52 protein-coding genes (1 of these 52 running past the window's edge) are annotated in these 57671 nt (G+C 38.8%); 23 read left to right on the forward strand and 29 right to left on the reverse strand.

Going from position 1 to position 57671, the window contains the following annotated elements; all coding sequences use genetic code 11:
• The 8 genes from CHB68_RS18560 to CHB68_RS09375 form a co-directional block, all read left to right on the forward strand.
• The coding region (locus CHB68_RS18560; RefSeq protein WP_218822497.1) for a hypothetical protein at positions 1–591 on the forward strand (591 nt) is incomplete at its 5' end.
• 158 nt (positions 592–749) lie between these two features.
• The gene (locus CHB68_RS09345) at positions 750–1211 is read left to right on the forward strand and encodes a hypothetical protein (protein WP_089260632.1); all 462 of its coding nucleotides are present in this window, start codon (positions 750–752) and stop codon (positions 1209–1211) included.
• A 551-nt stretch (positions 1212–1762) separates the two neighbouring features.
• Complete coding sequence (locus tag CHB68_RS09350) at positions 1763–2230, forward strand: DUF6252 family protein (protein ID WP_143815191.1); 468 nt, start codon at positions 1763–1765, stop codon at positions 2228–2230.
• A gap of 566 nt (positions 2231–2796) precedes the next feature.
• Positions 2797–3426: a hypothetical protein gene (locus CHB68_RS09355; RefSeq protein ID WP_089260634.1), complete on the forward strand. Its 630-nt coding sequence runs from the start codon at positions 2797–2799 to the stop codon at positions 3424–3426.
• Between the two features lie 129 nt (positions 3427–3555).
• Positions 3556–4392, forward strand: coding sequence for a class D beta-lactamase (blaOXA, locus tag CHB68_RS09360; RefSeq protein ID WP_089260635.1), 837 nt, complete (start codon positions 3556–3558; stop codon positions 4390–4392).
• 311 nt (positions 4393–4703) lie between these two features.
• Positions 4704–5405: a CBS domain-containing protein gene (locus CHB68_RS09365; RefSeq protein ID WP_089260636.1), complete on the forward strand. Its 702-nt coding sequence runs from the start codon at positions 4704–4706 to the stop codon at positions 5403–5405.
• 149 nt (positions 5406–5554) lie between these two features.
• On the forward strand, positions 5555–5872 hold the full coding sequence (locus tag CHB68_RS09370; RefSeq protein ID WP_089260637.1) for a DUF3784 domain-containing protein: 318 nt from the start codon (positions 5555–5557) through the stop codon (positions 5870–5872).
• Between the two features lie 116 nt (positions 5873–5988).
• Positions 5989–6525: a DinB family protein gene (locus CHB68_RS09375; RefSeq protein ID WP_089260638.1), complete on the forward strand. Its 537-nt coding sequence runs from the start codon at positions 5989–5991 to the stop codon at positions 6523–6525.
• A gap of 5 nt (positions 6526–6530) precedes the next feature.
• Here CHB68_RS09375 and CHB68_RS18790 read toward each other — a convergent pair whose 3' ends face one another.
• On the reverse strand, positions 6531–6665 hold the full coding sequence (locus CHB68_RS18790) for a hypothetical protein (RefSeq protein WP_261375001.1): 135 nt from the start codon (positions 6663–6665) through the stop codon (positions 6531–6533).
• A gap of 176 nt (positions 6666–6841) precedes the next feature.
• On the opposite strand from CHB68_RS18790, the gene CHB68_RS09380 reads away from it, so the two are divergent.
• Positions 6842–8083 carry a DUF2130 domain-containing protein gene (locus CHB68_RS09380; RefSeq protein ID WP_218822498.1) on the forward strand — a complete coding sequence of 414 codons (1242 nt, stop codon included), beginning with the start codon at positions 6842–6844 and terminating at the stop codon, positions 8081–8083.
• A gap of 120 nt (positions 8084–8203) precedes the next feature.
• The gene (locus CHB68_RS09385; protein WP_089260639.1) at positions 8204–8749 is read left to right on the forward strand and encodes a hypothetical protein; all 546 of its coding nucleotides are present in this window, start codon (positions 8204–8206) and stop codon (positions 8747–8749) included.
• A 13-nt stretch (positions 8750–8762) separates the two neighbouring features.
• Here the strand turns inward: CHB68_RS09385 and CHB68_RS09390 are convergent, their stop codons facing one another.
• The 4 genes from CHB68_RS09390 to CHB68_RS09405 all read right to left on the reverse strand — a co-directional run bounded on the left by CHB68_RS09390 (position 8763) and on the right by CHB68_RS09405 (position 13630).
• Entirely contained in the window at positions 8763–9524 is a 762-nt protein-coding gene (locus CHB68_RS09390) for a LytR/AlgR family response regulator transcription factor (protein ID WP_089260640.1), read from the reverse strand.
• Positions 9521–10594 (reverse strand): sensor histidine kinase, encoded by a 1074-nt coding sequence (locus tag CHB68_RS09395; RefSeq protein ID WP_143815192.1) that lies wholly within the window; start codon positions 10592–10594, stop codon positions 9521–9523. The genes CHB68_RS09390 and CHB68_RS09395 overlap by 4 nt, the downstream gene beginning before the upstream one ends.
• 88 nt (positions 10595–10682) lie before the next feature.
• Complete coding sequence (locus tag CHB68_RS09400) at positions 10683–11063, reverse strand: hypothetical protein (protein ID WP_089260642.1); 381 nt, start codon at positions 11061–11063, stop codon at positions 10683–10685.
• Between the two features lie 248 nt (positions 11064–11311).
• Entirely contained in the window at positions 11312–13630 is a 2319-nt protein-coding gene (locus CHB68_RS09405) for a glycoside hydrolase family 113 (protein ID WP_089260643.1), read from the reverse strand.
• Positions 13631–13801: 171 nt separating this feature from the next.
• Here CHB68_RS09405 and CHB68_RS09410 point away from each other — a divergent pair, with 171 nt between their 5' ends.
• Positions 13802–14482: a head GIN domain-containing protein gene (locus CHB68_RS09410; RefSeq protein WP_089260644.1), complete on the forward strand. Its 681-nt coding sequence runs from the start codon at positions 13802–13804 to the stop codon at positions 14480–14482.
• Here CHB68_RS09410 and CHB68_RS09415 read toward each other — a convergent pair whose 3' ends face one another.
• From CHB68_RS09415 to CHB68_RS09455, 8 genes are all read right to left on the reverse strand, one after another.
• Positions 14483–14665 carry a CPXCG motif-containing cysteine-rich protein gene (locus CHB68_RS09415; protein ID WP_089260645.1) on the reverse strand — a complete coding sequence of 61 codons (183 nt, stop codon included), beginning with the start codon at positions 14663–14665 and terminating at the stop codon, positions 14483–14485.
• A gap of 6 nt (positions 14666–14671) precedes the next feature.
• Positions 14672–15349 (reverse strand): hypothetical protein, encoded by a 678-nt coding sequence (locus CHB68_RS09420; protein ID WP_089260646.1) that lies wholly within the window; start codon positions 15347–15349, stop codon positions 14672–14674.
• 19 nt (positions 15350–15368) lie between these two features.
• The gene (locus CHB68_RS09425) at positions 15369–16733 is read right to left on the reverse strand and encodes a TolC family protein (protein WP_089261232.1); all 1365 of its coding nucleotides are present in this window, start codon (positions 16731–16733) and stop codon (positions 15369–15371) included.
• A gap of 37 nt (positions 16734–16770) precedes the next feature.
• Complete coding sequence (locus tag CHB68_RS09430) at positions 16771–20001, reverse strand: efflux RND transporter permease subunit (RefSeq protein WP_089260647.1); 3231 nt, start codon at positions 19999–20001, stop codon at positions 16771–16773.
• Entirely contained in the window at positions 20001–21131 is a 1131-nt protein-coding gene (locus tag CHB68_RS09435; RefSeq protein WP_089260648.1) for an efflux RND transporter periplasmic adaptor subunit, read from the reverse strand. The genes CHB68_RS09430 and CHB68_RS09435 overlap by 1 nt, the downstream gene beginning before the upstream one ends.
• 467 nt (positions 21132–21598) lie before the next feature.
• The gene (locus CHB68_RS09445; RefSeq protein ID WP_143815193.1) at positions 21599–22480 is read right to left on the reverse strand and encodes a leucine-rich repeat domain-containing protein; all 882 of its coding nucleotides are present in this window, start codon (positions 22478–22480) and stop codon (positions 21599–21601) included.
• A 213-nt stretch (positions 22481–22693) separates the two neighbouring features.
• Complete coding sequence (locus CHB68_RS09450; RefSeq protein ID WP_089261233.1) at positions 22694–23572, reverse strand: leucine-rich repeat domain-containing protein; 879 nt, start codon at positions 23570–23572, stop codon at positions 22694–22696.
• 159 nt (positions 23573–23731) lie between these two features.
• Positions 23732–25639, reverse strand: a complete 1908-nt coding sequence (locus CHB68_RS09455) for an ABC-F family ATP-binding cassette domain-containing protein (protein WP_089260651.1) — start codon at positions 25637–25639, stop codon at positions 23732–23734.
• A 134-nt stretch (positions 25640–25773) separates the two neighbouring features.
• Between CHB68_RS09455 and CHB68_RS09460 the strand changes: the two genes are divergently transcribed.
• Complete coding sequence (locus tag CHB68_RS09460; RefSeq protein WP_089261234.1) at positions 25774–26163, forward strand: DUF983 domain-containing protein; 390 nt, start codon at positions 25774–25776, stop codon at positions 26161–26163.
• Here the strand turns inward: CHB68_RS09460 and CHB68_RS09465 are convergent.
• The 9 genes from CHB68_RS09465 to CHB68_RS09505 form a co-directional block, all read right to left on the reverse strand.
• Positions 26160–27203, reverse strand: coding sequence for an NAD(P)/FAD-dependent oxidoreductase (locus CHB68_RS09465; RefSeq protein WP_089260652.1), 1044 nt, complete (start codon positions 27201–27203; stop codon positions 26160–26162). The genes CHB68_RS09460 and CHB68_RS09465 overlap by 4 nt on opposite strands.
• Before the next feature lie 100 nt (positions 27204–27303).
• Entirely contained in the window at positions 27304–28191 is an 888-nt protein-coding gene (gene porN, locus CHB68_RS09470; RefSeq protein ID WP_089260653.1) for a type IX secretion system ring subunit PorN/GldN, read from the reverse strand.
• A gap of 60 nt (positions 28192–28251) precedes the next feature.
• Positions 28252–29808, reverse strand: a complete 1557-nt coding sequence (gene porM / locus CHB68_RS09475) for a type IX secretion system motor protein PorM/GldM (protein ID WP_089260654.1) — start codon at positions 29806–29808, stop codon at positions 28252–28254.
• A gap of 52 nt (positions 29809–29860) precedes the next feature.
• A complete protein-coding gene (gene porL / locus CHB68_RS09480) occupies positions 29861–30514 on the reverse strand; it encodes a type IX secretion system motor protein PorL/GldL (RefSeq protein WP_089260655.1) in 654 nt (217 codons plus the stop codon).
• 84 nt (positions 30515–30598) lie between these two features.
• Positions 30599–31963 (reverse strand): T9SS ring complex lipoprotein PorK/GldK, encoded by a 1365-nt coding sequence (porK, locus tag CHB68_RS09485; protein WP_089260656.1) that lies wholly within the window; start codon positions 31961–31963, stop codon positions 30599–30601.
• A gap of 123 nt (positions 31964–32086) precedes the next feature.
• Entirely contained in the window at positions 32087–33244 is a 1158-nt protein-coding gene (locus CHB68_RS09490) for a formimidoylglutamase (RefSeq protein WP_089260657.1), read from the reverse strand.
• A gap of 83 nt (positions 33245–33327) precedes the next feature.
• Entirely contained in the window at positions 33328–35841 is a 2514-nt protein-coding gene (topA, locus tag CHB68_RS09495; protein WP_089260658.1) for a type I DNA topoisomerase, read from the reverse strand.
• 279 nt (positions 35842–36120) lie between these two features.
• The gene (locus tag CHB68_RS09500) at positions 36121–37389 is read right to left on the reverse strand and encodes an LVIVD repeat-containing protein (protein WP_089260659.1); all 1269 of its coding nucleotides are present in this window, start codon (positions 37387–37389) and stop codon (positions 36121–36123) included.
• 65 nt (positions 37390–37454) lie between these two features.
• Positions 37455–38192 (reverse strand): hypothetical protein, encoded by a 738-nt coding sequence (locus CHB68_RS09505; protein WP_089260660.1) that lies wholly within the window; start codon positions 38190–38192, stop codon positions 37455–37457.
• A 149-nt stretch (positions 38193–38341) separates the two neighbouring features.
• On the opposite strand from CHB68_RS09505, the gene miaB reads away from it, so the two are divergent.
• The 7 genes from miaB to groL all read left to right on the forward strand — a co-directional run bounded on the left by miaB (position 38342) and on the right by groL (position 45068).
• Entirely contained in the window at positions 38342–39787 is a 1446-nt protein-coding gene (gene miaB / locus CHB68_RS09510) for a tRNA (N6-isopentenyl adenosine(37)-C2)-methylthiotransferase MiaB (RefSeq protein ID WP_089261235.1), read from the forward strand.
• A 21-nt stretch (positions 39788–39808) separates the two neighbouring features.
• Positions 39809–41092, forward strand: coding sequence for a sigma-54 interaction domain-containing protein (locus CHB68_RS09515; RefSeq protein ID WP_089260661.1), 1284 nt, complete (start codon positions 39809–39811; stop codon positions 41090–41092).
• 5 nt (positions 41093–41097) lie between these two features.
• Positions 41098–41634: an LptE family protein gene (locus CHB68_RS09520; protein ID WP_089260662.1), complete on the forward strand. Its 537-nt coding sequence runs from the start codon at positions 41098–41100 to the stop codon at positions 41632–41634.
• 5 nt (positions 41635–41639) lie between these two features.
• The gene (locus CHB68_RS09525; protein WP_089260663.1) at positions 41640–42536 is read left to right on the forward strand and encodes a hypothetical protein; all 897 of its coding nucleotides are present in this window, start codon (positions 41640–41642) and stop codon (positions 42534–42536) included.
• A gap of 6 nt (positions 42537–42542) precedes the next feature.
• On the forward strand, positions 42543–42902 hold the full coding sequence (gene secG / locus CHB68_RS09530; RefSeq protein ID WP_089260664.1) for a preprotein translocase subunit SecG: 360 nt from the start codon (positions 42543–42545) through the stop codon (positions 42900–42902).
• Positions 42903–43044: 142 nt separating this feature from the next.
• Positions 43045–43323: a co-chaperone GroES gene (locus CHB68_RS09535; protein WP_089260665.1), complete on the forward strand. Its 279-nt coding sequence runs from the start codon at positions 43045–43047 to the stop codon at positions 43321–43323.
• A gap of 110 nt (positions 43324–43433) precedes the next feature.
• Positions 43434–45068 carry a chaperonin GroEL gene (gene groL / locus CHB68_RS09540; protein WP_089260666.1) on the forward strand — a complete coding sequence of 545 codons (1635 nt, stop codon included), beginning with the start codon at positions 43434–43436 and terminating at the stop codon, positions 45066–45068.
• Between the two features lie 423 nt (positions 45069–45491).
• Here groL and CHB68_RS09545 read toward each other — a convergent pair whose 3' ends face one another.
• From CHB68_RS09545 to CHB68_RS09575, 7 genes are all read right to left on the reverse strand, one after another.
• Positions 45492–45854 carry a heavy-metal-associated domain-containing protein gene (locus tag CHB68_RS09545; RefSeq protein ID WP_089260667.1) on the reverse strand — a complete coding sequence of 121 codons (363 nt, stop codon included), beginning with the start codon at positions 45852–45854 and terminating at the stop codon, positions 45492–45494.
• A 17-nt stretch (positions 45855–45871) separates the two neighbouring features.
• Complete coding sequence (locus tag CHB68_RS09550) at positions 45872–48157, reverse strand: TonB-dependent receptor (RefSeq protein WP_089261236.1); 2286 nt, start codon at positions 48155–48157, stop codon at positions 45872–45874.
• Positions 48158–48173: 16 nt separating this feature from the next.
• Positions 48174–50666, reverse strand: a complete 2493-nt coding sequence (locus CHB68_RS09555; protein ID WP_089260668.1) for a heavy metal translocating P-type ATPase — start codon at positions 50664–50666, stop codon at positions 48174–48176.
• Between the two features lie 60 nt (positions 50667–50726).
• Entirely contained in the window at positions 50727–51560 is an 834-nt protein-coding gene (locus CHB68_RS09560) for an NHL repeat-containing protein (RefSeq protein ID WP_089260669.1), read from the reverse strand.
• Positions 51560–52189 (reverse strand): heavy-metal-associated domain-containing protein, encoded by a 630-nt coding sequence (locus CHB68_RS09565; RefSeq protein WP_089260670.1) that lies wholly within the window; start codon positions 52187–52189, stop codon positions 51560–51562. Before CHB68_RS09565 ends, CHB68_RS09560 begins: the two co-directional genes overlap by 1 nt.
• A 24-nt stretch (positions 52190–52213) precedes the next feature.
• Complete coding sequence (locus CHB68_RS09570; RefSeq protein WP_089260671.1) at positions 52214–52984, reverse strand: hypothetical protein; 771 nt, start codon at positions 52982–52984, stop codon at positions 52214–52216.
• Positions 52985–53047: 63 nt separating this feature from the next.
• The gene (locus tag CHB68_RS09575; RefSeq protein WP_245838903.1) at positions 53048–53452 is read right to left on the reverse strand and encodes an HYC_CC_PP family protein; all 405 of its coding nucleotides are present in this window, start codon (positions 53450–53452) and stop codon (positions 53048–53050) included.
• 221 nt (positions 53453–53673) lie between these two features.
• Between CHB68_RS09575 and CHB68_RS09580 the strand changes: the two genes are divergently transcribed.
• From CHB68_RS09580 to CHB68_RS09595, 4 genes are all read left to right on the forward strand, one after another.
• Complete coding sequence (locus tag CHB68_RS09580; RefSeq protein ID WP_089260672.1) at positions 53674–54768, forward strand: hypothetical protein; 1095 nt, start codon at positions 53674–53676, stop codon at positions 54766–54768.
• Between the two features lie 111 nt (positions 54769–54879).
• Positions 54880–55329, forward strand: coding sequence for a GAF domain-containing protein (locus tag CHB68_RS09585; RefSeq protein ID WP_089260673.1), 450 nt, complete (start codon positions 54880–54882; stop codon positions 55327–55329).
• Between the two features lie 92 nt (positions 55330–55421).
• Positions 55422–56954, forward strand: a complete 1533-nt coding sequence (gene purH / locus CHB68_RS09590) for a bifunctional phosphoribosylaminoimidazolecarboxamide formyltransferase/IMP cyclohydrolase (RefSeq protein ID WP_089260674.1) — start codon at positions 55422–55424, stop codon at positions 56952–56954.
• A gap of 56 nt (positions 56955–57010) precedes the next feature.
• Positions 57011–57671: the 5' portion of a rod shape-determining protein gene (locus CHB68_RS09595; RefSeq protein WP_027066022.1), read on the forward strand. The gene runs 368 nt beyond the window's last position; 661 of the gene's 1029 nt are visible here — the first part of the coding sequence; its start codon is at positions 57011–57013; the stop codon falls past the right edge of the window.

A 57671-nucleotide genomic window follows, 5' to 3' on the forward strand; every position in this document is an offset into this window, starting at 1 on the left:
CAGGAATCGGAAAATTCAATCGTAAGAAAAGACACCACAATTGAAAAAGAAACACCAAATTATTTTCAATATGAAGAATATAAGGTTGGACATGTTAATGATGGTTACGGAAAAAGATTTTATATCGATTCATTACACTACAATGCCGTGGTAAGATACTATCCGTCGGATAGTACAAAATTGTGGTTTAAACACTATGATGACTTTGTAAATGACACAACGTTATTAAAAGAATATTACAAAAACGGCAACTTGAAATTTATCAAAAAGAAAACTTACCACAATTTCATTCCGATAGGTGTCTGGGAGTTCTATAAAAGAAATGGTGAGCTAAAAGAGACTTTGGATTTTGACAATAAATATTATGTTTCTTTTCAAAAGGCAATAACTATTGCGAAAGTAAACGGAATTAAAAAGCCATTTGAAACTCAAATTTCGGGAGACAGTACTTGCTGGAAAATAATTCACTGGAGAAATGTAAAATTTGATTCATTATCAAATCGGGGGTTAGATGTTGGTAGTGGAATTGAAATCAATCGATTTAATGGTCATGCGGACAAATTTCAAACCGAAAGAAGAAGGGTAAGATAAAAACCTACACACAACACGGTGTATAATTAATTGCGGTCGGAATTTCCACTTGGAAATTCCTGCAATCAATTATCTTTATAGTCAGGCGGACATTTTCCGTTGGAAAAGTCCGCAACTAATCATACACATGACCGTTGTAATACTTTAAAACTTAAAGAGTGAAAAAAGGTTATCCTATTTTAATTGTGTGTTTAATAATATTTTTCTCTTGTACAAGTGAAGATACCGAAGAGCAAATAGTAGAACCAACTTCTTTATTGGAAAAGATAGTTGGTAATAGCCCTTGGACTTACGATAGGTTGGAGGTAGTCTCAATATTGGAAACAAATGGATACGATTTACAACAATCAGAAATTGATGATTTTGAAAATGAAACGAATCAAGAATTTAATGAATTTACCATAAGTTTTAATGATAATGGAACTGGAACAGATACTGATGGAGAGTTCATCTGGGAATGGATAGACGAAGAAACCGGTGAGATGAGAATTTGGGACGATAATTATTTCATTTCTATAAATAATGCCGAATTAATCTTAGGTGTTCGAAATTTCGTATTTATTCCAGAAGGAGAATGTTGTGTTGAAATCCGATATAACGGTAACATTATCTTAAAATAACGTTTTAAAACACAACCTAATCGTAATTCGGACTTTAGGGCAAAACCCAAAGGTCTATGTATATTTATAAAGTCGCTAAATCTTATGGATTTAGCTTTAAACAAGAAAAATAAAACTAAACAATAAGCTTTAGCTTAATGCGCAGACGGAAACGAAAAGTTTCCTCAGTAACTCACCAAGCTCTACCAAGACGTAAGTATCAAATAGTAAAACAAACCTTCAGAGTTTCGTTTTTGACAAACTAAGAATAATATCATAATGGTGAACGTAGCCTAAACGTCCCACTCCGCAACAAAACAACAAGTGTATTTTCTAAATTTTTATAGAAAGCCGTAAATTTTTGCAAGGGATACTTCTTATACTTGCAATACAGACCAAAGTACGCTCCCCCAACTACTTAAGCTAAAATAATGTATATAAATTGGATTTAAGTACTGGTGATTATATACCTTGATAAGGCAATATATAGTTACCGGTAACTATATATAATTGTTGTAAATAATTTAAGGCAACCATTAGAAGTATAAAGCATCTTAATGTTAAAGGCAATTATGAAAAACACATATTTATTTTTTACTGCTGTATTTTTAATCGTAGTGATCATGATTTCTTGTGAAAAGGACAATACATCCGAACCAGATTTTATTTCAGCAAAATTAGAAAACCAAAACTGGGATGGAAGGCCGGAAATAATTTTTGACAAAGAAACTGACACTTTATCAATCCGTGGAGTAGGGAATGAGCAAGTCATTGTTTTAAACTTAAAATATACTGGTGAAGGTATTTATAACTTAGAAAAAATTCGAGCAATCTATTATACAACTGTAGGTGGCGATGTGATCACAAATTGGTATAACCTTGGAAAAGATAATTCTTCAAAAGTTACAATTACTGAATTCGATACTAACGAAAAAATAGTAAAAGGAGATTTCCAAGTATCCGTTTTAAATAGTACGGACGAACTGAATTTCACCAATGGAAAATTTAAAGGAATTTTTCGCGAAGTAACCATCGATTAATAAGTTCGTAATTAAAACTATTTACAACAATACCTATAGCAAATAGGGCATAAAGTACTATAGATAAGCGCTTGGGCGTGTTTGCCAAGTCCGCCAAATCTTTTTGATTTGGCAATTAAAAAAGAAAAAATAATTACAAAACAAAAAGCTCTGGCTCATAGACCAGACGGAAACGAAAAGTTTCCATGCCTGCCCTACTTGCCATAGCCGAACCGTTGCATTCTCCAACGTCGACCCTATGTGCTACATCTCGTGCCTCGATTCTCGCACAAAGGGAAATGAAACATCATCGCAGCGCTATTTCAGATCACATAAAACCGTAGGATAAGGGTATCTTTTCTAAGTACGACGCTTAACGGAAGAAAACAACCCAACATATCAAGTCACTATATGTAATTTATTCATAACTATTTATTTATTAACGAATTCATGTGTTCGCTACGCTCGGAAGGACCGCCATATTTTATTCCCAATACCGTCGAAAACCAAAAAGGGTTTTCACTATATTTCCATAAAATATCGCGGACTACACATAGCGCTGCGTTGTGCGTAAGCTGAAGAAACCAATGAGCATTAAGAATATAGGGCTAAATTTACAATACCAATACAGTCGAATTTTTACTTTTGGACTGAATAGAAAAAAGTTTGTCTGTTCACCAAAGAATAATGGACTTTTTGCATTGAATAGTTCAAGAAATACATTCATTGCTCTTGGATTTACATTGTTTTCTTGCGGACTATTTTTTTCTGGAATTACAGAAGGCTTTGTAAACGGAAATAAAATCACAACGGAATTTATAATTGTATTTTTTATTATTCATCCAATTGTTGCGACTATCGGATTACGTCAATTTTTGTGGCTGATTAATGGACGACAAGAATTACGGATTGAGAATGGAGAAATGACCTTAACTAAAAAAGGAACATTTCTAACTAAAACACAAACCTTTAAATTGAAAGACGTGCAAAATATTCGGAATGAAATCCAAGAAAGCTCAATATCGACTTATGACAAAACGTTGCGGAATATAGCTCTGAATAGAAAATTGCTTTTTAGTCACATAATAGGAGAGATAATATTTGACTATAAAGGAAAAAAAGTCAAATTATTTAATGAATTGACCGAAAATCAAAAAGTGGAATTAATAACTGAAATCAATAACCTGAAAGAAAAGCCTACGCACAACAATTCATAACGCAATTACGGCGGATTCAACTATGTCCAAATCCACTCGAAATTGCTAACGTCTATGCCAAACCGAAAATTATAGCTAATTTGACCCGTAACGGACGGTTATACTAGACCGTTAGCACCAATATAAAAAATGAGAATAACATCGATAGCAGTATTTTTAATTCTCTTTATTTCTTGCAAAGAAAACAAAAGAACCAATACTCTAAATAAAGAGCAATCGGTAAATAAGAACATTATAAAACCTGAATTTCAGTCAATTATTGATTCTTCTGAGGTTAAAGGTTCAATATTGATTTACGATTTAAACAAAGACATTTATTATTCAAATGACTTTGAATGGTCAAACAACGGAAATTTACCAGCATCCACATTCAAAATCGCAAATTCAATTATCGGACTTGAAACTGGTGTAATTGAAAATGATAGTGTCATATTTAAATGGGACGGGGAAAAAAAATGGTTGAAAAATTGGGAACAAGACCTAATTCTTAGAGATGCTTTTCAATTTTCCTGTGTTCATTGTTACCAAGAAGTTGCAAGAAAAATTGGTTCAAAAAGAATGAACGATTATGTATCCAAACTTAATTATGGAAATCTAGAAATTGACTCTACCAACATCGATAAATTTTGGTTAGAAGGAGAATCAAGAATAAGTCAAATGCAACAAATAGACTTCCTGAAAAGGTTCTACAATTTTGAACTTCCTATTTCTAAAAGAACTGAGCGTATAATGCGGAATATTATGCTCATTGAAGAAACTGACCAATATAAACTTAGTGGAAAATCTGGTTTATCAAATAATAACGGAGAATATAATGGTTGGTTTGTTGGGTGTATTGAATTAAAAAACAACACATATCTATTTGCCACAAATCTAGAGCCTAAAAATGAGTTTGATTTTGATTCTTTTATTAAAAAAAGGTTGGATTTAACTCTTCTTGGTCTTAGAAAATTGAATGTTCTGTAATAAATACTGGTGCTTACAAAACCTATACGTAAGTATCAAATAGTATAACAAACCTTCAAATTTCGTTTTTGACAAACTATGAAGAACCTCATAGAAACGGGAGGTAGCCTAAACGCCCCACCACACACCACAACAAATAACAAGTGTATTTCCTAAAATTTTACAGAAAAGCGTAAGTTTTTGTAAGTGAAACTTCTTATACTTGTAGTAACGACCAAAGTACGCTCCCCCCAACTACTTTAGTGGAAATAATTTATAAAAGTTTTATAGATATTGGTGATTATATATACTTGTTGTGTGCAATTTGAAAAATGACAAATTCAGAAAAATTTTTAGACACTTATAATAAAATAGACAACTATTTAAAAAAAATAGATGGTTATGATTCTTTTGTGAATTTCGCTCAAAAAATAAAGAATTCTAGCAATAAAGTTGTTAAGCGATTTAAAGACGAACTGATATCTTTTGGAGAATTAAGAAATGCTATAGTACATAATCCTAAAATTGGAAATAAAGCTATTGCAGAACCTCACGAAAGCACAGTTTTGCGGATTTCTGAACTTTATGAAAATATTACTAATCCAAAAAAAGTAATTCCTGAATTTCAATTTAAAGTTTTAGGTGCAAAAAAAGAAGAGTTCATAAATGACATCTTAATTGAAATGAAAAAAAAGTCATTCTCACAATTTCCAGTCTTTGACGAAAACGGATTTGTCTGCGAATTAATAAACAATAATACTATTTCAAGATGGCTTTCATCACAACTAGAGGAAAACGGAACAATAATTATCGAAAACGTAAAAGTTGGAGATTTGATCCCCGAAATAGAATTTAAAGAAAACTATAAGTTTGTTTCTCGAAATACATCGATTTATGAGGCATATGATTTATTCATAAATCAAATTAATAAAAAACAAAGAAATTTAGACGTGATTTTTATTACCCAAAACGGAAAACCTACTGAAAAACTATTTGGATTAATAACAATTGAGGATATAGCTAACTTAATATAAAAACTGCACACAACAATGTATAACCTCAATTACGGCGGATTCGATTACGTCCGAATCCACACGGAATTGTTAACGTCAGTGCCAACCCGAAAATTAACGCATATTAACCCGTAACTGACGGTTATACGAACCGTAAACCATCTAACCCCATGATCTATCTCCTAATAGGTATAAGCATTTTATTCATAATCATCGGTTTTCTCGTAACAGAGCGTAATGCACAATATGTTCTTTCTGGGTACAATACCATGAGTGAGGAAAAAAAGAAGCAATTCCCAATAAAATCATACCTGCATTTTTTTAGAAATTTCCATATCATTTTAGGAGCCTCGTACTTAGTCATAGGGTATTTGCTGTTTCTTCTTAACGTAAATATATTCCAGGTTTTTCTTCCCCTATATCCTGTTTTGGCCTACCTCTACTTCAATAGAAAAAGTGGTAAATTTTTAAAACAGCAAACACCTTAGCGACAAAACAACCAACCAAACATACCCAAATCCCCAATCAGCAGCATTTCTTGCCCATACCCCCACATTCCGCTATCTTTAACTGAATCCCATCACATCAAAAAAAACATACGGTCATGAAGAATTCCCTATTGCTGCTTCTATTTTTGGTTCTTGCCAATGGTACGCTACGGGCGCAACAGGACCCGTTTCTTAAAGATGCCATTGAGCGCTTGGAAAACTCCCGTACCTACCTGTTGCTCATTGCGGAAATGATGCCAGAGGAAAAATATGGGTACAAGGCCACGGAGGAGTCCTTAAGCTTTTCGGAACATTTTATGCACATAGGTTTTGCGCTGGACTGGCATAGCCAGTCGCTCATTGGCGGCAGGGAGGCACGGGTATACCAAACCGATACTATTTTTAAACCGGCCCACAAGACCAAGGCACAGATGATGGCACGTTTGGACCAGACCTTTACCGAGGCCATTACCCTATTACAGCAGGTAGACCCTGCGGTACTGGAAGAGCAGCTGGACTATTTTGGACTTACGAGAACCAAGCGGCAGATCGTTATGCTCCTGGCGGACCACATTACCCACCACAGGGCCCAAATGCTGGTATCCATGCGGTTGAACGGTCTGGTGCCGCCCCGTTATGTACTGTACCAATAAGAAAGTTATTCCTGCTTTTTCTTATCGCCGTTCATGAGCATAAGCACAATACCCACAAGGGCAATACAAACGCCTGCAAATACAATGATCATGATCACGCCGTTGCTCCAATTGACCAAGGGTAGCTGTTGTAACATCATAGATTCTACTTTTAAGGGTCTAAAAATAACACGGGCCGGCCACCTAGGATATGACCATTGTCAGGAAAAGAAACCGTTTTTAAAATTTGTTCCCGTTCATGGCATAAGAGTACCGCCAAACATTGTAGGCTTGGCATGGGTTCTGTATTTTTATAGTTGAATTTGGTAGTATTAAAATGATGGTAGATAAAATTAAGTGTCCCAATTGTGCACACGAGTTTGATGTAGAAGAGGCCCTATCCGGCAAAATGCAGGCGCATTTTAAGGCCGAGTATGAGCGTAAAGTAGCGGAACAGGCAGAAATATTCAACAAGGAGCGTAATAAGCTTGCCCTGGAGAAAGAGGAGTTTGAACGAAAGAAGGAAAAGGAAAACGAGCTTTTTAAGGAAAAGTTGGAGCAGCGCCTTGCCAAGGAATCGGAAAAAATACAGAAACAGACCAATGAAACCTTTGAGCAGCAACTGCGTGCCCTGCAACAGGAAAACGAAAAGCGCAAGGAGGAAAACAGGGCCTTGCGCGCCCAAGAGCTGGACCTGCTAAAACGGGAGAACGAACTCAAGGAAAAGGCGGAGGACCTAAAGCTGAACGTACAGAAAGAACTGCTGGAAAAGCAGTCCGTCATAGAGGAAAAGGCCAAGGCCAAGGAACGTGAGGCCATGGCATTGAAGGAAAAGGAATACCAAAAACAATTGGAGGACCAGAAAAAGCTCATTGACGAAATGAAGCGCAAGGCGGAACAGGGCTCCATGCAAATGCAGGGAGAGGTTCAGGAACTTGCCCTAGAGGAACTGTTGAGGAGTACCTACCCCTTTGACGAGATCGAGGAGGTGGGCAAAGGCATACGTGGTGCGGACTGTATACAAACGGTCATCAATTCCCTGCAACAGACCTGTGGGTCCATTGTCTATGAAAGCAAACGTACCAAAAATTTCAGCAACGACTGGATCAATAAATTAAAACAGGACCAGATCAACTGCAAGGCAGACCTTGCCGTGATCGTTACGGAGACCTTTCCACCGGATATGGACCGTTTTGGTGCCAAGAACGGGGTGTGGATCTGCGGATTTAACGAAGTTAAAAGTGTGTCCTTGGTATTGCGGGAACTATTGCTGAAAACCCAATCCATAAAATCATCTGACGAGAACAAGGGCGATAAAATGGAGCTGCTCTACTCCTACCTGACCAGCAACGAATTTGTACAGAACATTAACCGCATCATTGAGAACTATGATGCCATGATCAAACAGCTGAACTACGAGAAGAAAGCGGCCTACAAGAATTTTGCCGTACGGGAGAAACAGATTTGGGGCGTACAGGAAAACATTAACGTGCTCTTTGGCTCCATTAAAGGTATTGCGGGCAACTCCCTTTCTACCTCTACCATCCTTAATTTACCGGATGCGGAGATCGATGATTAATAATAGTACACAGGGTGCCGGACAACCTTGATGTCCTTGCTGATATTAAAACGGGACCAGCGGTCATTCCTTCTAGTTTGAACGCGGCCCTTATACACGTGTACACCACTGGATACCGCTATGGCAGAAAAGTTTAAAACGTATTTTAAAAAACCATTGTTGAGAATACTTGTTCTCTTGCTGTTCATTTCTTCTTGGTCCTGCCAACAGGACAAAAAAGATTCCAATGATGAACTGTCCACCATGTGGTCCTCCTTTTTATCCGATTTAGCGGCAAGGGATAAGGTGGCATTTAAAAACGCATCGGGCAACGTCATTCGGTGCTATGATTGCCTGGAGAACACCCCTACGGAAAGGGAATATATCAGTAGGCTAAGAGATACGGATTCACTCTGGTACGAGACCATTTATCAGGACCTCATCTATATTTCCGTGGATAGTTTTATTGCGAAGGATTATGATATTATGTTCAACAAGCCGTTCATCAATCTACTTCGCACCAATGAAACAATACAACTAATGGATACTATTGATGACACCATTACGGCAGATATTTTAGTGACCACCACCCCGCCAACACTAAATTTTGAAGGTGCCCAGCACAGTTTCACGTTCATTAAAACCAATGCCGGATGGAAATTTAAGGAAGTGGCTACCATACCCTGACCAGCTGGATTTCTTAACGGTCTATCCAACTTTTAAAATGCGATGCCTTCGCCTTGCTCACCACAATACGCTCCGCACAGGGCGGATGCACTTCTACCAAAAGTTTGCTGTTAAAATGGAACTTGATGGTGGTAATGGCTTCCCTTCTAACGATGAACTGCCTATTGGCCCTGTAGAACAAATTGGGGTCCAAAGCATCTTCTATATCCTCTAATTTAATATCCAACACATAGGACCTATCCTGAACGGTGACGGCCTTTACCACGCCCGTATCTATATAAAAATAGGCAATATCCAATGTTTTTATGGGCAACAACTGATCACCGATAGTCACCAGAAAGGTCTGTTTGTAGGACATGGGTTTATGCTGTATAAGCTGCAACAGGCTTTTCATCTGCCCCTCATCCATGCCCGCTTGTTGGCGCTGTGCCTTAAACCGCTCCAAAGCATCCTGCAGTTCCTCCCCATCTATGGGCTTTAGCAAATAATCAATGCTATTTACCTTAAAGGCCTTTAAGGCGTACTGGTCATAGGCCGTGGTAAAGATGACGGGTATGTTGGGCGTTACCTGGTCAAAAATCTCAAAGGACAACCCATCTGCCAAATGAATATCCATAAAGACCAGCTCTCCCTCATGGGGCTGGGAAAAATATGCGACCGTGGCGGTTACGGTATCCAGAGTGGCAATGACCTCAATCTCCGGGTCGATCTTGGTCAATAGATAGGACAGGTTATCACTTGCCGCAAGCTCATCTTCCACAATAATTACCTTCATGACTTTTCAATTAAGGGGAGTTCTACTTTAAAAATACCATCTGTTGTGGAAACGACCACCTCCTGTTTCAAAAGGAGAACATAGCGCTTTTTTAGATTGATCAATCCTGTGCCGGTCCCTTCCGCCAAGGTACTTCGCCCACGAATGGGATTCTCCACTATAATTTTTCCGTTGTGGGAATATACCTTTACCGTCAATGGGTTGGTAGCGGATATTTCATTGTGCTTTACGGAATTCTCCACCAACAACTGCAAGGCCAAGGGCGGTAACCGGTGGCCCAATACTTCCGGGGCAATATCAATTGCAATACGTAAACGGTCCCTGTACCTTGTATTCATCAAAAAGGCATAGCTTTCCAAAAATTTAAGCTCCTCTTTCAAGGTCACCAAATTGGTGTCACTGCTTTGTAATATATAGCGGTACATATAGGACAGCTTGTTCACGAACTGTGTGGCCTTTTCGTTCTCACGGACCAAGGAGGTCAATGAATTTAAGGAATTGAACAAAAAGTGCGGGTCGATCTGGTTTTTCAGTGCGGCCAGCTCGTTTTCCAGATTCTGTTGCTTTAGCTGTTCGTTCTCTATACGATCATCTTGCCGATCGGTCTTAAGCCTTAGGGATCGCGCAATAAAGAACAGTACCACGGACAGGTTGATCAGGGTAAAATTGACGAAGCCAATTTCCCTATGGTCCATTTCCTTGCCAAAACATATAGGGTAAAGCATCCTTATCAGTACAATGACCAAAAGTAATATGAGCACATTCAGGAGCACGACCACCATCCATTTTACAGGGGTCGGCCATTGGAACCTATCAAAATCCACATTGGTATTCAGCTGGATAACGGCCCATGAAAACCCAAAAAAGAAGAGATATCGGTATAAAAAATCGGCCACCCATAAAAACGAGAAATCCATATTACCCTCCATTATGGCATTGTAGAGGTAAATGGTCTTGGGCAGGGAAACCAAAATACCCAAGAGCAATGCCGTCTTGACAATTTCTCCTTGCTTGACCTTGGTAATGCCCATGTATTTGTATGTATCTGTAATTGGAAAAGGTTTTTTCAAATGTACTGTATTCTATAGTGAATTCTTACGAACAATGTGCAGGCCCCCAAAAAACTTGAAGACCTGCACAAAAAACTAAACAAACTTCTTAAAGCGCATGCGCGGAAAAGTCTTTGGGCAGATACGCGGCGGTATTGAACCCTAGCTCCACTGGTTCTTCTTGTTCAAATACCTGAAAATCCGCCTCGGTCAAATTGGCACCTGCATAGGCATCAAAACCAATGGGCAAATAATTATAGACCTCAAAACCCAACACTACGGCCTGTTCGTCCTCAAGGACCGTTAATTCATTTAGGTCCGTAAGTTCCGGTTGAATATATGTGCTCATTTCCTGCTCTACGGCCGCAATGGTATCCGCAAAAAGTTCATTGACCTGATGCTCCATTTGGTGGTGTTGGTGTATGCCCTTAAAGGAAAAAAATCCTACGGCCACTACGACCACGACTACTAATTTCTTGATATGTTTCATGATACTTATTTTTAGGTGTACTTATTTTCTATACCCCAAAGGTATTCCTAAAGCTCCCCCAATAAGTATTTATATACCCGAAGCGACCATATTACCAAGTAAAGCAACCAGAGGGCAAAATGAATTTTTCCACCTGCCAAAAAACATGCACGTTTATGGCAATAGATTAGGGTTGAACCACATAGGAACCACGTACACCATTTTGTTCACTTAAACCATATACCCTTAACCGGTATGTAAAAAGGCAATTATTTGGAGAACCATTTCCGCACGGTCTCATCGGCCAATTTGTTGTTGGGGGTAAAGGCATTATTGTCCACCCCGCGGTATTCCAAATAGCTGGGATATTTCCACCAAAGGATGCCCTGGCACCAAGGTTCATTTTCTATACCCTGAAAAATGATTTCATAACACCGCTGCTGCATTTCTTGGTTGATGCTTTCATCTGCCTCGGCATGTGGGTTCTTCCAAGGGGCATCTATACTTCTAAACCCAATTTCGGTAAATACAATGGGCTTTTTAAAACGATCGTAAACGGTCTTGATCTTGATCTTGATGGTATCGAACTTTGCGGCCATTTCCGCATTGGTAGGATTGTCCTTTTTACTGAGCGGATAATATGAATTAAGGCCAATAAAATCCAGGTCGTCCCAAAACGCAATATTCTCGAACTCCTCTCCCCAGTTTGCCGCATAGGTAATCTGGCCCGAGTACAGCCCCCTGGTTTTTTGGATCATTTTTCGCCAGGCATCGGGGTGTAACAAAGTGGCCTTTGTAAATTCTACGCCGATACATAGCGCATCTATATCATAAATCTCGGCTAAAAACGCATAGTGCCTGATCCAGCGGTAATAGTGGTCAAAGAACAGTTCCCAATCCGCATCGGTCTGCATATCGATACCTCCGGGCCAACTACCGCCCACAAATATTTGGGGCTTCAGTACGGTATACATATCCATAGTACGGGCCACGGATGCCGCATGTACAACGGACTCGTCATTTTCACCTCCGGCATGGTCGCTAAAACGGAACGCCGTGGGCGTATGGATATCATTGATCCCACTATAGGGTACGATCGCTACGGCATTACTGCCCATATCCTTTTGCTTGCGCAAGGATTCCGTTGCCTTACCGGAGCCATAACCATTGTAGATGTTGTACCCCTCATGGGCAAAATTGAAGCCTTTTACGTACGGAAGCGCTTTGACGGGTTGCTTTTCCGGTGAATGATTGTTTGCTACAGTAATCAGATAATCTTGCCACTGGAGTTCCAAAAGTTCCAATTCCTTGGGAGTTAGGTCAAGATCGGCATAGGCAGCAAGATATTTTTCCCTACCCCACGTATCCAGCAAAAATTCGGTGAACAGACCTGCCATACAATCGCGAACCAGGGCAGATTCCCATTGTAGAAAATCATTGTCCAACAATTGGGAAACGGTCAAAAAATTGTCAGATGCTATCAATTGCCCCGCCCAATAACGGTACCCTTTCTTCTGCCATGTTTCCGTAAAATATATGGGCAGCCCCTTGGTGAGGATATCCATATTGGAACTTCCCAATTTGCGATGCAACAACAAGGCATAATCCTTACCCGTATGATTATCTTTATACACTTCATTGGCAATGATATGAACCGTATTGCTCAAGGTATCCATATGGGCTTGATCGGTATTGCCCGTCATTAAGCCCTTTTCCTCCATATTGGCATAATAATGATAGGTAATCTTGGAGTCGGCTTCCGTACCGGGAACAACATCATTGATGGTGGCGGTCATGCGTTGCATACGGTCCAGGGTTTCCCGGGCAGTAGCAACATCCGTAGCATTATTGTGGGCCACAAACCTATAGGATTCCGTATTCAAGAGTTCCTTGGGTCCTTTGGAAAAATCAAAAAAGGTGGTGGCGTCTATCTTCCATTGCGCATCAAAATCGCCTAACACCACACGTTTGGGGCCATGGTACACTTCATAGTCCAAGTTTTGTCTATAAAATCCCTGTCCGCCATTGGTAACCCGTTTGACAAAAAAGTTAAAAATTCGTGTGGGGTCCGTGCCCGTTATAAACGTAAAGGGCAGTGTAGGGTTCAAGGGACTGGGATAAAAGCCCACCGATAGGAGCGCATTGTCATTATCTATACTCTTGGCACCGATTTTAATTTTTGCCTTATCCACATAAAACGGAGTATTCGCCAAAAAACGTTGTAAGACGGCATGCTCATCTATGGCACCGACCATGAAGACTACCTGTTGTTGCAAATCTTCCTCATTGACAGATGACGCATTTTTAAAGGTGACCTTGGCACTTCTCCATGATGAGGTCACCTCTTGGCGGGAAAGGGGCTCCAACAGTTCCTTATAGCGTTGTGCCAATAGGGAATCCGTAGCGCCGTAGACCACCATAATTTCACGTTTATCAAAAAAACTACGGCGTAATTGGCGTTTTGTAGGTACGGAATCCAAACCCGTAACATCTGGGGCATGCTCAGCACCGGACATTAACTGAACGCTTGCCATACCCACTGCCAAAAGTGCAATGACCAACGTAACGACAATATGTTTTCTTTTCATGTCTACCTTAATCCCTATTACTTGTTTAAGATAGTGAAAGGATAAAAACCAAGCGACAATACCGGCATATTTAACTATTCCTATAAAAAAACAGAGTATTGTTCATTTTAAATCTTTTCTTGTATAACCAAAGCTGTGGTGTAACTTTGATGCGTAACCAAGCTCAGACACATGAAAATTTTGACCCTCCCCCTATTGTTCCTTTGCACGTTTATATCGTGTTGGGGCCAACACAGCCAAACCATACCCTTACAGAAATTCAATGAACTAAAAGTGTACGATCGTATCAGTGTAAGCCTGGTCAAGGACAACGAGAACAAGCTTGTAATAAGTGGCGAGGACAAAGATGATGTTAGCATTCAGGAAAGCAATGGGCAATTAAAGATCAAGATGGCGATCCATGAATTTTTGTCCGGGAATACCGTTACCATAAAACTTCATTATACGCAACCCCTAACCGTTATCGATGCAAACGAAAATGCGCGCATCATTTCTGAAAATAACGTACGTGCCGGAACATTGGATATAAAGGCTCAGGAAGCGGGACTAATTATACTCAACCTAGAAGCGACCACGGTACATATAAAAAGTACGACCGGCAGCGAGATCAAACTTTCCGGAACTACCCAAACGCAGGATATCCATATTAATACCGGGGGTAAGGTAGATACCAAAAAACTAAAAAGTGAACATACAGAGGTTACCGTACTGGCCGGAGGACGTGCCGAAATATTTGCCACTGAAAAGGTGACGGCCAAGGTAAAGGCGGGCGGAAACATCATTATTCATGGTAATCCAAAAATTGTGGACCGGGACGATACCTTTGGAGGCGTAATTACTATACAGCAGTAATTATTGCTCTATGCTCTGGGCATGGAAACCCACCAGCTCATTTTCCTGAAATTGGGGCGTGACCTCAATGGGGTTGCAGCAGACCTCACAATCCTCCACATAGGTTTGTTGGCCCACGGACGGGTCAAGAAGCATGGAAACCTCTTCCCAACAATATGGACATTGAAAAAAATGCTCGTACATACGCTGTTAAATTCCCTTTAGCTCGTTGGCCAATTTCTTTAAGGTCATGGACTGTATTAAGTTATCCGCATTGGAAGTAAAAATGGTATGCTGGCCCAATTTTAGATAAAGGGTGTCTTCCTCGGTATCTAAATAAACATCTGAGGCGGTAGCATTAATTTCTTCCAATTTTACGTCAAAACGTTTTTTTAGGGTGATGCGCTCCCCTTGTTTGGTCAGTTCAAAACCGGTATAATCAAACAGTCGTTTTAATCCGCTAAAAAAGGTAAAACCAATAAATACCAAAGATGCCATGGCAAATTTATAGGCCAAGGTGAACACATCCAACTCATCGCCATTAATAAAGGTCATGACCAGGTTTATACAACCATATATTCCCAAAAGAAAGACCAATATCCCAATTACAATTCCTATAATATCCGTAAACAAGGCCTTATTGGTGCGCGTTATGGTCAATTCGTCCGCATTTCTTTCCGCCGTAAAACCAAAATCCTTTAAATAATCTAGATTGTTGATCTCTGATAGTTTACGGGCAATGGAATTTTCCAAGGCAGTGGTATCCGTGGCAATAGCACGGGTATTCAACTCGTCCCTTAGTTTCAACTGTGATTCAAAAGTCAACAACGATTCCTGCTGTAATATTACAACAAGTTCGCTATCCGTTTTATCGCTATACATATTCATACCTCCTAATTAATACCCGTTACAGTTCTACGTTCAATAACTGGCCTGTAAGCTGCAGTAATTGTAGTTCGGCCAATTTGGCGTCATATTTTGCAAGATTCTTATTGGTCTGCGCATTCAACAAATTGATCTGCGCCTGCCTAAATTCAATAGATGTAATACTTCCCAATTGAAATTGTTCACGAGAACGTTCAAAATTGTTCTGGTTGGTAAGTACGTTCTGCTCTTGAATCTGATAAATCTTCAACCTGTTCTCGTAAATGGCCAATGCATTTTGAATATCCCTGTTAACCTCCAATTCTACCTGCTTAAGAAGCAACTCTTGATTGGCATAGGTAATTTTTGCATTCTTGACACGTACCGTTGTACCGCCGCCGTCAAATAGGTTCCAAGTAAGGCTTGCACCCAAGCTCATACTGCCTACATTGGAGTTTGTGCCCGGAAAAACGGCTCCCGTCAAGAAAGCGGACGGTGCGTTCTGGTTTCTGTTCCACCCATATGAACCGGTAAGTCCTATCGTTGGTAGATAACCGGATTTGTTGACCTTAATATCATACGCATTAATATTTAAATTGGTCTCTGTCTGTAGAATGGCCACGTTATTGGAAATGGAATTCTCTATATATTCCATAATCTGAAACTTAGGGATAAAAACAATGGTGGTGTCCACTTCATATTCCTCGTTCAGGTTCTGGTTCAATACCACGTTAAGATCACGCTTGGCATTGGCCAGTTGCTGTTCCGTATTCAACAGATTAATACTGTCATTGGTAACATCTACCTGGGCATTCAATATATCCAGCTTTGTATTTTGTCCGTATTCAAATGAATATTCCGCTCGCTGTATACGGTCTTTAGAAATATTCAGCGCCTGCATCTGTACGTTTTTGTTTTCCGTTAATCTGGCGATCTCAAAATATACACTGAACATTTGCAACATGGTATTCTCAATGGTCTCCCGTGCCTGCAAAGTGCTTAACTGGTACTGCTCCTTTAACCGTTTAAATGTATAGAACCTTCCCAACCCATCAAAAAGGGTATAGTTTAAATTTATGGCCGCGTTATACCGCTGGCTTTCGGCATCATTTACTTCAATATCTCCCCTTGGGCTACCATCATCGTTCAACTGACCGGGAAATTCCGTTCTGGTATCATTGTTATTATATGTTGCGCCCGCAGTACCCGTTAAGGTTGGTAGGTAGCCAGAATTTAGGACACTTGCGTTATTCTCCGCAATATCTATCTGGTTCTTTGCTATTTCAATGCCAAAATTATTTTCCAAGGCCTTGACCACGGCCTCTTCCTTTGAAAGCTTCTTCTCTTGGGCAATTGCCCCGAAAACCGGAAACAATACCCATACAAATATCAATCGTAATCTCCTCATTGTGCTATACCTTCTTATTGCTGATTCAATTTTCATCCTATTCACTATCATGGGAATGCTGCATATGGTTTTCCAAATGTGCCGCTTCTTTTTTCTCCACAATGGCACGCTCTACCTCTTCCTTGGTAATCTTATGGCCAGAAGCCAACATTCTGTTCTTGGATTTTAAATTATTGCTGAACGATAGGAACAAGGGGAGCATTAACAAAGTCAGTACCGTTGCAATACCTATACCATACGCAATGGATATGGCCATAGGTTTTAAAAATTGGGCCTGTCTACTGGTCTCCAACATGAGCGGTGCAAGACCGGCAATTGTAGTAATGGACGTTAGGAAAATGGCCCTAAACCTAGATTTACCGGCTTCAAATATGGCATTATCAAAGGTCATACCTTCGCGTAAATTGGAATTGAACTTACCGATCAACACTAAGCCGTCATTTACCATAATACCTATAAGGGCAATGATTCCCAGTAATGAAATTACGTTGATCGGAAAATCATGGATCCAGTGACCCCAAGCCACGGCCGTAAAACTGAACGGCACCAACAATAGTAACATTAGGGGCTGACTAAAGCTCCTGAATGTAAACGCTATGGTAATGTAAATCAATAAAAGCACGGTGAACCCAACCAGTTTCAATGAACCGGTGAGTTTGCCCAACTCCCTGTTCTGGCCCTCATAAGAGGCACTAACCGTAGGATATTTTGATTGTATTTCCGGCATAATGACATTCTGTATCTCTGTCATGATCTCCGTAGGACTGTCCTTAACATCCTTCATATCCGCAGATACCTGAATTTCTCGTCTGCCCTCTAACCTATTGATCGCAACATCACCACGCTCAATGGTGTATTCCGCAATTTCCTTAAGCGGTACACGCTCACCGGTAGGGGTTACGATTCTCATATCGTCCAAATTGGTGATCGAGGAACGTTCATCACGTTCATACCTTACCCACACCCTGATCTCATCCTGAGACCTTTGAAAACGTTGTGCCTGCACGCCAAAGAACCCGGATCTTACCTGTGCCATGATAGCACGTAGGTCCAAGCCCAACAAATAGGCATTCTCCTTTAACGTTAAGCGTATTTCCTTGATTCCCGCGGGATCGTTATCCGATATATCCTTTAACCTAGGATTGGTCACCAAGGTATTCTTTAGTTCGGTCTTTGCGGCCTTAAGCTCTTCAATATTATTGCCCAAAAGGGATACGGAGACCGGAGAACCACCAAAGTTACCTCCAGAACCGTAAATTAAACTCTCTACACCAATTACGGGACCCACAAGTTCCTCTAACCTGCTGGTAACCATATCCGCAGAAATGACGTCCGGTCTTTCTTCACCAGGTAATAGGTTAAGCGTTAATTGGGCGGTAGATGACCCCGGACCCAATTGCCTGATTATATTTTCGAACAACACCTTGTCCGTACCCTTTAAATACTTTTCGGTCAATTCCTGATTTACGATTTCCGCTTTTTCCTCGATCATGGAAATAATAGAATCCGTAATCTTTTCATTGGTACCGTTTGGCATTTCCAGTTCAATACCTACCCTATCACTGGCAACCCTTGGAAAAAATGCGGTCCTGATGATTCCCCCGCCAACAGAGCCAATGGTCAAGATAAAGGCAGCGGCAAAAATACTGAACATAAATACCTTGTACTTCATGGAAAAATGTAGAACGGGCGTATACAGGGTATCACGCATCCATGTCATAAGTCGGTCCCCAAATTCATTGATGACCCTTAATTTCGCAAACGCATTTGCAAATCCTGTTTTTGGTTTATCATCTATGGGCTGTAATGCCTTGGAGTGTGCCAAGTGGGCCGGTAGTATAATCAAAGCCTCTACCAGAGAAACCACTAAAGTCAATATTACGATTACCGATACCTCGCCAAAAAATTCCCCGATCCTACTATCCAAAAACAAGAAGATAGAAAATGCCAATATGGTGGTAATAATGGCCGATATAATAGGAGGCAACACCTCCATAGTACCATCTACAGCAGCTTGTACCGGAGATTTCCCTTTTTCGTAATGCTGATAGATATTCTCTGCGATCACAATACCGTCATCTACCAAAATACCGATAACGATGATCATACCGAACAACGAGAGCACATTAATGGTTACATTAAAAAATCCTGCAAATACGAACATTCCCAAAAATGCTACCGGTAGTCCAAATGCAACCCAAAAGGCCAATCTGGTATTAAGGAACAACGATAGGAATATCAATACCAATATCATCCCCATAATAGCGTTCTCTGTCAACAGTTGGGTACGTTGCACGAGCGTGGTAGATTGGTCTGATACAATATCCAGCTTTACGTTGTTATATTTTTGGTTGAATTCCTCTACGTATTCCTTCACCAGTTCCGCAGAGGCAATTAAATCCTCGCTATTGGTACTGGTAATTGTTGTACTTACGGAAAGATTACCGTTGAAATAGGTTGCATTGGGCGATTCCGCAAAACGATCCTTTACGGTTGCGACATCCTTTAAGCGGATGATAGCCCCGGACGGATCGGCCTTGACCACTAAATTGGAAAGCTCATCGCCAAAATAAGAACGATTGTTTGCCCTGATCAAATATTCTTCGGCATCGGTCTTTATATTACCTCCCGTTACCAAAATATTGGCATTACTGACCGCATTGGCCACTTCGGTAAATGTTATATTATAGGCCAATAGGTTGTTTTCATTGACGGCAATCTCTATTTCCTCTTCCGGAAAACCGGATATGGAAATTTGTGATATGCCCTGCATGGCCCGTAAATCATTCTCAATTTCCCTGCCCACGCTCTTTAGTGTGGCCAAGGGAATATTATCACCACTAATGGCAAAGGCAATGGTTTGGCGTACGGCCTCTAATTTTGATACGATCAACGGTTCCATACCCGTAGGAAAGGTGGGTACCCGATCTACTGCATTTTTAACCTCCAGGAGCATAAAATCTATATCCTCCCCTTTTTCAATTTCCACATTAATGGTACCACTGTTCTCCCTAGATGTAGAGGTAACACGGTCTACACCTTGTAATCCTTTTAAGTTATCCTCTATTTTAAGGACGATACCTTCTTCCACTTCCTGTGGAGATGCACCTGGGTAGGTAATGGTTATTGATATATTCTTGGAATCCGTTAATGGAAAGTACGATGACTTTAAGGACTTTGCACCCACAATACCAAATAGTGCAAAGGAGATTACCACTACATTTACGGCAACGTGGTACCGTATAAAGTATTCTATCAGTTTGCGCATTATCCTTTGGTATTATCTGGTTGTTCAGCGTAAATTTTAACGGCCATACCGGTATAGGCCCCGATCAATGGCTTGCTCATAATCGTAACCCCGTTGGGAACATTTTTAAGGACCACACGTTTATCCGAAAAATAGACCGGATCAACATCTATGATATCCAGAACGGAATCCCTTACCACAAAAATCTGGTTTCCTTCCAACAATAAATTTCTATCTATTTCAATAGCGTTTTCCTCTTTTTTGGCATCCAAATTCGCTTCTAAATACATGCCTTCTCGCAAATTCTTATCTACGACCTCTATATAGGCCTTTACCGTTTGCGATGCCTGGTCTATATTTCCGTTTATTCGTGAAACCTTTCCTTTGTAGATTACATTATCATCTAGACTGGTAAGTTCTACGGACTCTCCTACTTTTAAAAGGTCCGTGTAGGACTTACTGATGGATACCTCCAATTCATATACTTCCGGATTAATGAACTCTCCTAACTTTTGTCCCGATCGCACCAAAGTACCTTCTGTTACCAAAGCCTCTGTCAACACACCGGTAAATGGCGCAGCAATACGATATTTTGACAAGCGCTGTTCCAAATTCTTAACATTGTAATAACTGGTCAATATACCCCTACCGGATATAAAGAACTTTTCCTTCTCCGTAGTCATCTCAGGTAGTGCCGGGGTGCTTTTGGACATATCAAAATTCTCCAGATATTTTTGCCACTTTGGATAAATATCCGGATAATCTAACCGCAAATCCGGCATTACCGAAGTTAACTGGTTAAATAGATTGCTCTTGGCAGATTGGACACTTGCCGCATATTCATCGGCATCTATATTGATAATAGTTTCCCCTTGCCTAAAAGATTGCCCTTCCTTGAACAGCTTACTGCCCTTTTTAAATACGCCCTGTACTTCTGCATAAAGTTCTACACGCTGTTTGGCCGATAGGTTACCATTGGCCGTTACCACAATAGGAACGGTACCGTTTTCAACAACTTCCGTAAACACGGTCTTGACCACCTTCTCTGATCTTGGCTTAAATGTTTTCTTGCTATCAATGATAACTTTGGAAAAAAAGATGGATATGACAATTAATAATATGCCTAAACCGGTAAAAATAATTTTGCGCATTTTGTTGTTATTTATAAAACGTATCTAAAAAATACAAAGTCAAATATACCCCCCACCAACCTACTTGACCATAGTTTTACCTTGAAACGGCCAAAAAGCAAAGTGAAACGACATTATCCTAAATTGAGTTATAGTCCAGAAACTTCATTTCCCCCATGCTAGCCCTAGCAACCCAATTACTATATTGACGATCATAAAAGCTATTTAATAAGGCTTTTAGAACATTTTGAACACTATTCCCTAAATTCTTAAAAAACATTGTCAAAACATGAACGTAACTGCTTTTAAACCTGCTATTTATTTGATTATGAACAGATTTAAAAACAAAAAGCGAAACTACAAAAAAAGACATATGGCATTTGTTTTGAGCATGGTTAAAGAAATCATAAAGTATAGGTATCGTCTATTATATACTGCATAAAAAAAGGGATGCCAAGCATCCCTTTTTTATCTATATTTTATTCTAATTAGTGTTTTACATCCTCAAACTTGGTATCTACCAACCTTGTTTCGCTAACACCTACTTTACTGAACTTCATGTTCAAAAACTCATCATCACTATCAAAAACAGCCAACTTTTGCGACTGTAACTGCATTAATGAATTCAAGGACCTGAAATCGTTTCCTTGTAACTGTATAAATTCCAGGTTATTTAAACTTGCTACACTACTTGGCAAATCTCCTTCAAACTTATTATAGGATAGGATCAATTCCTTTAGATTCATCAACTTGCCAAGTTCAACATCTATTGTTCCGGCCAATTTATTGCCAAACAACTCTAATTGCTCCAATTTGGACAATTTTTCAATAGATTTTGGCAAATGACCTTCTAGATAATTACTGGAAAGATTCAATATTTTTAAGTTTTGCAAATTCCCTATACCAGCAGGTATTTCTCCTTCCAATAGGTTATTGAACATGGACAGTTCCTCCAGATTATGCATTTTGGTATAATCCGCAGGAAGACTACCGTTAAATTTGTTCATTTCCAAACGTATGGTCTTCAATGTACCGACTTTAAAAATTTCTTGGGGCAAATTACCCTCAAGAGCGTTGAACGCCAGGTTTAGGGTCTCTAAATTGGTAAGCGCAGTTATACCTGCGGGAATTTTACCTTTAAGATTGTTTCTATACAGTTTAAGGCCTACGACATGATTGTTTTCTATTTGTACGCCGTACCATGTAGTGGGATCCTCGTTTAAATTCCATGGGTTCTGCCAGTTTTCACCAAGCGTACTTTTATGGAACTTAATTAAATATTGTTTTTCACTTTTTGGAATTTGGGCTATGGCTGTAAAATTACAGGCCAGCACAAAAAGGACGGTTAAGCTTTTGAAGGTATTTTTCATAATGAAAAATTTTTGTTGGTTTTGGGGGATTAAATTATGCTCATCTTCTGTCAACTCTGTTAAAAAACAGGGCTGCCATAAAAAAGCAGTTATTCTATAACGTATAAAAATTGATTTTATGATAGATTATTGTGTTAAAAATACACAACCAAGAAAGAGATGTAGTTGTACATCTCTTTCTATCACCAAACTAACTAAAAGTGTAAACTACTCTTACTCTTCAATATCATCTTCAAATTTAGTATCCGCCATTTTGGTCTTACTAAAGTTGATATCCTTAAATTCAAGTTTTCTATCGTCCTTGTCATAATCAAAAACCAAATACTCCTTGGTCTCCAAAAACTCTAAAGCCTTAAAAGAACTAAAATTGTTATTCTGTATCTGAAATACTTCCAAACTTGCCAGTTGGGCAAATTCACTGGGTATTTCGCCATTTAAATTATTATTGGCCAAAACTAATTCCTTTAGGTTAGACAAATTGCCCATATCATTGGGTATGGCACCTTCCAATTTATTTTCAAACAATCCCAAAGTTTCCAATTGGGTCAATTGTCCTAATGAACTAGGTATATCACCATAGAAATCATTGCTGGACAAGTTCAATATCTTAAGTCCCCTTAAATTGCCTACCGTGGCAGGTATCTTACCGGTTAAGAAATTATTGAATGCGGAAAGCTCCTCTAGTTGGTACAGATTACCTATTTCCATTGGCAGCTCTCCTTTTAACCTGTTCATCTCCAGCTTCAACACCTTTAGGTTATTTAAGCTGGCTATTTCTTGGGGAAAATTCCCTGTCAATGAGTTAAAGGCCAAATTTAGCACCTCTAAATGTTCCAACTTTCCTATTTCAGAAGAGATTGGCCCCATTAGATTATTGTGAAATAAATTGATCTCCACAACTTTGTCATCTACCACCTTTACACCGTACCATTGTGAAACCGGCTTTTTCAAATCCCACTTTTTAACCCAATGCTGACCATTTGTACTTGTATAAAAATCCATTAAGGCCTTTTTCTCCTTTTTGGAAATTTCTGCAAAACATACGGTAGTCAGTAAAAACAAACTGAAACTTAAAGAGTATATTTTTTTCATATGTTGGTGGTTTTTAGCATCCAATACTTAGGAATTGTCCTACAAATTTGAACTATTAACGCTGAAAACTAAAATTTTATCGTTGTGCAACCACCGTTTGTTGTGAAAGTTACCTTTTCTGTTGTAAAACGTGTTAAAACAGGTGTCTATAAAAATACCTTAACTTAAAGACTCTATATCCATTGTAAGATTTTCCCACTGCTGCATGAGCTTTTCCAGTTTATCCTTTTTAGCCTGATAGGAATCAAAAAAGTTAGGTTTTTGAATGGTAGTATCATAATCTACCAATAGATTATGGTCAATTTCCTTGATTTCCTTCTCTAGACTACCCACCTTACTTTCTACGGAACTAAGTTGATTTTTTAAACTTTTAAGCTTCTTTTGATCCTGAAATGAATTTTCCTTGGGCTTGACCTTTTCTACGGCCACTGCTTGTTTTTTTTCTATGGCCCTGAAATTTTCCACTTTTCGCTGTTCCAAATAGAAATCCACATCGCCCAGATATTCATTTATCCTAGAATCCTTGAATTCATAGACCTTATTGGTTAATCCTTGAAGGAAATCCCTATCGTGGGATACCAATATCAACGTACCCTCAAAATTTAAACATGCCTGTTTTAATACGTTCTTGGATTTGATGTCCAAGTGATTGGTAGGTTCATCCATTACCAATACATTAAAAGGCTGTAACAGCATTTTGGCCAGGGCAAGGCGGTTACGTTCACCCCCTGACAATACCTTAACATACTTTTCCACCTCATCTCCCCTGAACAAAAAAGAACCTAAAATATCCCTTACCTTACTTCGGTTACTTTCATTGGCTGCGTCTATCATAGTGTCCAATATGGTTTTGTTACCATCTAGATATTCCGCTTGGTTTTGGGCAAAGTACCCTATTTGCACATTATGGCCCAATTTTAAACGGCCCTCATGCTCCAGCTCACCAACAATAATTTTTGCCAAAGTAGATTTTCCCTGTCCGTTCTGACCAACAAAGGCCGTTTTGCTATCGCGCTCTATAAGCAGATTAATATCATCAAGGACCAAATTACTTCCGTATGATTTTGACAACCCTTCTATTTCTACTACTACCTTACCGGGTGTAATGGACACTGGAAAACGAAGGTTCATTACGCTATTATCATCTTCATCTACCTCTATACGCTCAATTTTATCGAGCTTTTTAATAAGGGACTGGGCCATTGATGCCTTTGTAGATTTGGCCCTAAATTTTTCAATTAAACGTTCTGCCTGTTGAATCTCCTTTTCCTGGTTCTTTTGGGCGTTTAACTGTTGTTGTTTAATCTCGTTACGCAAGACCAAGTATTGGGTATATGGTTTGTTATAATCGTAGATTCGTCCCAAGGATATTTCTATGGTCCTATTGGTAACATTGTCCAAGAACATTTTATCGTGCGATACGATGACCACGGCGCCCGTATAATTATTTAAAAATTGCTCGAACCAAATGATCGATTCAATATCCAAATGGTTGGTTGGCTCATCCAGCAAAAGCACATCGTTACTCTGCAACAATAGTTTTGCCAATTCAATTCTCATTCGCCATCCACCTGAAAAAGTTTCGGTCTTTTTATCAAAATCTTCCCGCTTAAATCCTAAGCCCTGTAATATCTTTTCTGTTTCGCCTTGATAATTATAACCTCCCAAAATCTCATAATGCTGGGAGACATCGTTAAGGTCTATGATAAGCTGACTATACGAATCCGTTTCATAATCCGTACGTTCTGCCAGTTGATGATTGATCTCATCTAACCTAAGCTCCAATTTTTTTATTTCCTCAAATGCCTGATAGGCTTCTTCCAAAACGGTTCTTCCCTGTACAAAATCTATATCTTGCCTAAGAAAACCGATTTTAATATCCTTTTCTACCGCTATAACCCCGGTATCCAGAGCCATGTCCCTATTCAACAATTTTAGCAGTGTAGATTTTCCCGCACCGTTTTTACCTACTAAGCCTACTCTATTCCCTGCATTTAGACGAAAAGAGATTTCCTCGAACAAATATTCTCCGCCAAAGGAGACTGATAGGTTATGAACGTTTAACATAAAATATAATTCTTCTGTTTTAAATTTTTACCCATAACAAATGATAGGGCAAACTGTATACTTTTAATTTTTTGGACGGTTATCAAAAGGATAAAAAGAGCCGCCTTTTTGTATCTTTACATAAAGTTTTGCAAATGTTAAAAAAAGGAAACAAACTCTACAGCATTTTAACAGGAAGTTGTCCCCGATGTCATCAAGAAAGTATGTATTTGGATAAAAACCCCTATCATTTAAGCAAAATTTTTAAAATGCATGAAAAGTGCGGTCATTGTGGTTTTAAATATAAGATAGAACCCTCTTTTTTTTATGGGGCCATGTATGTTAGTTATGCGGTAGGAATTGCTTTTGCGGTTGCCGCCTTTGTAATTGCAAGGCTTTTTATTGGTGCAGACCTTATACAGACTTTTATAGCCATTGTTTTAACCATGATTGCCTTTATGCCGGTTATCATGCGGCTATCCAGAAATATATGGATCAACATTTTTGTGAAGTATGAAGCTAGTACCAAGGCCAATACACCTTAATTGGGTAAAAATCTATTAATGTCCATTTCCTTATCCAAAGGCCTTTGCATTTCTATATGTTCAAAAAGTGCCTTGGATGCCCATGGACCTATCATAATCCCGTGAGAACCAAAACCGTTCAACACCCACATATTAGGGTATTGCGGATGTTTACCTACCAAGGGCCTTCTATCCTTTACCGTTGGCCTTACCCCCGCTTCTTGGCCTACGATCGTATATTTGCATTTTAAAAGGGTATTCAATTTATTGATGATTTCCTTTTCTGCCCACAGGGTAATGTCGTTATCCTTATCACCCCTGTTATAAGTAGCCCCAACCTTATACCGATCATTTCCTAATGGAATAAGGAACAGGGAAAATTTTACAAGACTTTCTTCCTTTAATTCCTTGGATTCTATAATGAGATACTCCCCTTTTGAACCCTGTAAGGGCAAATACTTAAAATATGGATTTGTAGTAAGTCCAAAGCCTTCACAAAAAATGATATGCCTGGCCGTGACCGCACCATAGACCACTTCATTGCTACCAATTTTTAATTTATTATAATCAAAGGTCTCATAGTGCATTATTCCTTGTTCTACCAACCACTGTTCATAGGTATCTAGCAATAATGAAGTATTTAATTTTCCGGTATGCAGTACTTTTCCCAACCTGTTGGGCACGTTAAGATGGGGATTATTATTAGTGATCAATTGGGTATCCAAAAATAGCTTTAGCCGTTCCTTATCCGCAGCCTCATACCATAAATTCTGTTCCTCTATTGAAGCAAACTTTCGTAATACGCTTAATCTCCTGTTAAAATGAACTCCTAAGAACTGCTCTAGTTGGGTATAAAATTCCGTGGCATAAAACAATTGTTCATCTGCTTTCCAAGAAAGTGTAAACCGCTTTAGGATTATAGGATTGTAAAGGCCTCCGGCCACCCTGGAGGATGTTTGCGATCGATCATTGAACACTACAAACGTCTTGTTGTTTCGCCGTAAAGTTTCACAAAAAGAAGTTCCGGCCAACCCTAACCCTACCACTATATAATCTACCATTGGGCAAATGTAATCACAAAACCATAAAATGTTTTATAAAAACAAAAAACCCAATCTTAGGATTGGGTTTTTAAAAATGAATTGGATTTTTATATGGTGCTTAATAAGCCCACATATCTTGTTCTTTATCTCTGATCGTTTCCTTGATACGTTTTGCCTCAAGCAATTGGAACAATGCATTGTCAGAAATATAGGAATCAATCTCCCTATCTCCCTGTACGTTATCCTCTTTATAGATAACCGCGTTGAACCTACGTGCATTCAGCAACATATCAAAAGATATGGGTTGTGCAGAGTTTTGTTGGTTGAACACCTTTGCCTCATGTAAAATCTCACGGGCATCTGGGTACCATACCCAAAACAATTCTACCATATCTGGGTTATCGTCATCCATGAAGTTGACATCCGGTGCTACCGGTGCAATCCCCAAAAGACGATATTTTAATTCTCCCTGCCTTTTGTCAAAATACCAAATTCCTTTAATATGGTACTCTTCAATGTCTGCCGCGGAAATACTTCTACGAGTAATGTACTCTTCAGAAACCGTTTCTCCGGCATTCATTTGTTCGTATCCATAATCCAAGGTATCAACCATTTGCAAGGCATCCTTTAAATCGTCATACGATCTTTTTTTAGTGAAATAAGAATCTGTATACGTTTCTAATTTTCCACTCTTTAAATTTTTAATTAGAACATGATATAAAGACCTTCTATCCGGTCCAATATCCATGGTATCCGTAGGATAATATAGTGGGAAGTTTACACGCTCATCCAAATCTACGGTCTCCCATAAAGTTTTGGACCAAAGTATATCCCTATCATCTACATAACCATATTCCAAGGGTGCATCGTTATCTACGGCTTTCTGCGCTTCTGTACGAATACCAACCTCTTCAGGTTTTTTGGCATTCAAAACATTTGCCTGGGCCATCATAGATATGGGCAACAATGTTACCGCCCCGATTACAAAAACATTTTTCCAATTCATGTTTGTTTCACTTTAAAATTAACCGGGCAAGATCAACTTACCCGGTATCATTCCATTTATTTAGTTTGTAATCTCCACAACAACTGGAGATACTTTCTTCAACTTGTAACTTTTGTTATTGGTGATGTATGCTTCAATATCGAAAATCTGCACGATATCACCTCTTTTTGCACGTTGTAAAGCCGCTTTAGCTTTGCTGTCCATTTTGTTTCCTCTAACAGAAACAGTTGGCTGTCCCGGCACCTTGAATTTGAAACCGCTTACCGCAAGGTTCAAATCAAAATCAAAATCCTCTAGACCCGCACCTATAGTAGCGATCTCTACGTTTCTTTTAGGAAGCTTAATGCTACCAGTCTGCTTACTAATACTACCTTCTGGCCTTGGAATATCCTTGATCCTGAATTCAGATTTAGAAGTTATAGGCTGACCATCTGGCAATGTACCTGAAGCTGTAATGGTAACCGTTCTACCCGTTCCTGGGTTCATTACGTATTTACTACCGCTAACCGCTTTAAGACCAGGAGCAGAAGCCCTTACCTTATTGTTTGGTATACCCGGTATAGAAATAGACATTGGGTTGGCAACACCTCTATATACCACGTTCATCTTGTCAGCAGCGATCAATGCCGCATTTGGCTTGGAAATGGTAGCAAAAGAATTGTTCACCTCTACAGGAATTTCTTCACCGTCTTGCTTAAAGTAGATCGTACCTTTTACTTCATGATCACCGGCAGAACCAGAATTGATAAGCATTTTTACACCACCTGCCTCTAATTTATAATCAGAACCTTCAGATAATTTTCTACCGTCCAAGGTTAACTCAGCTCTTACCGGAGTAGAAGAGTTATCCGTTTTGCTGATGATGATCTTACCATCGTACTTTTCACCTGCATAATAAGCAGATTTAGTAGCTGCAAGGGATGTAGCAAAGTTCTTTAAAGATACCTGACTGGTCAACTCACCTTCTAGCATAGATTTTAAAGCTGCTTCTTCAGTAACTTTTACATCTGCTTGAAGAGCGGTCAATTTAGCCAATGAAGCTACTAAAGGATAACCTTCATAATGATAGTTGATCCAATCTTGCATACCATCTTTAGCTTGTACCTTACCTTCAGCATTTCCTGTTTGGAAACGATCTATAACCGAGCTCTTTAATGAAGCTGGTACGATAGCCGCAACATTATCCCTATAGTCAGTAAGTCTTTTCATGAACTCTTTTCCTCCTTCTGAAAGGTTGTCCCCTTGAAAGAACTTTTGATCTAAGAAATCTGAATTGTCCATTCTTGCATAATCCTTTGGATTCTCAAGACCTTCTGTCATTCCAGTTTTAAGCGACTCTAGGTAATCATAATACTCTTGAGACATTGCTTTGATCTGTTGAGCATTCTTGTACAGCTTTTCATATTTAGCCGCATCTTCAGATGCTTTGGTTTCCAGACTACCCAAGAACGCTTCGTTACTTGCGGTTGTCATTGCGTTTGAAGTCTCTAGCTTTTCATTCATTATACCGAATGCGGCCAATACTTCCTTACTCATATTTAGTGCCAACATCGCGATGAAGATCAAATACATTAAGTTGATCATCTTCTGACGTGGTGTTGCTTTTCCTCCTGCCATGGATTTTTAGATTTTAATTATTAATTAATTTGGGGTTTGGTAAAAAATCCAATTAGTTTTTACTCATTGCAGATAACATACCACCGTAAACACCGTTCAATGAAGAAAGGTTGGTAGACAAAGATGCCATTTGATCTTTTAGTGCACTTGCATTCTGAACTACTTCCTCGTTTACTGAAGCTTGTCTGCTAGCGCTTTCCAACTGTACTTTATAAAGACTGTTCAAAGACTCCATTTGAGCTGCAGCTTGAACCATTTCACTAGAATATTTCTTTGTAGACTCCATTGCATCTACCGTTGGAGCGATACCTTTGGCAGCACCTTCAAAATTCTTAATGCTAGTTCCCAAGCTTTCCATAAGACTTGCATCTACGCCAGCTTCTTTTAACAAATCATCTAATTTCTTAGATAAAGACGCTTCTGCTTCTTTTACTTCTGCAGCTTGACCTTTTTTAGGCGCTTTGCTTTCACCACCAGCTAATTCTGGGTATACCAATGACCAATCTAAATCGTCATCAACTGGTTCAAATGCACTGATCGCAAATATAAGGGCCTCCGTAATAAGACCTACCGCTAATAATAGACCACCTGTTAGTGGACCAAATTCCCAGTGTAGAATTTTAAACAATGCTCCAATAATTACTACTGATGCTCCTAGGCCATAGGCCATGTTAAATAATTTTTTTGTGGATTTTGACTGTGCCATGATTTTAATTTAATTAAGGTTTAATAAAAAAGATTTGGTTAAAAATTTAATTTGAATTTATTATAAAACTGTTAATATTTCTATTTATTGTGTAGAGTCCTCTTCACCCATATAATCTTGTACGGTCCTGAAACCTATGTAACTACGGGCAGAATCTGCATATTCGTAATCCCTGGTACTTACTTGTAAGAAGTATGCAACATCTTTCCAAGAACCACCTCTAATTACTTTTCTTGTATTGGACTGATCACCTCCGTTAGGGTTCATTGTGGATACGTAATCATATGCACTTGGGTCATAACTAGAGTTTGTCCACTCAGAAACGTTACCGGCCATGTTGTACATATTAAAGTCGTTTGGTTCATAGGATTTAGCCTCTACGGTATACAATGCCGCATCTGCTGCATAATCACCACGCTGAGGTTTAAAGTTGGCCATGAAACAACCTGTATCACTAATTACATATGGACCACCCCAAGGATATGTTCCACCTTCAATGCCTCCTCTGGCAGCATATTCCCATTCTGCCTCTGTAGGTAGTCTAAATTGGTTGACGAACTGTCTTCCACGACTCTTATTATCATCATTCTTGAACTTGGTTCTCCAATTACAAAATGCTTTGGCCTGTTTCCAAGTAATACCTACTACAGGATAATCACTATAGGCATCATGCCAAAAATAATCATTGTGCATTGGCTCGTTATACGAATAGGAGAAATCCCTTATCCATACCGTAGTATCCGGATATATCTCAACTTCTTCCGTACGTATAAATTCTTTTCTGCTTTTGTTTCCTTTGATCGATGCACGTGCAGCAGCTTCTATATCCATCCAATTGTACTTGTATTTCAACTGTTTTACATCAATAGTACGCTGTCCGTTGTAAGACTCCTCCTCAGACAAGTAGATGCTGTCCATAATCTCGGTATAATATTCATCTGGATATTCCGAAGTGTCCCAAATTAAATCCTCATCCTTGTTCAAGGCCCTACCTTCATAACCGGTTTTGCCCATTCCTGAATAATTGTCCAACATATATTTGTCATATACTGAAGACCTGGTCGTATCCGCATCCTTAAATGCATAATCACCAATACCACCTTCTTCAGGACCAATTCCCAACTCATCGGCCAAAATGGCCAATTTGGTTCTTACGATAGAATCCTTTACCCACTCTACGAATTGACGGTATTCGCTATTCGTAATTTCGGTATCATCCATATAGAAGGAACGTACCGTAACCGTTTTGGTAGGTGCGTTCAACAATTTTGCTTGGTCTTCTTCACTTTTACCCATAATGAAAGAACCTCTTGGGATAAGTTCCATTCCATATGGTTTTTCGGGATACCACTTTTTTCCCTGGACTCCAGTTAGCTCACCTTTCTGTTTAGACCCACAACTTGTGAGTAAAAAAACAAACGCTATAGAGGATAACAATAGCTTCTTCATACTTTAGGTTAAATTTCGATTATGGTTTAACTATAGAATACAATGGTTTATTCTAACATCTAAAACTATGTTTTAAATAAAATATTGTATTAAAGTCTTTTAATGCTTTAAAAATATTCTCGTTCAATTAAAGCCTTTCTTATAGGCCTTGTACCACCTTTCAGGAATCTGTTGATTACATGCATCTACATAATCCTTCTCGGTGCATGGTAATAACGCAGGTGTATGACCTTTAGTATGTGAAGTGTAAATAGATGGTACTTCTGTCCACCATCTTTCTGTTAATAAGCTTTTATAAAAGACCAATTCTTCGTCTTCGCTAGGTACGTTGTATTTGACAAAATCGTCTGATTTGGAGTAAGGAGACTCTTGAATCCTGTAATTGATTCCTTCTATGAAGTACCATATAATCTGGGCAATTAGCTGCTGGGACTGGACATTGTTGTCCATTTCATAAATTCCAAAAACCGACACCTTATCGCTAAGCCCGGCATATCTTGCAATGGTACAAATTTCACGGCCATCAAAACCATTTGGCGAAAAATTGGCAGAATGGGATAATTCACTCGCCTTAACGGCACGCAAATCCAAACTCACCATATGCGCATTTCTTAATACGGGTTCCGCCAAGGTAAGATCATTGGCCACTTCCCCTAATCTGTAGGCATCAAAAAACAAGCGTTCCATTAAATCAATTTCCTCTTGGGCATTGAAATAACTTTGATAACCAATATTTGAAAAATTAAAAAGATTATTTGGCTTATCCGTAATAATCTTGCTCATATAGGAATGTGACGAGATCAATTCATCATCAATGCCAAAATCAAAACGACTGTCAATGGCCACCAAATTGATCATATCCTTAATACCATCAAATGCCCTGTAAGCCGGATAGGTAATATCTTGTGTTGCGCCAAGGATAATGGGAATGATTTGCTCTTCCAACAAGCCCGCTACTACTTCCTTTACTACAAAATAAGTGTCTTCAACCGTAGCACCTTCCTCTATATCACCCAAATCTACCAGAGTGGCGTTCCAATTACCCACCAAAAGTTTATACAATTGTAACCGTATACCGGAAACGTCCAATTTTTCATGCTTTTTTTCATAAGCATTCCTGGATTCCCTAACCCCTAAAAATGCAACGGTGGCATTCGCCAATACGGGCAATCCGTCATTTTCAGTATGTATATAGGTGTTTTTACCAATGGCTTGGTTGGGCAGCAACTCATTGTGGGCCAAAACCTTGTCCTGCACCGGAACTAAAAAATCAAAGGCCATGTAGTAATCTTTATTTTGGGTTGTACCTTAGGTTAACTGTTTTGATCTCCATGAAAATACTACTATTTCCATGAACAAAAATATTATTTTTTTGTTTTTGGTTTTGCCTTTGCCTTAGGTTTCGCTTTTGCCTTTGCCTTCTTTTTAGGAGTTTTCTGCTCGATCAATTTTTGAGCCTCCTCCAGGGTAATCTTTGTAGCATCGACCGTTTTGGCCAATTCTACCTTGATCTTTCCCTTGATTATGTTATGACGGCCCCATCTTGCCTTTTCTACCCGTATACCTTCTTCTTCCCAATTATGGACTACCTTGTCAATCTCTTTCTGTTTTTTGGTCTCTATCAGCTCAACAATATCGTCCTTGGAAAGATGATCAAAATCATACTTTTTATTGACATTAATGAACATGCCGTTCCATTTTATAAATGGTCCAAATCTACCGACGCCCTTGGTGACCTCTTTCTCCTCGTACATGGCAATAGGTGCATCTGCTTTCTGTTTTGCCTGTATCAGCTCAATGGCCCTATCCATTTCTATATCAAAAGCACTTTCACCTTTATCCATGGAAATGAATTTCTCCCCAAATTTAACATAAGGCCCAAACCTGCCCACATTGGCCAAAACTTCTTCTCCCTCATAAACACCCAGCCTTCTTGGTAATTTAAACAGATCCATAGCCTCTTCAAAGGTGATGGTGTTTAGAGAATGTTCCGGTAACAGACTGGCAAAAGTTGGTTTCTCCTCATCATCAACGGTTCCTATCTGTACCATAGGTCCAAATCTTCCCAACCGGACCGATACTTGCTTACCGCTTTTAGGGTCTTTGCCCAAAATTCTTTCTCCGCTGGCCCTATCCGCATTTTCTTCTACATCAAGCACATTGGGATGAAAATCCTTATAAAAGTTTTTCATCATCTTTTTCCAATCCTCTTCACCCGAAGCTATTTCATCAAAATCCTCTTCTACCTGCGCGGTAAAATTATAATCCAAAATATTTGCAAAATTACTTACCAAGAAATCGGTAACGATCATGCCAATGTCCGTTGGCACCATTTTTCCTTTATCCGACCCTACATTTTCGGTAAGATTCTTTTCTTTAATCTGATCGGCCTGCAAAACCAATTGTGTGTACTTCCTTTCCGTACCTTCTACAGTGCCTTTTTCCACATACCCTCTATTTAGAATCGTAGAAATCGTAGGGGCATAGGTAGACGGTCTACCAATACCCAATTCTTCTAATTTCTTCACCAATGAGGCTTCCGTAAAACGGTATGGCGGACGGGTAAAACGCTCCGTTGCGCTAATAAAATTATTGATCAGGCGCTCCCCTTCTTTCATGGCCGGAAGCATACCTTCCTGTTCTTCCGCCAAATCCTCATCATCTACACTTTCCATGTATACTTTTAGAAAACCATCAAATTTTATGACCTCACCATTCGCGGTAAATTCTTCCTTATGTGTATTTGCCTTGATTTTTACATTGGTGCGTTCCAACTGTGCATCGCTCATTTGCGATGCTACGGTACGTTTCCAGATCAGGTCATATAATTTGGACTGATCTCTTTCCAAAGATGGGGATTGATTTCCCATATCCGTTGGCCTAATGGCCTCATGCGCCTCTTGGGCTCCTTTGGACTTACCTACAAAATTTCTGGTCTCACTATATTTTTCACCGTAATTCTTTACAATTGCCTCCTTTGCCGAAACCAACGCTTCGTTAGATAGGTTAACACTATCCGTTCTCATATAGGTAATTAAACCTGCTTCATATAAACGTTGGGCCACCTGCATGGTTCTCCCAACCGAAAAGTAAAGTTTTCTAGATGCTTCTTGTTGTAAGGTAGATGTCGTAAATGGTGCAGAAGGCGACTTTTTTGCCGGTTTCTTGTCCAATTTACTTACGGAAAAATCGGCCGCTTTGTTTTGCTTTAAAAATGCTTCCGCTTCTTCCTTGGTAGAGAATGTCTTGTTAAGTTTGGCGGAAAAAACGCTACCGGCCTCAGTTTTAAACTCGGCCGCTATCTTGAAAGAGGCCTGGGGTTCAAAACCCTCTATATCACGCTCACGCTCAACGATCAAACGCACCGCTACGGACTGTACACGCCCAGCAGAAAGTCCCGGTTTAATCTTTTTCCATAAAACGGGCGATAATTGATACCCTACCAAACGATCCAAAACTCGTCTTGCCTGTTGCGCATTTACAAGGTTAAAGTTAATCTCACGCGGATTTTCTATGGCTTTTTGTATAGCCGCCTTGGTAACCGAGTTGAAAACGATCCTTTTTGTTTTCTTCTTATCAAGACCAAGCTCTTCTGCCAAATGCCAGGAAATAGCTTCTCCTTCACGATCCTCATCACTTGCAAGCCATATGGTTTCCGCTTTATCGGCCAGTCCCTTAAGTTTTTTAACCAAGGCTTTTTTGTCCTTGTCCACTATATATTTTGGTGTGAAATCATTTTCGACATCCACTCCCAATTCCTTAGAGGGTAAATCCGCTATGTGCCCAAAGCTTGATTCTACCTTAAAATCCTTTCCTAAAAACTTCTCAATAGTCTTGGCCTTTGCAGGAGACTCAACAATTACTAAATTTTTCGCCATCAACCTTGTTTATACCTACAAATGTATACTAAAATTTAAACTTTGGAATTTCAAACATTTATTTCTTCCTGTTATTTATTAGAACTACGGCCATAAAATCATTTTTTTACTATTTAAAAAAAATTAGTCCGCCATTTTCATTATTTCCTATTTTTTAAAATGGACGGACAATTGCCACAACATAAAAATTAACCTACCCACTACCATCCACGACCTCAAAAAAGCATAAAAAAAGGAAGTCAATGGCTTCCTTTTACTTTCTATATTATAGTATAGTGGCTACAGCTCCAAAGTACTTAACAACTTAATATCACTGTCCACATATTCATATTGATATAACGTTTGGTCGCCAATCATCAACAAACTAGAAGATAATGGAATTACGTCATAAGCTACAATATCTTTAAAATGGCTGACCATGGTAATATTTGGAGCATTGCTTTTATCATACACTTTTAAACCGGCCCCGCCATCACAAATAAACAATTGATCTCCTTTGACCCCTAAACCGTTTGGTCCTTCCATAGGGTAAATAACCTTAAGCTCGGGGTTTTTTAAGTTAGAGACATCTATGATATAAAGACCACTTTCCGTACCGCCACACATGTTACCCCCTTTGAGGGTTACGTATGCATAGGTACCATCTACCACTACAGGATCACAAGCGGTGCCATGCCTAAATTCGGAAATAAACTCAGGTTTTTCCGGATCTTTGATATCATAGATATACATTCCTTGCCTGCCACCCAAAAACAGTATTTCACCTTGGTTAAATATGGTTTCAATATCCCAGCCCACCTGCACGTCTTCCAGGACCTTAGGTTGCTCCAAATCCGCAATGTCGAAAATATTTAAATCGCTATAATCCACCACATATAAATAATCCCCAATAATTTTAAAACGGGCCAAAGAACCGCCCTGGCCCACCGAACCTTGCTGGGAATTCAATGTATTTTCGGACACAAAGGCCAAATCACAATTGTCACAGTTAAATTGTTTCTCATAATCGGCAACGGACCTTCTCTCCATGTTAACTTCCCAGCCAACCACAATATCCTTATCATAATCAATATCCCCATATTCATAAATATCCGCTTGGGGAAAAGTTACATTGGTCATCCAAACACCATTATTATAAATGGCATTCTCCATTCTACTGATCAAACTGATTGCATTGATATCCGATATATTGAACACCACCAAGTCTCCATAACTATCCGCATATAATTTATCATCCTTTATGGATATATCATTATTGCCTTCCAGTTTTATAAAAGCGATACGCTCTGGATTTTGAGGCGAGGAATTATCTATTACATGAAAACCTAAGCCCACATCATTGACAAAAATATAGTTCTTATAGGCATATACTTTTCCTGAAGACACTACAGGTATCGGCTCCATAATATCTATGGCTTCTGCCTTGAACGAAACAGCATTCATTAGTATAGGACGTGCCACTAAATAATCTTCATATGGACCATCATTGTCACATGAACTGAATACTGCCAATACTACTAGAAATACTACTAAGATTTTTGAATTCATGGTCTTGGTTATTTAAACATTTACCATAAGATGCTAAAATTCAATATTAGTTGCGTTGTACAACATTAATTTAAATAAGCATCCTCCTCAAAACCAACACCGTCCTTGTACATAAAATAGGTGGGCACCTTGCTGAACATTGCAGTAAAAAAAATCCCTACACAGCATAACAACAATCCCAATTCAGCTACTATACCCGCAACCAATACCAACAAAAATATGATTAGCCAATTCTTGTTTCCCAAGATAAAACTTGCTTTCACCATACCAAATGCAGATAATTCGTTGGAAAAAGCCAAAAAAGCGGGCAATAGTGAAAGCGGAACAATGACATAGAACAACCCTACACCGCAGGCCAGCATTCCTAAAAGTGCAACACCCATAATATATAGGGCAAGTATAAATACTTTACCAATTCTGCCTTCCCTAAAAAAATAAAAATAGTCGTCAATACCATCTTCTTCTTCATCCTTTTGCCTACAAATCCTTAAGAAAGCCGCATTAATTGCCAGACTAAAGGTGCTTACCCCAATAATTACTATAGGTGACAAAATACCCATTGCAACCGCAACCATAGGTGGTAGCTCATCATGCTCCAAAGCATATGGGTCAGTGATACCTGTGGCAATCATGGGAATATAAAGTATTATATAAAAAGGAAGTATTGTCAAGAATGTAAGCAGTAAGGCAATAAAACCCTGAACCCATATTTTTTTAAACAATTCTATAGATCTATTGAATATACTTCCAAATTCCAAATTTGGTCTAGACTTTATTTCAGTAATTTTTTTCTCTAAATTCATGTTATAGCTGGTTGTTGTGTTACCAACAAATTTAAAATATTAACGGTTCCAAAGCCTAAAAATACCCTAAATAAGTATGTCAACTTGTCATATTTTTGATTATAATGGTATCTTTGCCAACCAAATATTTTTGTGAAGTAATAAGTAGAATGGAGAAAACCATAGATGAAAAGGTGCAAGGCACAACACTGGCCGTAGCAGCTAGAAAAGAAAACAAACGCAACTTGTTCATAGAGAGTTACGGTTGTGCAATGAACTTTGCTGACAGCGAGATCGTTGCATCTATCCTGGCCAACGAAGGTTTTAATACTACACAAGTATTGGAAGATGCAGATTTGGTCCTTGTAAATACTTGTTCTATTAGGGACAAAGCAGAGCAAACTATACGTAAACGATTAACGGAATATAATAAAGTAAAAAAATCAAGACCTCACCTAAAGGTCGGTGTTCTTGGCTGTATGGCAGAGCGTCTAAAAGATAAACTTTTGGACGAGGAAAAGATTGTAGATATGGTTGTGGGGCCAGATGCCTACAAAGACTTGCCCAATCTTATTAAAGAGGTAGACTCTGGCAGGGATGCCGTAAACGTTATACTTTCAAAGGACGAAACCTATGGAGATATTGCCCCAGTAAGGCTGAACACCAACGGGGTTACCGCCTTTGTTTCAATCACTAGGGGATGCGATAACATGTGCACCTTCTGTGTAGTACCGTTTACCAGAGGAAGAGAACGTAGTAGGGATCCGCAGTCCGTTTTGGCAGAAATCAACGAACTATGGAAAAAAGGATTTAAGGAAATTACCCTTTTAGGACAAAATGTAGATAGTTACCTATGGTACGGTGGTGGACTAAAAAAGAATTTTGAGAACGCTTCCCCAATGCAAAAAGCGACAGCCATCAACTTTTCCAAACTTTTGGAAATGGTAGCCTTGGCACAACCCAAAATGCGCATTAGATTTTCTACATCAAATCCGCAGGATATGACTTTGGACGTGATTAAAACCATGGCCAAACATAAAAACATATGCAACCATATTCATTTACCGGTTCAAAGCGGAAGTAACCGTATTTTAAAGGAAATGAACAGGTTACACACCATTGAGGAATATTTTGAGCTGATCGATAATATAAGGGAGCTTTTGCCAGATTGCGCCATTTCCCAAGATATTATTTCCGGCTTCCCTACGGAAACGGAAGAAGACCATGCCGCCACCTTAAAAGCCTTGGAATATGTAAAGTATGATTTCGGGTATATGTATGCCTACTCCGAAAGACCGGGAACGTTGGCAGGAAGAAAGATGGAGGACGATGTACCCGAACCTACTAAAAAAAGACGCCTATCTGAAATAATTGCGCTGCAAAGGGAACATTGCCAATTTAGAACGGAAAAGCATGTGGGTAAAATCCAGGAAGTCCTTATTGAAGGAACGTCAAAGAAATCTGAAAATGAATGGATGGGCAGAAACTCACAAAGTACGGTCGTGGTATTTCCTAAGGAGCATTATAAGATCGGTGATTTTGTCAATGTCAAAATTCACGATTGTACCTCTGCAACACTAAAAGGTACTGCGTTAGATTATTCCGAAAACAATTAAATTAGTACAGAGCCATTTTCTATGGAAAGCATACAAAGTATAAAACAACGTTTTGAAATCATAGGTCAAGACCCTAAGCTCAATAGGGCATTGGAGAAGGCTATGCAAGTTGCCATTACGGATATTTCCGTCCTGGTTACCGGTGAAAGTGGAGTTGGTAAAGAGGCTATCCCAAAGATCATTCATTCCTTGTCCCATAGAAAGCACGCCAAATATATAGCGGTAAACTGTGGTGCCATACCGGAAGGAACTATAGACAGTGAACTTTTTGGACATGAAAAAGGGGCCTTTACCGGGGCAACCCAAACCAGAAGCGGGTATTTTGAGGTCGCGGACGGCGGAACTATTTTTTTAGATGAAGTTGGCGAACTGCCCTTAACCACCCAAGTTAGGTTATTAAGGGTATTGGAAAATGGAGAATTCTTAAAAGTAGGTTCCTCCCAAGTTCAAAAAACCGATGTTCGTATTGTTGCGGCCACCAATGTCAATATGTTCGAGGCCATTAAAAAAGAACGGTTTAGAGAAGATCTGTACTATCGTTTAAGTACCGTTGAAATAAACATCCCTCCATTACGCGAACGTCAGGGAGATGTACATTTATTGTTTAGAAAATTTGCGTCTGACTTTAGCCAGAAATATAAGATGCCAACCATTAGGCTAGATGAGCAAGCGGTATCCTTACTGAATAAATATAGATGGCCAGGAAATATAAGGCAGCTTCGTAATATTGCCGAGCAAATTTCCGTATTGGAAGAAAATAGGTCGATTACCGCAGCTACCTTGAACGGGTACCTGCCCAATAACACGAGTACCAATTTACCTGCGGTAGTCTCCAACACCAAAGCAGAAAGCGATTTTAGCAACGAGAGGGAGATTTTATATAAGGTATTGTTTGATATGAAGGGCGACCTGAACGATCTTAAAAAATTGACCATGGAATTGTTGAAAAACAACGATTCACAAAAAGTACAAAAAGACAATGAGAACCTGATCCGTAAAATTTACGGAAATGAAGATGAGGAGGATATAGATCTGGACCAAGACTCCCAAGAAGAAACCAACTTAAATGTATTGCACCTACCTGAACCCAAGGAAGATCATATCCTTACTTCGGATGCATACGAGGACAAATACCATTTTGCCGAAGAGATAGAGGAAGAGGAAACCTTGTCCCTACAGGAGAAAGAAGTAGAACTGATTAAGAAATCCTTGGAACGCAACCGTGGCAAAAGAAAGGCGGCAGCGGCAGAATTAGGCATTTCAGAACGAACGCTCTATCGAAAAATTAAACAGTACGATCTTTAGAACTTATGAACATATTTACAATTAAATACATAAAAAAGGCTGTTATTTTCTCATTGCCCCTAGTATTACTTTTAGGTTGCGGTATCTATAACTTTACGGGCGGTAACGTAGGGGAAGCCAAAACCTTTCAAGTAAATTATTTCCAGAACTATGCAACCCAGAGTCCGGGTTCTACTTTTGAACCGGGCGTAGATAGGGATTTTACGCTGGCCTTGCAGGATAGGATCATGAACCAGACCAGTTTGGACCTTATTACTTCCGGTAATCCAGACCTTTTATATGAAGGGGAAATAACCGAATACAAAATTTCACCCATGTCCGCCACTGCACAGCAGACCGCAGCACAAAACAGGCTTTCTATGCGCGTGAAGGTTAGATTTTACAACCGATTAAAAGAAGATGCAGCTTTTGACCAAAGTTTTTCGTTCTTTTATGACTATCCTGCCGACGTGCAGTTGGCATCCATAAAGAGTGAAGCGCACGAAGTAATATTTGAACGACTTACACAGGATATTTTCAACGCATCATTGGCAGATTGGTAACCTATATGAACGTAAAGGATTTTACATATTTTCTAGAACATCCTACCAAAGTAGTAGAACCGATCCACACAAAACATCTGGAGGATATTATTGCGGAATACCCTTATTTTCAAGCGGCACGTGCCTTACATTTAAAAGGACTTAAAAATCTTAATAGTTATAAATACAATAAGGCATTAAAGACAACGGCAGCCTTTACCACTGATCGCGATGTTCTTTTTGAGTTCATCACCTCAAAGGATTTTTTACGGTATGATCGTACGGAAAATACTGTAATTATTGAACCGGAATCCAAAGTAGAGCCCCCTAAGGAACCAACTGCCCCTTTAATTGAAAACTCTGAGGACAAACCCTTACCACAGGACACCACGGATGCCGAGCATATTCTAGACCCGGAATTGTTCCAATCCAAACCTACAACGGTTACCAAAGAAGAAGAAACCTTGGAAATAGGTAAACCGCTAACATTTAATGAAAAGGAAAAATATTCCTTTTCTGAATGGTTGAGCCTTGCTTCAAAAAAACCAATAAGCACCACAGGAGCGGAACAAACCAGTTCTACCGTAAAAGCTGAAAAGGTGCCTGAGAAAAAAGCTAAACCAGTTCAAAAGTTAGACGCCATAAAAAAGAAAAAATTTGAGCGCATAGACAAGTTTATAGCCAGCAATCCAAAAATAGACCCTACGGAGCAAAAAGGAACCAAACTTGATATCTCCAACTCTATAAAGATAGACAAGAACGAGCTGATGACAGAAACGCTGGCAAGGGTTTATCTTGAACAAAAGAAGTACAAAAAAGCCATTCAGGCCTTTAAAATTTTAAGTTTGAAATATCCGGAAAAAAGTAGTTTCTTTGCAGACCGAATTAAGGCAGTAGAAAAAATTCAAAAAGCTAATAAATAATATAGGATGAGTACATTTTCAATATTTTTAATCCTTATCATCGTCGTTTGCTTGTTATTAGTGTTGGTGATTATGGTACAGAACCCAAAAGGTGGCGGACTTTCCTCTTCTTTTGGTGGTGGCGGAACGCAAATTGCAGGCGGTGTCAAAAAAACAGGCGATTTCTTAGATAGAAGTACCTGGACATTGGCCGGTTTGTTGATCGTTCTTATACTTGCTTCCAACATTGCGCTTAAAGGTAATTTTGGCACTTCGGATTCAAAATTATTGCAAGGCGATGATATTGAAACTGTTGTTCCCGAAACTTTGCCTGAAGAGGTTACACCGGTAGAAACGGAACAAGTAACGCCTACGGACAGTTTATAATCCAAAAGATAAATTATAATAAAATGCCAGCTTCTGACAAGCTGGCATTTTTTGTTTACAATTTGTCAGTAAATAGGCAATGGCATAATTTCTGCCTGTAGAGACGTACACAAGTTAAAAATCAATTTAAAATTTAATAATTATGGCTAAAGTTAATATCAAACCATTGGCAGACAGAGTACTTATTGAGCCAATGGCCGCTGAGACTAAAACTGCGTCTGGGCTTTACATTCCTGACACTGCAAAAGAGAAACCGCAAAAAGGTAAAGTTGTTGCCGTGGGACCAGGAACAAAAGATGACAAAGTTACCGTTAAGGTTGGTGATACCGTACTTTACGGAAAATATGCCGGGACCGAACTTAAATTGGAAGGAACCGATTATTTGATGATGAGAGAAAGCGATATTCTTGCCATCATCTAGTATTTTTCAGGAATCGATTAAATTGTTTTAAAGTAAAAAAATTTAAACCATTACTTTACTTGTTATTCCTAGCATTAACAGGTAAGAACTAAAAACTAAAATCCATAAAAATGGCAAAAGACATAAAATTTGACATAGATGCAAGAGACGGCCTTAAAAGAGGCGTTGATGCTTTGGCAAATGCAGTAAAGGTAACCTTGGGACCAAAAGGTAGAAATGTTATTATCAGCAAATCATTTGGCGCTCCCCAAGTAACAAAAGATGGTGTTACCGTTGCAAAAGAAATTGAATTGGAAAACCCATTGGAGAATATGGGTGCACAAATGGTTAAGGAAGTTGCTTCCAAAACCAACGACCTTGCCGGTGACGGTACTACTACCGCAACCGTATTGGCGCAAGCAATCGTAAAAGAAGGATTAAAGAACGTTGCCGCTGGTGCTAACCCAATGGACTTGAAAAGAGGTATAGACAAAGCTGTTGAGGCTATCGTTGCAGATTTGGCAAAACAAGCCAAAAAAGTGGGCGATTCTTCTGAAAAAATTAAGCAAGTAGCCTCTATTTCCGCAAATAATGATGAAACTATTGGTGATTTGATCGCACAAGCTTTTGGCAAAGTTGGTAAAGAAGGTGTAATTACCGTTGAAGAAGCCAAAGGTACCGATACATATGTAGACGTTGTAGAAGGTATGCAGTTTGACAGAGGATACCTTTCTCCATATTTCGTTACCGATTCTGAAAAAATGGTTTCTGAGCTGGACAGCCCTTACATCTTGTTGTTCGACAAGAAAATTTCTTCAATGAAAGACTTATTACCGGTATTGGAGCCAGTTGCACAATCTGGTAAGCCTTTATTGATCATTGCCGAAGATGTTGATGGTGAAGCATTGGCTACTTTAGTAGTTAACAAATTAAGAGGTTCTTTAAAAATTGCCGCAGTTAAGGCACCAGGTTTTGGTGACAGAAGAAAGGCAATGTTAGAAGATATAGCCATCTTAACAGGCGGTACCGTTATCTCCGAGGAAAGAGGGTTCTCTTTGGACAACACTACGCTAGATATGTTAGGTACTTGTGAAAAAGTACAGATTGATAAGGACAATACTACAATCGTAAATGGTGGTGGTGTTGCAAAAGATATCAAAACAAGGGTTAACCAGATAAAATCTCAAATTGAGACAACAACTTCTGATTACGATAAGGAAAAACTTCAAGAGCGTTTGGCCAAGTTGGCCGGTGGTGTTGCCGTTCTTTACGTAGGTGCAGCTTCTGAAGTTGAAATGAAGGAGAAAAAAGATAGGGTTGACGATGCATTGCATGCCACAAGAGCTGCCGTGGAAGAAGGTATTGTTGCCGGTGGTGGTGTTGCTTTGGTAAGAGCAAAATCAGTTCTTTCCAAAGTTTCTACGGACAATGAAGATGAGGCCACTGGTCTACAAATCGTAGCCCGTGCCATAGAAGCTCCGTTAAGAACTATCGTTTCTAACGCTGGTGGTGAAGGATCTGTAGTAATCGCAAAAATACTTGAAGGTAAAGGTGATTACGGTTATGACGCCAAATCTGAAAAGTATGTTGAAATGATGAAGGCCGGTATCATAGATCCTAAGAAAGTGACTAGGGTAGCCTTAGAAAATGCCGCTTCTGTTGCCGGTATGATCTTGACTACGGAATGTGCCTTGACCGATATTAAGGAAGATGCTCCTGCTATGCCTCCTATGGGCGGCGGTGGCGGTATGCCAGGCATGATGTAGGTCAACAGCGTCGACAGGCAATTATTTGCTTGTTCTAACAGTTTATATTTTTTTAAAACCGCTCTTGAAATATCAAGAGCGGTTTTTTTTGATTTTAAACATGATCAACAAAAAAACCACCTTCTTTATTTACAGAAGGTGGTTTTCATGTCCAAATGGTAAGCCTACCCGTAGGCTAGTACCGACTACTTCTTTCTAGGAGCAGCTTTTGGAGCAGCCTTTTTTCCAGCTTTTGCTGGAGCAGGCTTTGCAGCTGGTTTCCCTGCTGATTTTGCTTGTGCCATTAGTATCGAATTAAAGATAAACTTAAGCTAATGTATTTCAGATTTTGATTCGTGATAATCACGTTGGCAAAATATTAACTAAAACTTTTCAAACAATTTACAGCGGTTAAAAACTCCTCAACAATTACTAGTCCTTTGACTAATTTTTATGATGCGCACCATCGTCAGAATTATCTTCTCTATACAAACAGCATGGGTGTACGCTATTATATGCTTCATCTGTTGCCTTCAATTCTTTAGTATCATGACCAACGGCTACAATTGCTGTTTTAATCTTCATAGCATCAGTTTTACGTTCATCCATAATAACCGCTAACTGATGGGTAGGAATATCCCAATTTGCATATTTTACTCCCTTTACATTTAATGCAGCCTCTTCAATACGTTCTTTACACATGGCGCATTTACCATTCACATCAAAAGTCATTTTCTTATTCTTGTCCTGTGCATAGGTTACCACAGCAATTAATATCATTGCAATGGATAAAATAGTTGTTTTCATAAGTATAAATTTACGTGTTATAAAATTTTAAATCTAAAGCCGCCATAAAACATTCTACCCATTATTGGCGCATATACAATGGTAGTATCAAAATTTGGACCAAAAGGATTATCAGCGCCCAATACAGGATTAATTTGCTGTACATCCGAAAGGTTTTCACCACCCACATACACTTCAAATGAATTAGAGAATACTTTTGTCACTTGAGCATTCATTAGATTATATGTTGGGGAAAAAGCAGGTAATTGGTATTCCACCGGGTTAGTACTTGTATCTGGCAACCGCGTTTCTCCAAAACTATGAAGGGTATAATCAAATTTCCATTGCGCACCATTATCCTTAGCCTCGGTCTCATACCCTAAATTAACAAAAAACCGATGTTGTGCTTGTAATGGTTTCTGTAGATTGCCGCTTTTATAATCTGTAGATACATCATAAAACTTATACGATGTTCTAAAATTAAGACGGGTCAAAAGCTCATAATTTAATTCTACTTGAAAACTTTTAGCACTACTCTCTCCTTCCAAATTATAAAAAGAAACTTCTTGCGGATTTTCCCAATCTACCACCACTTGGTTTTCAAAATCCGTGATGTAATAATCTAAAGAAATATCTCCCTTTTTATTCAAAAAATTAAATCCTTGTAGAAAGCTAACTCCATAATTCCATGCATCTTCTGGCTCTAAACCATACACATCACCACCTGAACCTGCAATATTAATTTGTCTAGCAGAGGCGAACAATTGCTGATTTTCGGCAAAAATATTTGCAGCTCTCTTTCCTCTACCAAATGATCCTCGAAGACTACCTCTTTCCCATGGGGTATATCTAATGTGAAATCTTGGTGTTACAAAAGTTCGTAATCGATTATGATTGTCTACACGTAGTCCGGCAGTTAAACTTACTTTTTCTAAATTTTCATAACTATACTCAAAAAATGCTCCTACAGACCTATCTTCCCTAGAATAATCATCAGTAGTCACCACCTCATCATAACCGTCATATGCAAAAGAAATTCCGGTTTTAAACTTATTTCTTGTATCTCCTATTATAGAATTAAAAAGAAGACTAGAATAAATGCTTTCATGGCTAATATCATATGTTCTAAAACCAAAATACGAATCTTGCTTATGTAGACTATAGGCTGACTGAAAACCAAAACTTTGAAACGGAAGTTCAGGAAAAACATAACCCAATTTTAACGAGGTATCAAACCTGCGGGTATTTATCTCACTACCCCACACTTCGGCTCCGCTCAGTGCAGGAACTTCGGCTTCGCTCAGTGAACCACCATTATCAACTCTATCGGTATTAGGATTAAAATCTACCTGCCCTACTTGTTTCTCATCATTCAAAAAACGAACATTTAAGAAACTTACAAAACCTGTTTCAGGATTCTGATACTGCCAACGGTTCATCACATTAATTTGCTCCCCCAAAGGCGCATCTAAAAATCCGTCTTCATTATTATCTTCTTTTTGAGTTCTCGTATTTCCATGAATATAAAGACCGGTACTCAATTTATCGGTCAGCTTTTTATTGAAATGTGTATTCAATTCATAACGCCCATTCTGATTGGCATAGCCATTTACAAAAACTGCATTATCGGTTAACGGCTTTACCAACTCGGTATTGATCTGACCTGATATACTTTCGTAACCATTCACCACACTACCAGCACCTTTTGTAATCTGTATACTTTCTATCCACGTACCTGGCGTAAATGTTAATCCATAGGCTTGAGATGCACCACGTACCATAGGAATATTTTCTTGGGTAATCAACAAATACGGACTCGTTAATCCTAACATTTGAATTTGCTTGGTACCGGTTAATCCATCAGAAAGATTTACATCAATTGCCGGATTGGTTTCAAAGCTTTCTGCCAAATTACAGCAAGCCGCCTTTAACAACTCATCACTATTTACAGTAATAACATTCTGCGGACTAAAATATGTTTTCTGTATAGCATCTCTTTCCTGCTGAACAACTACCTCATCTAATTCATTAGATGGCTTTAGACTAACACGTATTGTTTTAGGTTCGTTAATGGTTAACGTATCAGACTCAAAACCCACATAACTTATAATCAATTTATTGAACTCTTTCAGATAGGGAATGGAAAATTTACCATCGAAATCTGTTACCACCCCAGTTTGTGAATCTTGCCAATAGACATTGGCTCCCGAAAGGCTCAATGCATTAGATGCGTCAGAATCGAAAACAACTCCTTCTACTTTTTCCTGAGAAAAACTAAAATAAGGCAACATGCACAAAAGCAATACTACTATATATTTATTCATATAATATTCAATTTGATTAATCAATTTTCACCGTTCTTAATCGTAATGCATTGGCAATTACCGAAACAGAACTAAAACTCATCGCTAAAGCCGCAATCATTGGAGATAGCAACAATCCGAAAATTGGATATAGCACTCCCGCCGCAATTGGTATACCAACCGTATTATAAATTAAGGCGAAAAATAAATTCTGTTTTATATTCTTCATAACCGCATTACTAAGGTTATATGCTTTTACAATTCCATGTAAATCTCCTTTTACCAAAGTAATTGCAGCACTTTCAATGGCGACATCGGTTCCCGTACCCATGGCAATACCTACATCACTTTTTGCCAAAGCAGGCGCATCGTTAATACCGTCTCCTGCAACAGCAACCTTTCTTCCTTCAGATTGTAAACGTTCAACCTCAGCCAATTTATCCTGTGGTAGCATACCAGCCTTAAAATCTGCCAGACTTAATTGTTCCGCTACCGCTTTTGCCGTATCATGATTATCTCCGGTAAGCATTATCACCGCAATACCGGCTTTCTGCAACTCTTCAATAGCTTTTTTGCTCGTCTCTTTAATTTTATCTCCGATTACAACAAAACCAACTGCCTTATCACCAATAGCTAAGTAAGAAACTGTTTTTCCAAGTTTTTGATGAGAAACTACATCTGCCTTTAAACTATCTAAAATGGATACTTGAGCCTCATTCATCATCTTTTCGTTACCCAAGGCTATAAACTCACCATTTATCTTACCAGTGACGCCCATACCTGTAACCGAATTAAAATCTTCAACTTTTAAAACATTTACATTATTTACCTTACCATACTTTACAGTTGCATCTGCCAATGGGTGCTCACTTTTCTGATTTAATGAAACAATATATTGCAATACCTTTTCCTGATTAATCTCAGAAATACTACCCACCTTTTCTACGGATGGTTTTCCTTCCGTAATTGTACCGGTCTTATCTACAATTAGCGTGTCAATTTTGTCCATTCGCTCTAAAGCTTCTGCATTCTTTATCAGCACGCCAGATTGCGCTCCTTTACCCACACCCACCATTACGGACATTGGGGTAGCCAAACCTAGGGCGCATGGACATGCGATTATCAATACAGCAATAGCATTTACCAAAGCATATACATAAGCAGGTTCTGGACCAAAAATGACCCAAACAATAAAGGTGATTACAGAAATGAACACCACAGCAGGCACAAAATAACTTGAGATTTTATCCGCTAATTTTTGAATTGGTGCCTGACTACGACTAGCCTTGTTCACCATATCAATAATCTGGGAGAGCAACGTATCTGAACCAACTTTCTCCGCTATCATGACAAAAGAACGCTTACCATTAATTGTCCCAGAACTTACATTATCACCCTCTACTTTTTGAACCGGAACAGGCTCGCCCGTTATCATAGATTCATCTACCGTACTTTCGCCTTCATGCACGCTTCCATCAACAGGTATTTTATCCCCTGGTTTCACCCTAAGCAGATCTCCTTTAACTATGTTATCTATAGCAATTGTTTCCTCTTTTCCATCAACAATGCGAATCGCTTTATTTGGAGCTAGCTTAAGAAGTTCTTTAACCGCAGAATTAGTTTTACTATGTGCACGAGCCTCTAATAACTGCCCGAACAAGACTAGAGTCAATATAACCGTAGCTGCCTCAAAATATACATGAACCGTGCCTTGGTCCGTCTTAAACTGTGGAGGAAAAAAATCAGGGACCAAAATAGCAAATACACTAAATAACCAAGCCACACCTGCTCCAATCCCTATCATCGTAAACATGTTCAAGTTCCATGTTTTTACAGAACGATAGGCTCTCTCAAAAAACATCCAAGTTGCATAAAACACCACAGGAATTGATAATGCAAACTGCACCCAATTCCAGTTTCTTAAACTCAAAATATTGTGAAGCGGATTGTTCGGTATCATCTCAGACATTGCTATAATAAAAATGGGCAACGTAAAAGCCACCGCTATTTTAAACTTTTTTAAAAGCGTATTATAACTTTTCGCTTCAGCAGAAACATCAGCTTGTTTTGGCACTAAATCCATACCACAAATAGGGCAATCACCCGGTTCATCTCGAACCACCTCAGGATGCATTGGGCACGTATATTCCTGACCTTTATGAATCGAGGCACTTGCCTCTTCTACCAAATCCATACCACAAACCGGGCAATCGCCAGGCTCTGTATAGGTTTTATCTCCTTCGCAATGCATGGGGCAATAGAAAACACCATTTCCATTATCTATTTTCTTGGGTTTCACTTCTTTGTGTTGATGCCCTCCTAATTCATGAATTGAATAATGACCACCATCTTCTTTCATGGCATTTTGCAAAGTAGCTAAAGTCAATTCTGAATCCATATCTAAAGTAGCTTCAGCTTTTTCTAAATTTACAGAAGCACTGGTTACACCATCAATATTCGCCAATGTCTTTTCTACATGAGACCTACATCCATTACAGGTCATGCCAACTATGGTATATGTATGTTTCATACCTTTTATTATAATTATTTTATAAATCTGAACACCTAATTAGATATCCTATTTGACCTTTTAATCCTTCACAACAATCGGCTGTTTATCAAAAATATTAAGCTTGCCGTTTCTATAATTAATTACATACAACATATCGTCTTTAATCATCATATCCGTTGGTTTTTCTATCTGGTCTTTTAACACCTGTTGTAACTCACCCATCATATCAAAAACCAAAACACGGTTGTTTTCAAAATCTGTTACAAACACTTCATCAACCGAAACAAAAATCCCAGTTGCCGCATTCATCTTTTGATTTTGACCCATCATTTGAAGGAAACCACCTTTTTTATCAAACACTTGTACTCGGTTATTATAGGCATCTGCTACCCAAATCTTATCCTTGGTAATCTGTACATCTGTAGGATAATAAAACTCCCCTTCCGCTTTTCCTTCTTTACCAAAGGAAATCCAGCTTGCACCATCAAAATAGAGAATTCGATTATTGTAGAAATCTGCAATTGCCCGTTCATTTTCATAAACAGAAACTCCCGCAGGTGCATCCAATGAATCTGATACCTGCATTATAAACCTTCCTTTTTTATCAACCGTTTCAATAACATCTTTCCCATATTGAGGAATAAAAATTGTCTCCTTTATAGCATCAATATGCATTGGTCTGTCTAATGAGTCTACAGTTTCCGTGATTTTGCCTTCTGTATCAATTTGCACCAAACGGTTGTGGTCGCCATCTGAAAGCCAAATAGCTCCATTTACCTGAGTTAACCCAATAGGATTTACGCCATCTAGTTGAATAGTTTTAGATAACACCCACTCTTTAGGAGTAGGTGATTTTTCTTTACAAGCAGATGCAAAGACTAAAACGATGAGTATACATATACTTTTTCTCATTATTTATAGCTTAAACGTTCGTACTTACAACATGCTGGTAGATTTCCATAATCGTCGGTATGTGCTTGATGGTTTTTCGTATCATGACCTGCAACCGCTACCTCCTTTTCAATTTTTTCAAGAGAAGTTAATCCCGCATCAAATGAAACCTTCATGATTTTGGTATCCTTATCCCAAGAAACGGCGGATACACCTTGCACAGATTCTGCAGCTTTGGTTATTCTAGCCTCACACATAGCACAATTACCGGCTACCATTACATTTTTACTCACCGTTCCTTCGGACTTTTTAGTCATTTCGCTCTCAGATGATTCTTCAATTTCACCATTGGAACGCTCAACTTTTGCTGTAATAGGTGTGTAACCCGCTTTTTCAACTTGCTTCTCTACATCAGCTAGTGTTAATGCTTTTTCCGCTGGATAAGAAAAACTAAAGTCTCCTGTTTCAATATCTATTTTCACATTCTTAATACCTTTAAACTCTTTGAATTTCTTCTCAAGTCCATATGCACAAAACGGACAGCCTAGACCATCTACCTGCACCATAAACTTATCCTTACCATCTTGTGCAATCGCACTAAAGACAACCATTAGCGTTAACAACGCCGATATAATTATTGATTTTTTCATTATTTTATGTTTTAAAAATTTTTATTAAAATGAATATCTAGAACCTAAAAACAGGCTATAGTTTAATTTACGACCTGCTTCAATATCGTTTACCAAAGGCACCTGTACAGCCAAGTCGAACGTAACATTCTTTCTTGCATACTGTAACCCTTGTGCGTACAACAATTGATACCAATCACGCTCTACCAGCCAAGAGTTGGTATATTCAAAATACAGATTGATTTGCTTATTAGGATACTGTGGTTTTAACAATGGAAGACCGAAACCAATTTTATGGGTCAAAGCATCCAAGCTACCATCGGGCACCCAATTATAGCCTAGTTCGTTAGAAATACCATATTTGAGCGATTCGTAACCTGCAACAATACCATAATATCCCGCATATTTGCCCGTACTTAAATCCATTACGTCCAATTCTTTACCAGTAGGCAGTGTTTGTAATGTTTTGGCTACCATTCTAAAGGTCTTGCCCGTACCATCTTTTCTAAAGAATTGATACTTACCCATTATTTTAATATCTGCTAAACTGCTACCACTCGGTCCGTTTTCAATATCATAATTTATATAAGGTAAATGTATTGCCACCAAAGAATTAGAAGTTGGCAAATAATGTAGCATTACCGGAACATAGGTAAAATCACCTCTTTCCGTATGCCGAATCTCTGTCAAGGTTTTTGCAGTAAAGCTACCGCCACCCAACATAATGGGTTTATCGGCAGTAATAGGAGGACCTTGTGCCTCACAATATTGTATCCCAAATAGGATAATGGCTAAAAGCCAAGTAAAATTTTTCATTGAATGTTAGATTTGATTCAAAAATGTGTGAACGCAAAAAAGCGACGTATAACACGTTTTAAATCAAATCAAAAAAACTTGGTGCAGTATATTCAAATCTTCTGCCAATATGGGCGGAGGATAGGAATCAAGAACAATTTTCTTATCTGTAGACTCTTGAAATAAGTTTAAATAAGAAGTTGTGAAGGAAATTAAGAATACTTGTTGAGAGAAATCTAAATTGAACGTATCATGGTTTAAATCATCTTGACCTTGCATGGTAAAAGATTCATCATCACAACAATGCTTTTCATATTGCGATGCATCATCCAATAAAGCCAAACCGGCTTCCATACCGCAATCTTCGGCGGAATGAAAAAAGGCTATATCCAAAACACGGCCCATGCATAAATGTTTTTCTACTGTCCATGAAATAGTGGACAGCAGCAACAGCAATGCCATTGCAACGGAAAAAAATTTATGTAGCATATTCCTCATCGCGGTAAAATTACAAAATAATCAACATTTAACATCCTTAATACCATTTCTTTAACGAAACATTGTAGAACCTATTTCCATTTTCCCGCTTTACACATTAAAAAAACCCATAAGCGTATACGATTAGCAGTGATTTTAAGTTTAAAGAGTAACACAAATATTAAATAACCATTATTAACATTTAAAAACACTAATCATTTTAAATTAAAATTATGAGAAAACAATTAAAGTATACTTTTTTAATATGCACCATTGCTTTATTTATAGGCAGTTGTAGTTCTGATGACGGCTCTGTTTTTGACACACCTATTCCTGACAATACCGATGGGGCGGACGATGGCGACAATGAAGAGCCGGAAGTGGCCACTTTGGTCTTTAATGAGGCAGACCCATCTAACAATCAAATATCAGCATCTGCCAATGGTGAAGTAGGCACTACGGTACCGGGCAGGGTTATTTTTACATCAGATGCAACTACACAGCGCAGAATGTATATTACACAAAATATTTCCGGACAAGGAGAAATGCCATTTAGCGCGTTTGATCTTGTCAGTGAAGATTTAAGTAAAGTTTTAAAACCTGACGGATCTATAGATTTAGATGGTGCATCCAAAAAAGAAATTGACTTTACATTTTCCCTACCGGTGCCGGACATTGATAACGGAGAGATCGTCTACACTTTTTGGACCACAACAGGAAAAGGAGATTTTAGGGATACCACCAAAAGATTGGCTTTAGGTGCAGGTACCATTACCGTAACGGTCGGAACAGGAACCAACCCTACTGCAGAGGTAAGGGAATTTAACGAAGTAAAATTATTTGCCCCGGATGTGAACGGAAATACGGAAACTTTCTTTTCCCTTTTAAACGAAACGGTCTATAAGGTTAATGTAGGTCGCGAATTTAGGGCGTTCTGGGATTTTGGATATTATTACGGTGCCTCTGGCGTATCTGCAGATGACAATGCTTCCTTTTCCTCTACAGAACAGTATGATGCTAATTTTGGATTTCCGGTAGAAGGACTTCAACCGGGTGAAGACGAGGAAAATGCGGAAACAGAAACTCTTAACCAAATGTTCTTTGCTTCTTCTGATTTGGATGTAACGGCCTTTGATGCAATAACCCTTTCTGGGGAGCTTGATTTCATTGCTAGTTCAAATACCCAAAAAATTACCAATCTTAGCGTTGGCGATGTGGTAGAGTTTGTAGATAACTATGGTAAAAAAGGGTTGATCAAGGTTACTGCGATCCAACCAGGATTTGGCAATAATGACTTTATTGAATTCAGTGTCAAGATACAGCCATAACCCAACAAAATATAAACAAGTCTTAAAGAGAGGATGCCTTACGCATCCTCTCTTTTATTTTAAAAAAGACGGGGCTTATTGCATACAATATGTATTTTTGCCAAAAAAAATATGTTCAGCTCACTACGCCCTCAAGTTAGTTCCATTATAGACTCCAACACCACCAAAGAAGCCAAAATGCAGGCCATTTGTGAACTTTTAAAAGAAGAGGTTCCTCATTATGACTGGGTAGGTTTTTATTTTAAAAATGGCGATAAGAGAGAATTAAAACTTGGACCATACGCGGGAGAACCTACGGACCACACCATTATTCCTTTTGGAAAGGGCATTTGTGGGCAAGTAGCCGAAAGCAACGAGAATTTTGTTGTACCCGACGTACAGGCCCAGGACAACTACATTGCTTGCAGTATTACCGTAAAATCCGAAATTGTAATACCCATGTTCGTCAACGGAGAAAACATTGGACAAATAGATATTGACTCTAACACCCCCGATCCCTTTACCAAGGCAGATGAGGCTTTTTTGGAATTCGTAAATTTTGAAGTGGCCAAAATTCTTTAAAACTTTAGTCCTTTTGTTGATAAACTAGCTCATTTAATACGTGTAAAAAAATTACTTTTGCTTGCTTATTAAAAACATTTAAGCACCATACAATGAGCAGTGTAAAAAAAGCATCTTCAGCCTTAATTTCAGTTTTCCATAAAGACGGTTTAGAGCCAATTGTTAAGAAATTCCAAGAATTGGGAATTACTATTTACTCTACCGGAGGTACTGAAAAATTCATTAAAGATTTAGGAATAGATGTTGTTCCCGTAGAAGATGTCACCAGCTACCCGTCTATACTTGGCGGAAGGGTAAAAACCTTGCACCCAAAGGTTTTTGGCGGTATTTTGAACAGACAGGATAACGAAAGTGACGTTGCACAATTGGCGGAATTTGAAATTCCTCAAATAGATATTGTCATCGTAGATCTTTACCCATTTGAAAAAACGGTTGCAAGTGGTGCTCCAGAACAAGATATTATAGAAAAAATTGATATTGGCGGTATTTCGTTGATCCGTGCGGCGGCCAAAAACTTTAAGGATGTAATCTGTGTCTCCTCCATGGAAGACTATACCGACTTTTTAGAGGTTGTTTCTGCCGATAACGGAAATATTAGCTTAGAGGACAGAAAGCGTTTTGCCGCAAAAGCATTCAACGTTTCCTCACATTATGACACTGCTATCTTCAATTACTTTAACCAAAACCATGACCTAGCGGCCTTGAAAATCAGTGAAACTCAAGGTAAGGTATTGCGCTATGGAGAAAATCCGCATCAAAAAGGATTCTTTTTTGGTGATTTTGATGCCATGTTCTCTAAACTACACGGTAAGGAATTATCCTATAACAATTTATTAGATGTTGATGCTGCGGTAAACTTAATGCTTGAGTTTAAAAACGACGAACCAACTTTTGCCATTCTAAAGCATAACAATGCTTGTGGACTTGCACAACGCAATTCCTTGCACCAAGCGTACGTAGATGCTTTAGCCGGAGACCCAGTTTCCGCTTTCGGAGGTGTTTTAATCAGCAACAAGGAAATTGACAAAGCTACTGCCGAAGAAATTCACAAATTATTCTGTGAAGTAGTCATAGCACCAAACTATAACGCGGAGGCTTTGGAAATATTGAAAGGAAAGAAAAACAGGATTATCCTAATACAGAACGATGTTGAAATGCCACAAATGCAGGTAAGAACTTGCTTAAACGGTATGCTGTTACAGGAAAAAGACCATAAAACAGATTCAATCCAAGATTTAGCCAATGCTACGGATACAAAGCCAACAGATCAAGAGTTGGAAGATTTAATTTTTGCATCCAAACTTTGCAAACACACAAAATCCAATACCATTGTCCTGGCCAAGAACAAACAACTTTGCGCAAGCGGTACCGGACAGACCAGTAGAGTTGATGCATTGAACCAAGCCATTCATAAAGCACAGTCGTTTAATTTTGACCTCAACGGTGCTGTTATGGCCAGTGATGCATTTTTTCCTTTCCCAGATTGCGTTGAAATTGCGGACAAGGCCGGTATTACCAGTGTAATACAGCCTGGTGGTTCTATCAAGGACCAATTAAGCATTGATTATTGCAATGAACATAAAATTTCAATGGTGATGACGGGTACGCGTCATTTCAAGCATTAATTTCATTACTTTTGTCGATGAAATACACCCTTTTATCTAAAATTTAAACATCACATATGGGATTTTTTGATTTCTTGACCGAGGAAATAGCTATAGATTTAGGTACAGCGAACACCCTTATCATCCATAATGACAAAGTTGTTGTCGATAGCCCATCCATCGTTGCCAGAGATAGAATTAGCGGAAAAATTATTGCAGTTGGTAAGGAAGCCAACATGATGCAAGGAAAAACCCATGAAAACATTAAGACCATTAGACCGTTGAAAGATGGTGTAATTGCAGATTTTGATGCATCTGAAAAGATGTTGATGATGTTTATCAAGAACATACCTGCATTAAAGAAAAAATGGTTTCCACCAGCATTACGTTTGGTAATTTGTATTCCTAGTGGTATTACCGAAGTAGAAATGCGTGCGGTAAAAGAATCTGCTGAACGTGTTAACGGTAAAGAGGTATACTTAATTCATGAACCAATGGCTGCCGCAATAGGTATTGGTTTAGATATTATGCAACCAAAAGGTAATATGATTGTAGATATAGGTGGTGGTACCACTGAAATTGCAGTTATAGCATTAGGAGGTATCGTTTGTGATAAATCGGTTAAAATTGCAGGTGATGTCTTTACCAATGATATCATTTACTACATGCGTACGCAACACAATTTATATGTAGGTGAAAGTACTGCGGAGGCCATTAAGATTGAAATAGGTTCCGCGA

The organism is Maribacter sedimenticola (genome assembly GCF_900188415.1).
Lineage (GTDB): Bacteria > Bacteroidota > Bacteroidia > Flavobacteriales > Flavobacteriaceae > Maribacter > Maribacter sedimenticola.

Bases quoted from the DNA above. Each gene is read 5' to 3' on its own strand.
- CHB68_RS09350 (WP_143815191.1), top strand. From the start codon at position 1,763: ATGAAAAACACATATTTATTTTTTACTGCTGTATTTTTAATCGTAGTG.
- CHB68_RS09355 (WP_089260634.1), top strand. From the start codon at position 2,797: ATGAGCATTAAGAATATAGGGCTAAATTTACAATACCAATACAGTCGA.
- blaOXA (WP_089260635.1), top strand. From the start codon at position 3,556: ATGAGAATAACATCGATAGCAGTATTTTTAATTCTCTTTATTTCTTGC.
- CHB68_RS09365 (WP_089260636.1), top strand. From the start codon at position 4,704: ATGACAAATTCAGAAAAATTTTTAGACACTTATAATAAAATAGACAAC.
- CHB68_RS09370 (WP_089260637.1), top strand. From the start codon at position 5,555: ATGATCTATCTCCTAATAGGTATAAGCATTTTATTCATAATCATCGGT.
- CHB68_RS09375 (WP_089260638.1), top strand. From the start codon at position 5,989: ATGAAGAATTCCCTATTGCTGCTTCTATTTTTGGTTCTTGCCAATGGT.
- CHB68_RS18790 (WP_261375001.1), bottom strand. From the start codon at position 6,665: ATGATGTTACAACAGCTACCCTTGGTCAATTGGAGCAACGGCGTGATC.
- CHB68_RS09380 (WP_218822498.1), top strand. From the start codon at position 6,842: ATGATGGTAGATAAAATTAAGTGTCCCAATTGTGCACACGAGTTTGAT.
- CHB68_RS09385 (WP_089260639.1), top strand. From the start codon at position 8,204: ATGGCAGAAAAGTTTAAAACGTATTTTAAAAAACCATTGTTGAGAATA.
- CHB68_RS09390 (WP_089260640.1), bottom strand. From the start codon at position 9,524: ATGAAGGTAATTATTGTGGAAGATGAGCTTGCGGCAAGTGATAACCTG.
- CHB68_RS09400 (WP_089260642.1), bottom strand. From the start codon at position 11,063: ATGAAACATATCAAGAAATTAGTAGTCGTGGTCGTAGTGGCCGTAGGA.
- CHB68_RS09405 (WP_089260643.1), bottom strand. From the start codon at position 13,630: ATGAAAAGAAAACATATTGTCGTTACGTTGGTCATTGCACTTTTGGCA.
- CHB68_RS09410 (WP_089260644.1), top strand. From the start codon at position 13,802: ATGAAAATTTTGACCCTCCCCCTATTGTTCCTTTGCACGTTTATATCG.
- CHB68_RS09415 (WP_089260645.1), bottom strand. From the start codon at position 14,665: ATGTACGAGCATTTTTTTCAATGTCCATATTGTTGGGAAGAGGTTTCC.
- CHB68_RS09420 (WP_089260646.1), bottom strand. From the start codon at position 15,349: ATGAATATGTATAGCGATAAAACGGATAGCGAACTTGTTGTAATATTA.
- CHB68_RS09425 (WP_089261232.1), bottom strand. From the start codon at position 16,733: ATGAGGAGATTACGATTGATATTTGTATGGGTATTGTTTCCGGTTTTC.
- CHB68_RS09430 (WP_089260647.1), bottom strand. From the start codon at position 20,001: ATGCGCAAACTGATAGAATACTTTATACGGTACCACGTTGCCGTAAAT.
- CHB68_RS09435 (WP_089260648.1), bottom strand. From the start codon at position 21,131: ATGCGCAAAATTATTTTTACCGGTTTAGGCATATTATTAATTGTCATA.
- CHB68_RS09445 (WP_143815193.1), bottom strand. From the start codon at position 22,480: ATGAAAAATACCTTCAAAAGCTTAACCGTCCTTTTTGTGCTGGCCTGT.
- CHB68_RS09450 (WP_089261233.1), bottom strand. From the start codon at position 23,572: ATGAAAAAAATATACTCTTTAAGTTTCAGTTTGTTTTTACTGACTACC.
- CHB68_RS09455 (WP_089260651.1), bottom strand. From the start codon at position 25,639: ATGTTAAACGTTCATAACCTATCAGTCTCCTTTGGCGGAGAATATTTG.
- CHB68_RS09460 (WP_089261234.1), top strand. From the start codon at position 25,774: ATGTTAAAAAAAGGAAACAAACTCTACAGCATTTTAACAGGAAGTTGT.
- CHB68_RS09465 (WP_089260652.1), bottom strand. From the start codon at position 27,203: ATGGTAGATTATATAGTGGTAGGGTTAGGGTTGGCCGGAACTTCTTTT.
- porN (WP_089260653.1), bottom strand. From the start codon at position 28,191: ATGAATTGGAAAAATGTTTTTGTAATCGGGGCGGTAACATTGTTGCCC.
- porM (WP_089260654.1), bottom strand. From the start codon at position 29,808: ATGGCAGGAGGAAAAGCAACACCACGTCAGAAGATGATCAACTTAATG.
- porL (WP_089260655.1), bottom strand. From the start codon at position 30,514: ATGGCACAGTCAAAATCCACAAAAAAATTATTTAACATGGCCTATGGC.
- porK (WP_089260656.1), bottom strand. From the start codon at position 31,963: ATGAAGAAGCTATTGTTATCCTCTATAGCGTTTGTTTTTTTACTCACA.
- CHB68_RS09490 (WP_089260657.1), bottom strand. From the start codon at position 33,244: ATGGCCTTTGATTTTTTAGTTCCGGTGCAGGACAAGGTTTTGGCCCAC.
- topA (WP_089260658.1), bottom strand. From the start codon at position 35,841: ATGGCGAAAAATTTAGTAATTGTTGAGTCTCCTGCAAAGGCCAAGACT.
- CHB68_RS09500 (WP_089260659.1), bottom strand. From the start codon at position 37,389: ATGAATTCAAAAATCTTAGTAGTATTTCTAGTAGTATTGGCAGTATTC.
- CHB68_RS09505 (WP_089260660.1), bottom strand. From the start codon at position 38,192: ATGAATTTAGAGAAAAAAATTACTGAAATAAAGTCTAGACCAAATTTG.
- miaB (WP_089261235.1), top strand. From the start codon at position 38,342: ATGGAGAAAACCATAGATGAAAAGGTGCAAGGCACAACACTGGCCGTA.
- CHB68_RS09515 (WP_089260661.1), top strand. From the start codon at position 39,809: ATGGAAAGCATACAAAGTATAAAACAACGTTTTGAAATCATAGGTCAA.
- CHB68_RS09520 (WP_089260662.1), top strand. From the start codon at position 41,098: ATGAACATATTTACAATTAAATACATAAAAAAGGCTGTTATTTTCTCA.
- CHB68_RS09525 (WP_089260663.1), top strand. From the start codon at position 41,640: ATGAACGTAAAGGATTTTACATATTTTCTAGAACATCCTACCAAAGTA.
- secG (WP_089260664.1), top strand. From the start codon at position 42,543: ATGAGTACATTTTCAATATTTTTAATCCTTATCATCGTCGTTTGCTTG.
- CHB68_RS09535 (WP_089260665.1), top strand. From the start codon at position 43,045: ATGGCTAAAGTTAATATCAAACCATTGGCAGACAGAGTACTTATTGAG.
- groL (WP_089260666.1), top strand. From the start codon at position 43,434: ATGGCAAAAGACATAAAATTTGACATAGATGCAAGAGACGGCCTTAAA.
- CHB68_RS09545 (WP_089260667.1), bottom strand. From the start codon at position 45,854: ATGAAAACAACTATTTTATCCATTGCAATGATATTAATTGCTGTGGTA.
- CHB68_RS09550 (WP_089261236.1), bottom strand. From the start codon at position 48,157: ATGAATAAATATATAGTAGTATTGCTTTTGTGCATGTTGCCTTATTTT.
- CHB68_RS09555 (WP_089260668.1), bottom strand. From the start codon at position 50,666: ATGAAACATACATATACCATAGTTGGCATGACCTGTAATGGATGTAGG.
- CHB68_RS09560 (WP_089260669.1), bottom strand. From the start codon at position 51,560: ATGAGAAAAAGTATATGTATACTCATCGTTTTAGTCTTTGCATCTGCT.
- CHB68_RS09565 (WP_089260670.1), bottom strand. From the start codon at position 52,189: ATGAAAAAATCAATAATTATATCGGCGTTGTTAACGCTAATGGTTGTC.
- CHB68_RS09570 (WP_089260671.1), bottom strand. From the start codon at position 52,984: ATGAAAAATTTTACTTGGCTTTTAGCCATTATCCTATTTGGGATACAA.
- CHB68_RS09575 (WP_245838903.1), bottom strand. From the start codon at position 53,452: ATGCTACATAAATTTTTTTCCGTTGCAATGGCATTGCTGTTGCTGCTG.
- CHB68_RS09580 (WP_089260672.1), top strand. From the start codon at position 53,674: ATGAGAAAACAATTAAAGTATACTTTTTTAATATGCACCATTGCTTTA.
- CHB68_RS09585 (WP_089260673.1), top strand. From the start codon at position 54,880: ATGTTCAGCTCACTACGCCCTCAAGTTAGTTCCATTATAGACTCCAAC.
- purH (WP_089260674.1), top strand. From the start codon at position 55,422: ATGAGCAGTGTAAAAAAAGCATCTTCAGCCTTAATTTCAGTTTTCCAT.